The organism is Sphingomonas sp. PP-CE-3G-477 (assembly GCF_003050745.1).
In the GTDB taxonomy this organism is placed as follows: domain Bacteria; phylum Pseudomonadota; class Alphaproteobacteria; order Sphingomonadales; family Sphingomonadaceae; genus Sphingomonas.
Genome location: NZ_QAOF01000004.1, coordinates 340,635 through 386,227, shown reverse-complemented (window position 1 = coordinate 386,227; position 45,593 = coordinate 340,635). Strand labels below are relative to the sequence as shown.

Below are 45,593 nucleotides of genomic sequence, written 5' to 3'. Positions count from 1 at the left end.
GAGGAGCCCGAGAACCGCAAGCCGCCGCCCACATGTCCCTTCATCTTAACCTACAATGTCAAAGAGCCGACAAAAATACCGACACTCGCATAACCTCTCCATCAGAAGAAGCTTGCAGCATCTGGTTTTTTGCGACCGTCGCAGAAGCCGTGAGGCACTCCGCTGCGGTGACACCCCTCTAGGGCCACCTCCCGATACCGTCAAACGCTTTTTTACAGTTTCAGGTCACTTTTCGGAAAATTCAAAGCTCGCACGCTCAGTGGCGCCTATCATCCCCTCCCGGCATGCGGTGACGACCATCTCGTCCCTAAGTCGCCCGTGCGAATGATCGCCGAACCGAGGCGAGCTCGCTGCTCATATGCGGAAGGTATGTGTGGGCGACATCTGGATTGCCGAACCTCCACGACGGCTGACGCTCCAAAAGACGCGTTTGCCTCGGCGAGGTATTCCAAGAAGCGACGGCGTTGCCGCGGTACGATCAGGTCGCTGGGTGATCCTGGATGAGCGCATCGAACGCCTTGATCGAAAGCGGGGTTCGGAATTTGCAGCCGGCGGTGAAATCGTCCGCCCACATGACGTCGGCAACGATCTGGCCGATCTGTGGCAGGTTGAGCCAGATGCTCGTGCCACGCTTGAGCGCCGAATAGGTCTGGAGCCGCGCACCGTTGACCGAAATATCGACGACCCTGCACAAAGCGCGGCGCGTCTTGCCGATACTGGCATCGAGGGCGATCGGGGCACGGGGCGAACCGCGGCGGCTCGTGCGCTCTGCGGGTTCGAAGTCGGCGGCGAACATGGCGTCCTCGTCCTTGCGAGTCCTGATATGGCTTGCGTTCACAAGCCTATCCGCCGGCACCTAACGAGGTATTAAAAAGAACCCCCAAAACGAGTTAAATCAAACTCATTCCGGGGGTTACTGGATGTTACTTGCGGAGCGTGAGACCGCCACCGAAACGCTTGTTGAAACGCGCGACCTGGCCGCCGGTGTCGAGCATCGTGCCGCGGCCGCCGGTCCATGCCGGATGCGCGAGCGGATCGATCTCGAGCGTCATCACGTCGCCTTCCTTACCCCAGGTGGTGCGAGTCTGGTACTTGCTGCCATCGGTCATCTGGACGGTGATCATGTGGTAATCGGGGTGCGTATCGGCCTTCATGGGAATTCTCCGTATGTGGCTGGTTCCGACCAGCCTGAAAAGGAAGGCGCGCCCGTACACGGACGCGCCCTATTTTACAAGATTGCCAGGCTAGAGCCCCGACTTCGGGCTCAGGCCTTGGGCGGATCGGCGATCATCGCCGTGAAGTTCGCCTCGGCCACCAGCTGCCCGTCGACCAGCGCACGACCGGCGAACTTGCACACCGAGCTGCGCTTCTGGACGAACGTCACTTCGAGCTTGAGCAACACGCCCGGCTCGACCGGCTTGCGGAACTTCGCACCGTCGATCGCCATGAAATAAACGAGCTTGCCCGACCCTGCGAGACCCAGCGACTCGACCGCAAGGATCCCCGCCGCCTGCGCCATCGCCTCGACGATCAGCACGCCCGGCATGATCGGGCGTCCAGGGAAATGTCCCTGAAAAAACTGCTCGTTCATCGACACCGCCTTGATCGCGGTGATCGATGTGTCGAGGATCAGATCCTCGACACGATCGACCAGCAGCAACGGATAGCGATGCGGCAGCGCAGCCATGACCCGCCCGATATCGAGCGGGCCCAGACCGGTCTTCGCTATTTCAGTCACAGTTTCAGTCACGAGCTGACCTTAGCGACCCTGCGGCGTGCGCGTTGCGGCAGGCGCGCGACCTGCTGAAGCCGGAGCGGCACCCTGTTGCTGGCCACCCTGCTGGTTCGGCTGCCAGTTTGCCGGCACTGCGGTGCTGACGGTCGGCACGAGACGATCGAGCTCGGTCGTGATCGCCGCGGTGATGTCGGCGGTCGGCTGCGCGAACAGAGCTGCTTCGGGGCGCAGCAACAGACTGACGTTCTTGGCACGAACGGCTGCGGTCACGGCGTCGCTGAGCTTCGCCTGAATCTGCTCGATCGCGTATTGCTGTGCACGCTGGGCAGGCTGCGTCAGGCGGGCGAGTTCCTGGTTCGCCGCGTTCTCACGCGTCTGGATCGCCTGAGCCTGCGGGCGCAGCGTCGCTTCGGTCGCGCCGGGCGCACGCTGTGCGGTCTGGAACGCGGTGACCAGCGGCTGGAGCTCGCGGGCCACGGCCTGACGACGAGTCTCGGCCTGGTCGAGCTGGGCCTTGTAGGTCGTCTCGATCTGGGCGCGCGCGGCGTTCCAGGCCTTCGAGTTGGCGATCGCACCCTGCGCGTCGGCGACGGCGATGCCCGAAACTTGTGCATCGGCAGCGGTCGCGGTCATGGCGGCCGGCGCGACGAGCGCTGCGGCGAGGAGAAGCGTCTTGAACGTCGTCATCAGAACTGTGTCCCTACGTTGAAAGTAATAAGCTTCGGGTCGTCGCCCTTCTGCGTGAGCAGAGCCTTGGCGAGATCGATACGGAGCGGGCCGAACGGCGAGTTCCAGTTGACGCCGATACCCACCGACAGACGCGGCTTGGCCGAGTTGCCGAGGAAGGTTTCTTGGAACGGCGCAGTACCTGGTATCACGGTATTAGTCTCGGTCCCGACGCAGCTTGCACCGGTAGCGCCCGGCGTCGCCGAATAGCCGGTCTGGCAGGTCGTCTGACGTATGGACGGCGAGGTCGCGCCTGCTGCCGTGAACACGTTGTTATACAAAATGTTGTTCGCCGCATCCCGCGCAGGAAGCGGCTGGAAAACCTTGTTGCCGTTGTTATCGAGCGTGAACGGGAACTCTGCGGTCGGCAACGGCTTCTTGATGCCGAAAAGACTGCCGACCTGGGCGTATATCGATGGACGCAGGCCCAGCTCGCGCGCGCCCGAACCCAACGGGATCTCGATCTCCGCACGCGCCAGATAATAGGCACGGCCACCCAGCGCATCGTCTTGGATCTGGTCGCGCGAGGTCTGGACAGTCTGCGTGCCGTCTGCATTGTTGATGTACGGCGCACGCAAAACGCGCGGACCGACGCCGCGGATATCGAAACCCCGAAACTGCGGTTCGCCCAGATAAAAGCGATCGGTGATGCGGACTGGATCGACGCCAGGACCGGTGCTGCTTTGCAGCGGGTGGATGTAGCCACCTTCCGCAATGATAGAACCAATGAAGCCGCTGCCAAGGTTGGCGTATTTGGAACCCTCGAAACGAGTTCGGATATACTTAACGTCGCCGCCGAGTCCGGCGAAATCTTGGCTGAATGAGAAACGCGAGCCGGCGGTAGGACGCAGGCGACTGTTCAACGTATCGCGGATCAGCGAATAGCCGACCGACGACGTCCACCGGTTACCGATTGCCTCGCAAAGATAGCGCCCTGCTGCCAAGAAGTTGCAGGAGCCGTTGGGATTCAGGAACTGGTTGTCGAGGCTGACCTCGTCGTACGAAAGACCATAGCGCGCCGACAACGACCAGAATTCGGTCAACGGGACACCGGCACGAAGCTGGAAGCCGGTCGAGACCTGCGAATAGTTGGTTTGGCGATCGTTGCCGTTGAAACTGAACGAGTTATAATCGCGGCGGAAGATGTCGCCGCCGATCGCGATGTTCTTGTCGAACAGATACGGCTCGGTGAAGCCTAGTTCGATCGACTTCGAATAGCTCGAATAGTTGACGCCGGCGCGCAGCTCCTGGCCCTTGCCGCGGAAGTTGCGCTGCGTGATGTTCGCCTGGATGATGAAGCGCTCGAGGCTCGAATAGCCTGCCGACAGCTGGAGTTCGCCGGTCGACTTCTCTTCGAGGTTGGTCTCGAGGATGACGCGATCGGGTGCCGAACCCGGCAGCTGCTTGATCTCCATCTTGTCCTGGAAATAGCCCAGCGAGTTGATGCGATCCTGCGAACGCTTCACCTGGAAGCTGTTGAACGCGTCGCCCTCGGCCAGACGGATCTCGCGGCGGACGACCTTGTCCTGCGTCTGCGTGTTGCCGTTGATCTCGATCCGCTCGACATAAGTCCGCTTGGCTTCGGCGATGTTGAAGTTGATCCCCATCGTCAGCGTCTCGGCGTCCTTGGCGAACTCCGGGTTCACCTCGGTAAACGCGTAACCGAACAGGCCAGCGGTCTGGCTGAGGTTGTCGACCGAATCCTCGACTAGCTTGGCGTTGTACCAATCGCCCTTCTTGAGCGGCAGGCTAGCTGCGAGCTTGGTATTATCGAAGTCGCGGATCTGGCTATCGACGGTGACGTCGCCGAACTTGTAGCGCTTGCCCTCCTCCACCACGTACGTGATGATGAAGTCCTTCTTGTCCGGCGTCAGCTCGGCCACGGCGGAGGTCACACGGAAATCCGCATAGCCCTGCGTCAGGTAGAACTGGCGGAGCTTCTGCTGATCGTACGACAGGCGATCCTGATCGTAGCTGGTCGCCGACGAGAGCAGGCGGAACAGGCGCGACTGCTTGGTGGCCATCTGGCCGCGGATCTGGTCGTCGGAGAACACCTCGTTGCCGAGGATGTTGATCTGGCGAACCTTCGACTTCGGGCCCTCGCTAACCTCGAACACGACATCGACGCGGTTTTGGTCGAGATTGACCATCTTCGGATCGATCACCGCGGCAAAACGGCCCTGGCGACGATAGAGCTCGATGATCCGTGCGATATCCTGGCGAACCGCGGTGCGCGTGAAGATCTGGCGTGGCGCGAGCTTGATCTCTTTCGTGATCTTGTCGGTCTTGAGCGCCTTGTTGCCCTCGATGATCACCCGGTTGATGATCGGGTTCTCGCGCACGCGCAGGACGATGTTGCCGTCCGCGACGCCCGAGATCGAATAATCGGCGAACAGGTCGCTCGCCTGCAGATCCTTCAGCGCCTGATCGAGCGTCTCTGCCGTGTACGGAACGCCGACGCGCAGCTTCGTGTACGACAGCACCGTCTCGGGCTCGATCCGCTGCGAACCTTCGACTCGCAAAGTCTTGATCGTGGTGACGGATACAGGAGCAGCGACGGGCGTTACACCATTAGACGCTCCGGCAACCGGATTGCGAACCGGGGCGGGCGTAGACGTCGCGACAGGCGCCGTCTGCGCGAACGCGGGAACGCCCGACAGGATCGTACCTGCCATAAGCAGGGCGCCCTTACGCGCGAAATCGTAACCGTTGATCGCTGTCACCAAACCCACCTTAAAAACGTGCACATACAAGGCGCGCCCGCCCTGCCCTATCGTCGTCAGCCGATCAAGCCGGCCAAGTTCTTCCACAGTCCGAAATTACCGAGATCGTTGAAGGTCACGAGCAGCATCAGCGCAAGGATCGCCGCCAGTCCGCCGCGAAACGCCCATTCCTGGACTTCCGGCTCGACGGGGCGCCGACGCACTGCTTCGATCGCATAGAAGAACAAGTGGCCACCATCCAGCATCGGCACTGGCAGCAGGTTGATGAACCCCAGATTGATCGAGACCAGGGCGATCAGGAAGACATAGGCGTCGAGGCCGAGCGACATCTGCTCGCCCGACACCTTGGCGATGCTGAGTGGTCCGCCGAGTTCCTTCACCGAGCGGCGACCGGTGATGACCTGCCCTAGCGTCTCGACCATCATCGAGACGATCTCGCCGGTGCGCTTTACCGCGACGACCGGCGCCTCGATCAGGCTGACGGGAACGATGACGGGCTTGCTGCCGGCGATGCCGAGGCGACCGATTCGATATTCGTTGCCGAAGCGATCGCGCTGCAGTTCGGTGCCGATGACGATGTCGCGCGACAGCGTCCGGTCGCCGCGGACCGCGTCGATCCGGGTCCGCTCACCAGCGCGGATGCGGGCATAGCGCGCCATGTCGTCGAACGTCTCGACCGATCGGCCGCCGATGCCGGTGATCCGATCGCCCGCCTGAAGACCGGCAGCTGCGGCCGCGCTGCCTGGAACGGTGCCGCCCACGATCGGCGGCATGCGGATGTCGCCGTATGCGAACGCGAAGCCGGCGAGGATCAGGATCGCGACGACGAAATTGACGACCGGGCCGGCTGCGACGACGATCGCGCGCTGCCATACCGGCTTCGACTGGAACGTACGCTGGCGCTCTTCGGCGGGGAGCGAAAGCCACTCGGCCGACGGCTGGCTGGCTGGGTTCATATCCCCTGCGAACTTCACGTAACCACCGAGCGGGAGCCACCCGAACTTCCACCGCGTGCCGCGCTTGTCGGTAAAACCCGCGATCTCGTGGCCGAAGCCGATCGCGAAGGCATCCGCCTTGATCCCGAAAAAGCGCCCGGCGAGGTAATGTCCCATCTCGTGCACGAACACGAGGGGGCCGATCACCGCGGCGAACGACAATATGGTCAGCAGGACACCGGGTGTTTCGATCAAACCGCGTAATCCTTCACACGCTCGCCGGCCAAGATCCGCGCCTCGGCATCGATCGCCAGCACGGCATCGACGCTGTCCGGCACGGCCGGGTCATAACACGACGACGTATGTTCGACGATTGCGGCAATTTCGAGGAAGCCGATACGTCGTTGCAGGAATGCCTCGACCGCTACCTCGTTGGCGGCGTTGAGAATTGCGGGTCGTGCGCCACCTGCGTCAAGCGCCTCGCGGGCCAATCGCAGAGCGGGAAAGCGGACCGGATCGGGCGCCTCGAAGTCGAGTCGGCCGATCGCGACGAGGTCGAGCGGGGCCATCGGTGTCGCCATCCGGTCCGGCCACGCGAGCGTATGCGCGATCGGCGTCCGCATGTCGGGTGGCCCGAGCTGCGCGAGCACCGACCCGTCGACATGATCGACGAGGCTGTGGATCACCGACTGCGGATGGATGACGATCTCGATCCGGTCGTGCGCAATCGGGAACAGCCGCGCGGCCTCGATCAGTTCGAGGCCCTTGTTCATGCAGGTCGCCGAATCGACCGAGATCTTAGCTCCCATCGACCAGTTGGGATGCTTGACCGCCTGCTCAAGCGTCACGCCGCGCATCTGCTCGGTCGTCCAGTCGCGGAACGGTCCGCCGCTGCACGTCAGGATGATCCGGCGGACACGTTCGGGCCGAGTCGCATCGAAGCATTGAAAGATCGCGTTGTGCTCGGAATCGGCTGGTAACAGCGTCGCGCCGGTCCGCTTGGCCGCGGCGAGGATCACGTCACCGGCGGAAACCAGCGGCTCCTTGTTGGCGATCACGACCGTGCCGCCTTGTTCGATCGCCGCCATCACCGGCTTCAATCCGGCGCAGCCGACGATCGCGCCCATCGTCCAGTCGGCACCAGACGACGCCGCCTCAGCGATAGCCTCGCCCCCCCCGCCCGAGCGAATCCCCGTGCCGGCCAGCGCCTCACGCAACGCCGGCAGGCACTTTTCGTCGGCGACTACCGCAAACTCAGCCTGGGTCCGGATCGCGGCCGCGGCGAGCTTAGTGACGTCGCAATTGGCGGTCAGCGCGACGACGCGGAAGCGGTCGGGTTCACGCTCGATAAGGTCGAGCGTCGAGGTCCCGACCGAGCCGGTCGCGCCCAGGATCGTGACGGTCTTCATGCGTAGAAATATGGCAAGATGACGAGGAGCGCCGCGACTGGCGCGACCGGGACCAGACCGTCGAGGCGATCCATCACGCCGCCATGTCCGGGCAGGATGTTGCCGCTGTCCTTCACGCCTGCCACTCTCTTCAACCAACTCTCGTAGAGATCACCCATCTGCGCGAGCACGGCGAGCACGGGTGTCGCCAGCGTCATCCGCATCGGCAGGCCGTATTGCGTGTGCAGCACCGCCCCGACCGCACTCGCCAGCACGACGCCACCGATCAGCCCCGACCATGTCTTGTTCGGGCTGATCACCGGCGCAAGCTTGGGTCCGCCCAGCGTGCGCCCAGTAAAGAACGCGCCGATATCGCACGCCCACACCAGCGACAGCGCCCACAGCGTAAAGAGGATTCCCTCGTCCTGCCGCCGGATGATCATCAGCGCGAAGACGGGGAGACCGCAATAGATGACGCCCAGCGCCAGCTTGGGTTTGCGCGTCGTGATGACGACGAAGAACGCCGCCCCCACAAGCAGCCCTAGCGTGAAGAAATCATGGATGACGAGGATCAGCGACGCGGGGGCCATGAGCGCGAGCGGCACCGACAATGCGAACTGCGTCATCCGCTTGGTCTTGGCGTCGGCGCCCTGGAGCATCGACCATTCCGCCATCATGAACAGCGCGGCGACCACGCCTAGCACCCAGAACGCAATCCCGCCGAACGTCAGCGCAAGGCTGGCCACCGCGATCATGCCGACGCTGGCGATCATGCGGAGCTGGAGATTGGACGGCGTGCGCAATGCCTGATCGGGCGCCTTTTCAGGGTCGGTGAGGTTCACAGACCACCGTAGCGGCGCTGACGCTGACCAAACGCCGCGACAGCATCGGCGAGCGCGGCCGCATCAAAGTCGGGCCAGAGCGTGTCGACGAACAGCAGTTCCGCATACGCCGCTTGCCACAACAGGAAGTTCGAAAGACGCTGCTCGCCCGACGTCCGGATCATCAGGTCCAGCGGCGGGAGGTCGTGCGTATCGAGTTCGGCTTCGATCGTCGCCTCGTCGATGCTCGCCGGATCCAGCGCACCGTCGCGCGCCCGCTCCGCCAGACGCCGCGCGGCCGTCACCAACTCGGCATGCGCGCCGTAATTCAGCGCGATCGCCAAAATCGGCCCGGTATTCCCAGCGGTCCGCGCGATCGCATCGTCGACCATCGCCACCAGATCCGGCGAAAAGCTGTGGTAATCACCGATCACGCGCAGCCGGACGTTCTCGCGCGCGAGTTCGTCGAGGTCGCTGCGGATGAAATGCCGCAGCAGCCCCATCAGGTCGCTAACCTCTTCGGCCGGACGCCGCCAGTTCTCGGACGAAAACGCGTACAGCGTCAGCGCCTCGATCCCCATCGCCCGCGCGGCGCGCGTCACTTTGCGCACGGCTTCGACGCCAGCCTTGTGCCCGGCGAAGCGCGGCAGGAACCGCTTCTTCGCCCAGCGGCCATTGCCGTCCATGATGATCGCGACATGACGCGGCACCGCCCCGCCTGCAGGAACGGCGCCCACAGGAACAGCAGCGAGCGGCGCGGCCGAGGAGGCCTGCAATCTCACTTGCCCAGGATTTCCTTTTCCTTGGCGGTCGCAGTCGCATCGAGCTCGGCGATGATGCTGTCGGTCAGCTTCTGGACTTCGGTCTCGTGACGCTTGCGCTCGTCCTCGCCGAACACGCCCTTCTTCTCGTCGACCTTGAGCGAATCCATGCCGTCGCGGCGGACGTTGCGGACCGCGATGCGGGCCTTCTCGGCATACTGGCCGGCAAGCTTGGCGAGTTCCTTGCGGCGCTCCTCGGTCAGGTCAGGAATCGGCAGGCGCAGCGTCTGGCCGTCGACGATCGGGTTGAGCCCGAGGCCCGCCGAGCGGATCGCCTTGTCGGTCGGGCCGACGTTCGACTTGTCCCAGACCTGCACCGACAGCATCCGCGGCTCTGGCGCCGACACGGTCGCGACCTGGTTCAGCGGCATCGACGACCCGTACACCGTCACCATCACCGGATCGAGCAGCGCGGTCGACGCGCGACCGGTACGCAGGCCTGCGAGATCGCTCTTCAGCGCTTCGACGGCACCCGCCATGCGGCGTTCGAGGTCGGTCTTGTCGTATGCGGCCATCTTAAAGCTCCTGCTCGTTCTGGACGATCGTCGACACGCCATCACCCGCCAGCACCGCGGCGAGATTGCCGGGTTCGCGGATGTTGAAGACAACGATCGGGATGTTGTTGTCGCGGCACAGCGCGATCGCGCTCGCGTCCATGACCTTGAGGTCGTCGGACAGCACGCGGCTGTACGTGACCGTTTCGTAGCGCACCGCGTCCGGGTGCGTCTTCGGGTCGGCGTTATAGACGCCGTCGACCGAAGTGCCCTTGAACAGCGCATCGCACTTCATCTCGGCAGCACGCAGCGCGGCGCCCGAATCGGTGGTGAAATAGGGGCTGCCGACGCCCGCCGCGAAGATCACGACGCGGCCCTTCTCCAGGTGACGCTCGGCGCGACGGCGGATGAACGGCTCGCACACCGACGCCATCGGGATCGCCGACTGGACGCGCGTGTCGACGCCGATCTGCTCGAGCGCGTTCTGCACGGCCAGCGCATTCATCACGGTCGCGAGCATGCCCATGTAATCGCCGGTCGCGCGGTCCATCCCGCGTGCCGCGCCCGCCATGCCGCGGAAGATGTTGCCACCACCGACGACGATGCAGATCTCGTAGCCCTTCGCCTTGATGTCCGCGATCTCCTGCGCGACGCGCGCGGTGACGGTCGGATCGATCGAAAGACCCGATGGCCCCATCAGGACTTCGCCCGACAGTTTCAGCAGGATACGGTTGTAGCGCGGAGGCGTCATAAATCTCGAATTGTGATTGGCGGGGCGGCGCGGACCTTAGGCGGCGAGGCCCGGGATGTGAAGCGCTGTGCGGCGCGTGCATTGAAACTGGATGGAGATGAGACGGAAAATTCTCGTTTGCGGAAGAGCGCGTATCGGAGATTACCGTCATTCCCGCGGAGGCGGGAACCCATATGGGCTGGCGTCTCGGTAGATCACCAGGTCCGGAATGTATGGATCCCCGCCTTTGCGGGGATTACGGAGCAGCACCAAGGCTGCCCCGCTATCCTTCTCCCCTCGGGGAGAAGGTGGCCCGGCAGGGCCGGATGAGGGAGCGTGAGGTTCGAGACCTCACCACTCCCCTCACCCTTCCCACCGCAAGCGCGGCGGGCCCCTTCCCTCTCCCCGGAGGGGCGAGGGAGGAAGTCGGCTTATGCCTGGGGCACGCCTGATGCAGCAGCAACCTCGGCTGCGAAGTCGGACTGCTCCTTCTCGATGCCCTCGCCGAGCTGGAAGCGGACATAGTCCACCAGCTTGATCTCGGCGCCGGCATCCTTGCCGGCTTTGGCGACGACGTCGGAGATCTTGGTCTTGCCGTCCATCACGAACAGCTGGCTGACCAGGGCGTGCTCCTTGCGGTACTTGGCGATGCCGCCCTCGACCATCTTGGCGATGATGTCGGCAGGCTTGCCCGACTCGGCAGCCTTCTCGGTCGCGATCGCGCGCTCGCGCTCGATCTCGGACTCGTCGAGGTCGGCTTCGTTGAGCGCCTTGGGGAACGCGGCTGCGATGTGCATCGCGAGCTGCTTGCCGAGTGCCTGGAGAACCTCGTCCGAAGCCTCCGACTCAAGCGCGACGAGCACGCCGATCTTGCCGAGGCCGGGGGCTGCTGCATTGTGGATGTACGGAACGACCGCACCCTTGCTGACTTCCAGCGTGCGCGAGCGGCGCAGCGACTGGTTCTCGCCGATCGTCGCGACGTTGTTCGTCAGGACTTCCTCGACGGTCTTGCCCGATGGCATCGCCTGCGACTTCAGCGCCTCGATGTCGCCACCCGTTGCAAGCGCGATCTGCGTGACGTCACGGACGAACGACTGAAACTGGTCGTTCTTCGCGACGAAATCGGTCTCCGAGTTCACTTCGACCGCTGCGCCCTTGGTGCCCGACACGGCGACGCCGACCAGGCCCTCGGCCGCGGTACGGCTGGACTTCTTGGCGGCGGCTGCGAGCCCCTTGGTACGCAGCCAGTCCATTGCCTGCTCCATGTCGCCGGCGTTCTCGCTCAGCGCCTTCTTGCAATCCATCATGCCCGCGCCGCTCTTCTCGCGCAGATCCTTGACCATCGCTGCCGTGATATCGGCCATGTCTCTAATCCTTTTTAGGTCTGAATATGGTTGCGGGCGAGGCAGAGCTTTCGCCCTACCCCGCCCGCATGACGGTTCGGCGACGACGCTTATGCGTCGATCTGGCGCTCACCCTCGGCTGCCAGCTCGGCAGCGATATCGGCGTTCGCCGCAGTCTCGGTCGTGTCGGCAGAAGCCTCGACGACGGGGTCTGCGCTCAGCGCCTCTTCCTTCGGCGGCTCGATCATCGCGCCGATGTCGGCACCGGTGCGGCGCTGCTGCTCCTGGCCGCCGCGCGTCGCTGCGATCGCGATCGCCTCGCAGTACAGGCGGATGGCGCGGGCTGCGTCGTCGTTCGCGGGAACCGGGAAGGCGATGCCGTCCGGCGACACGTTCGAATCGAGGATCGCGACGACGGGAATACCCAGCGTGTTGGCTTCCTTGATCGCCAGCTCTTCCTTGTTCGCGTCGATCACGAACATCACGTCGGGAATGCCGCCCATGTCGCGGATGCCGCCGAGCGAAAGCTCGAGCTTGTCCTTCTCGCGGGTGAGCTGAAGGACTTCCTTCTTGGTCAGGCCGACGGTGTCGCCCGACAGCATTTCCTCGAGCGTCTTGAGACGCTTGATCGAACCCGAGATGGTCTTCCAGTTGGTGAGCATGCCGCCCAACCAGCGATGGTTGACGAAGTGCTGGCCCGAACGACGCGCTGCGTCCGCAACGGGATCCTGTGCCTGGCGCTTGGTGCCGACGAACAGGACCTTGCCACCACCGGCAACAGCCGACGAGACGAATTCTAGCGCGCGCGCTAACAGCGGCACGGTCTGCGAAAGGTCGAGGATGTGGACGCCGTTACGATCACCGAAGATGTAAGGCTTCATCTTGGGGTTCCACCGATGAGTCTGGTGGCCGAAATGCGCGCCCGTTTCGATGAGCTGCTGCATGGAGACGACTGGAGCCGCCATAGGGATATATCCTTCCGGTTGTGCCTCTGGGAAGCGGATGACGTCGTGGCCGAATGACCGTGACGCACCGGGCTATGATGCCTCCCATGCGGGGTTAGAGGCGCGGCCCTTAGCGTGGCTCTATTCGAAAAGCAATCGCACAAGGCCCGCTTGACTAATGGAACGCAATAAGAACATAAAGGGCTCAGAGGGGAACAGATGTTCGACTTGGCGCGGAATCACCCCGGCATGACGGGATTCGAAATGCGACGAGTGGAACGATGTTTCTGACCAAGTGTTTGCGGATATTAGGAATTTGTTCGCAACTCATAGGAAGGCGGACGTGATGTTGGTTCTGAGCTTCATGGTTTTTGCTGGTGCATTCGCGGTCGCGGGCATGATGATCGTCTCGTCGATCGCGCCGCAGTGGGACCGCATCGTCCGTCTCGCGATGGGCAACGTCGAACCCGCGTTCCAGCCGCTCCGCACGCTGGCCGTTGCGGAGCGCCGGATTGCGGTCAGGCGCTGGGCTTCGACATCGGCTCCGGTACCCGCCCGCCGCTGGAACGCTGCCGCCTGATCTTTGCGTAGCTCGCGATGCTGAACGGCATCGAGAGCAGGTACAGCACGCAGATGATACTGAGCGTATGCCACGGCGCGCTCACGATGGCGGCGCCGAGCAGCACGACGAGCGCAATGGCTTCGAACCGGATGTTGCTGCGGAGTTTGACCGAACTCCACGAGTAGGTCGCGATACTCGACACCATCAGCAGCGCGACGAACGCAACCCAGGGTGCCACAAAATACGGCGACGCGAACCGGGGTTCGTCGGTCCAGAACCAGAAGAACATCGGCATCAAGGCGAGTCCCGCGCCGGCCGGAGCCGGAACGCCGGTTAGGAAACCGGCCGACTTGTGCGGCTGGTGGCTCTCGTCGATCTTGGCGTTGAAGCGTGCGAGACGCAGCGCGCAGAACACGGCGAGGATCAGCGAGCAGATCCAGCCGACACGCGGCAAAGCCGTGAGCGACCAGAGATAGACGATCAGCGCAGGCGCAACGCCGAACGAGATCGCGTCGGACAGCGAATCGAGCTCGGCACCGAACCGGCTTTCTCCGTGCAGCATTCGGGCGATCCGACCATCGAGGCCGTCGAGCACGCCCGCGACCATGATCATCGCGACGGCGCTTTCCCATTGTCCACCGATCGCGAACCGCACGCCACTCAGGCCCGAACACAGGGCTAGCGCGGTAACGGCGTTTGGAGCGACGGCGCGCAGGGGAAGTCCGCGCGGCGCCCGACGTGTGCGACCGAACCGCCCCCGGCCCCGCTCCTCGATCGGATCGGTCGAACCGTCGCGGTCCATCACTGGGCGATACCACCGACCGGAACGCCACCGACGCGACCCAGCACGGTCTCGCCCGCGATGCTGCGCTGGCCGAGGCAGACCTGCGGCACGACGTGATCGGGCAGGTACACGTCGACTCGGCTGCCGAACCGGATGAGGCCGATGCGCTGACCGACCGCGACCATGTCGCCGGCCTTCACGAAGCCAAGGATGCGGCGCGCGACCAAGCCGGCGATCTGCGTGAAGCCGATCCGCATGCCGTTGCGGTCCTCGACCACGAAATGCTGGCGCTCGTTCTCATCGCTCGCCTTGTCGAGGTCGGCGTTGAGAAACTTGCCCGAAATGTAGACGACCTGGCGGATCGTGCCCGCGATCGGCGTACGATTGATGTGCACGTCGAACACCGACATGAAGATCGACACGCGCACCAGCGGTGCATCGCCAAGGCCGTTCTCGCCGGCGAGTTCGCGCGGGATCGGCACGCGCTGGATCATCGTGATCAGCCCGTCCGCAGGCGCGACGATCAAGCCTTCGCCTTGTGGGGTGGTGCGGATCGGATCGCGGAAGAACGTCGCGACCCAGATCACGACGCCGACCATCGGCCAGAACAGCACGTGGCTGAGAATCGTCAGCAGCAGCGTGATGCCGGTCGCGATCGCGACGTATTTGTGGCCCTCCGGATGGACTGCGGGAAATCGCCATTTGACCGTGGAGGTCGTGACGGGCGGCTTGTCGAGCGATGCCATAACCTACGGGTCTATCCGTGCACGACGCGCGATACAACGATGAACCGGGTTTTCCTTACAGCACCAACGCTTGGCGAACGGTTGATCGCTGCGGCGCGCTCCCCTAGACGCTCCTCAAACCCCTCCCCCCGAAGGACGCGCACATGGCGAAGATCAAGGTAAAGAATCCGATCGTGGAGATCGACGGCGACGAGATGACGCGGATCATCTGGGAATGGATCCGCGAGCGCCTGATTAAGCCGTATCTCGACATCCAGCTCGATTATTACGATCTCGGCGTCGAGCATCGCGACGCGACCGACGATCAGGTCACGATCGACAGCGCCCTCGCCACGCAGAAGCACGGCGTCGCGGTAAAGTGCGCGACGATCACGCCCGACGAGCAGCGTGTCACCGAGTTCGGCCTGAAGAAGATGTGGAAGTCGCCGAACGGCACGATCCGCAACATCCTCGGCGGCACCATCTTCCGCGAGCCGATCGTGATTAAGAACGTTCCCCGCCTGATCCCGGGCTGGACGCACCCGATCGTCGTCGGCCGTCACGCATTCGGCGATCAGTACCGCGCGACCGACTATCTGGTCCCCGGCCCCGGCAAGCTGCGCCTCGTGTTCGAAGGCGACGACGGCACGGTCATCGACCGCGAGGTATTCCAGTTCCCGTCGGCCGGCGTCGCGATGGCGATGTACAATCTCGACGATTCGATCCGCGATTTCGCGCGCGCATCAATGCACTACGGCCTCAACCTGAAGTGGCCGGTGTACCTGTCGACCAAGAACACGATCCTCAAGGCCTATGACGGCCGCTTCAAGGACCTGTTCGCCGAGGTGTTCGAGGCCGAGTTCAAGGACAAGTTCAAGGAAGCGGGCATCGTCTACGAGCATCGCCTGATCGACGACATGGTCGCATCGGCGCTGAAGTGGAACGGCGAGTTCGTCTGGGCCTGCAAGAACTATGACGGCGACGTCCAGTCGGACCAGGTCGCACAGGGCTTCGGGTCGCTCGGCCTGATGACCTCGATCCTGCTGACCCCGGATGGCAAGACCGTCGAGGCCGAAGCCGCGCATGGCACCGTCACGCGCCACTTCCGCATGCACGAGCAGGGCAAGGCGACCTCGACCAACCCGATCGCGTCGATCTTCGCATGGACCGGCGGCCTGAAGTATCGCGGCAAGTTCGACGATACGCCCGACGTCACGAAGTTCGCCGAGACGCTCGAGCGCGTCTGCGTCCAGACGGTGGAGAACGGCCACATGACCAAGGATCTCGCGATCCTGATCGGCCCCGACCAGCCCTGGATGACCACCGAGCAGTTCTTCGAGCAGGTGCGCTCGAACCTCGAGACCGAAATGGCCAACTGGGCCTGAACTGATGGCCCCGCTCCCATAAAGAGAGCGGGGCTTTGTCTTTCCCGTCGTTCTGGCGAAAGTCAGGATGCCGGAGGATAATACACCTCTTTCCACTGCCGATCGCCGCAGTACGTCACCACGGGTGACAATTCCGTCATGCGTCCCCTAAGGTCGCACGCATGGCATTACGGCTCGACAATCAAGGTTTCAGCGACGCGCTCGTCATTCTTGGCGCGGCCGGGCTCGTCATCCCCGCGTTCGCGCGGTTCCGGGTCAGCCCGGTTATCGGTTTTATCCTGGTCGGCCTGCTGGTCGGCCCCGCCGGGCTAGGCTCGCTCACCGGCTCCGCGCCGTGGCTCTATTACCTGACGATATCGAACCCGGAATCGATCGAGCCGTTCGCCGAGTTCGGGATCATCCTGCTGCTGTTCTCGATCGGCCTCGAGCTCTCGTTCAAGCGACTATGGTCGATGAAGCAGCTCGTGTTCGGCACCGGCGCCGCCGAACTGATTGGCTCGGCGCTCATCATCGGCGTGGCGCTTCACTTCATCGGCCAGGAATGGGCGGGCGCGATCGGGCTGGGGTTTGCGCTCGCGTTGTCGTCCACCGCTTTGGTCCTGCCGCTCGTCGGCACCACCGGCGCGGTCGGGCGTGGTGCGTTCGCGATGCTGTTGTTCGAGGATCTGGCGCTCGTCCCGATCATCTTCGTGCTCGGTGCGCTGGCGCCGACAGCGAGTGCGGACGGCTGGTCGAACATCGCCGGTGTCGCGCTCCGCGGCGGGCTGACCGTCGTCGCGATGTATATCGGCGGGCGGGTCGTCTTGCCCCGGCTGTTCGGGCAGGCTGCACGGACCAAGAGCCCCGAACTCTTCCTTGCCGCGTCGCTGCTGGTGGTGATCGTCGCGAGCGTCGCGACAACGGCCGCCGGGCTGTCGCCGATCGTCGGCGCGCTGCTGGCGGGGTTGCTGATCGCCGAGACCGAATATCACAGCGAGGTCGAGGTCATCACCGCGCCGTTCAAGGGCCTCGCGCTCGGCGTGTTCCTGATCACCGTCGGCATGAGTCTCGACCTACGGCTGATCGCGCAGAACTGGCCGTCGTTGCTGCTGGCGGTGACGGGCGTGGTCGCGACCAAGGCGATCGTGACGTTCCTGTTCCTGCGCGTCGCCAATTCGCGGCGTGGGGTTGCGGCGGAGACGGGCTTGCTGATGGGCAGCCCCTCCGAGACGACGCTGATCGTGCTTGCGACGGCCGCGCAGGCGCAGTTGATCATGCCGTCGACCGCCGCTTTCTGGCAGACCGTCACTGCGATCGGGCTGACGATTACGCCGTTGCTGGCAAAGCTCGGCCGCACCGTTTCGCGTCAACTCGAAAGCCGGTCGGGTGCCGATGCGGGGGATATCGAGATCGACGACGATGGACCGGGAACCGTCGTGATCGGCTTTGGTCGCGTGGGCCGGATGGTGGCGGACATGCTGGCGGTCCACGGACAGAAGTACGTTGCCGTGGAGGCGGATATCGATTCCGTCGAGGCCGCGCGGGCGCAAGGACACCCGGTATTGTTCGGGGATGTGGCGCGCCCGGAGTTGGTGGATCGGCTGAAGCTGCATACCGCCAAGGCGTTGATCCTGACGATGGACGACCCGGTATTGACGGTGCGGCTGGCGCGGCGGGTTCGGGCTTTGGCGCCGGACTTGCCGATCGTGGCGCGCGCACGGGATACGGCGCATGCGGCGGAGTTGTACCGGGCTGGTGTTACGGATGCGGTGCCGGAGACGCTGGAGAGTTCGTTGCAGCTGGCGGAGGCGGTGCTGGTCGATCTCGGCGTGGCGATGGGGCCGGTGATTGCTTCGATCCATGAGAAGCGGGATGAATTGCGGCAGGAGATCAAGAAGGCGGCGGACATGATTGCCGAGCCTCGGATCCGTAAGGCGAAGCGGACGCCTCGAGCGGTTTGACGCTTACCGGTTCGTAAACAGGCTGTTCTCCCGCGAAGGCGGGAGTCCAGTCTGGGCCCCCGCCTTCGCGGGGGAACAAGCTTTGGTAGGTTCCTTGAGAGGTGGCATCCTCAGATGGAGGCAGGGCTTCGTAACCTCCCCGGCGGAGGCCGGGGTCCAAGTGGAAAGGTGGTCGTAACGGAGCGCTGCCCTCCATTATCTTCGTTCCCCAATTGGGCCCCGGCCTTCGCCGGGGTGGTGGTTGCGCGGTGATCGCTTCGTCAGGCGCTATCCTCTTGCCCTCACCCTTCCCACGGCGAAGACGCCGCGGGGACCTTCCCTCTCCCGATGGGAAAGGGCGAGACAAAAGACGGTCGGGGCGGGTTAGGCCACGAAGCGGCCACTTCAGCTTGGGACGACGCCTTTGCGACTCTTCATCAGCGGCTGGATACGCGTTCCAAATGCTTCCACCCCCTCCAGGAAATCATCGAACGTCAGCAGGACCCCGCCGGTGTTGGGGACGGCAGCCATCTCGTCGAGCATCCGCGCGACGCTTTCGTACGATCCGACCAGCGTGCCCATGTTGATGTTGACCGCACCTTCGGGGGCGGCGAGCTGGCGGACGTTGGTGTCCGTGTTGTGCGTGTCCTTGGCGCCCTGATCGATCAGCCAGGCGATCGCGTCGACGTCCACGCCAGCGTTATAGTGTTTCCACTTCGCCATCGCCTCGTCGTCGGTTTCGGCGGCGATGATCATGATCAGGACGAAGATCTGAACGTCGCGGCCGGTTTTCGCGGTCGCTACGGCCAGCCGCTCGTTGTTGAACGCAAAAGCGGTCGGGGTGTTGACGCCCTTCCCCAGGCAGAACGCGTAGTCGGCCCATTTCGCCGAGAACGCCAAGCCGTCGTCGGACGATCCGGCGCAGATGATCTTCATGTCGCCGGTCGGCTTTGGCCAGACGCGGCAGTCGGTCATCTGGTAATAGTCGCCCTTGAAGTCGGACGTCCCCTCCCCCCACAGTTCGCGGAGGATGTGGGCGTATTCGTCGAGCATCTTGTAGCGATTGCGGAAATGCTCGTCGCCGGGCCACATTCCCATCTGCGTGTATTCGGGCGGCTGCCAGCCGGTGATGAGGTTGAGGCCGAACCGCCCATGGCTGATCGAATCGATCGTGTTGCACATCCGTGCGGCGTAGGCGGGCGGCACCAGCAGCGTGGCACAGGTCGCGTAGATCTTGATCTTCTCAGTGACGGCGGCGAGGCCCGCCATCAGCGTGAAGCTCTCCAGCCCGTAGTCCCAGAACTCGGTCTTGCCACCGAACCCGCGCAGCTTGATCATCGACAGCAGGAAATCGAGCCCGTGCTTCTCGGCGGCCTGCGCGATCGCCTTGTTGAGGTCGAAGCTTGGTTTGTACTGCGGCGCGTTCTCGCTGATCAGCCAGCCATTGTTGTTGATGGGCACGAAGACGCCGACCTGCATATGCCGCTCCTATTCGCCGTCGAGCCAGTCGAGCAGCCACATGTTGAAATGCTCCGCGCGCGTCACGTTGCAGGCGTGCGCGCCCGCCGCCATCCGCGCAAGCTGTGCGCCGGGTATGCGCGCGGCAAGCTTCTCGGAGGCGGACGGCGGGACGAGCATGTCGTCGTCGGAGGCGACCAGCAACGTCGGCACGTGGATCTCGTCGAGCCGGCCGGCGATGTTGAACCTGCGGACCGCCGCGACGCGCCGCTGGATCATTTCCGCGCCGGGGAAATGCGCGAGCATGTCCTCCTCCTCGTCCTGGAGCCGGTCGTGGTGGTCGGAAATCCATTGCGGCGGGTAGAGGAACAGCGGTTGCGCGTGGAGATACGCGCGCGGGCCGCTGTCTTTCAGCAGCGCGAGCCGGGTATCGAAGCAGCGCGCGGTGTGCGGGTCGAGCTTGGCCCAGCCGTTGATGACAACGAGGCGTTCGAGCCGTTCGGGTGCGGACAGGGCGAGCGCGAGGCCGATATGGCCGCCGAGCGCGTGGCCGATGAAGGTGCAGTTCTCGAGCCCGATCGCGTCCATGAGCGCGACGACGTCGGCGGCCATTGCGTCGACGGTCAGGTCGCCGGGAACGTGGGCGTCGGAGCGGCCGGTGCCGCGGTGGTCGTAGGTGATAACGCGGTGACCGGCGCCGAGCGCCGCGAGGTTCGGCTGCCAGTAGCTGCCCGAACCGCCGAGGCCGCTCGACAAGAGGATCGCGGGGCCGTCGGGGTGGCCGTGTTCCTCCCAATGGATGCCGCCTGCGATCCCCATCAGGCGAGGTGGGCGATGCTGGCGATCTCGACGAGGCAGTCCGGCTTCACGAGGTCGGTCTTGATGCAGTAGCGCGCGGGCTTGGGGCCGGGGAAATACTCGGCGTAGACCGTGTTGAAGGCGGCGTAGTCGGCAAGGTCCTTCAGGAAGATGTGGTTGAACGCGACGTCGGCCAGCGTCGCGCCGGCGGCTTCGAGCGTGGTCTTGATGGTGTCGAGGACGGCGCGGGTCTGGGCTGCGGCGTCGCCGACGTGGAGGACGGTGCCGCCCTCGCCCAGTGCCAGCACGCCCGAGACGTAGACCGTGTTGCCGGCCTTCGCGGCGGCCGAATAGGGGGCGATGGGGGTCGGGAACTGGGGCGGGTTGATGGCTTCGAACGGCATCTGCTTTCCTTTCAAGTCATCGCCGTTCCCCCGCGGAGGCGGGGGGCCAGGGTTACGGGCGGTAGCGTTCGTGATTCCTGGACCCCCGCGTTCGCGAGGGAACAAGGAAGGGTCACTTCGGCAACTGCCCGAACGAACCGCAGAAATCGCCGACCGTGCTGACCCAGCCGAAGAACTTCTCGACGTTATAAACGGTCGCGGGCTGCATCTCGGGCGGGCCGAGATGGTGCGTCGCGTCCTCCAGCATCACGCCGAAATATTCGAGGTGGAAGCCGTCGCGCAGCGTACTTTCGACGCAGACGTTGGTGGCGATGCCGACGAAGACGATGTTGCGGATGCCGCGACTGCGCAGGATGCTGTCGAGCTGCGAATTGAAGAACGCGCTGTAGCGGGTTTTATGGACGCGGATGTCGCCGGGTTGGGGAGCGAGCGCATCGACGATCTCGTAGTCCCAGCCCCCGCGCGCGAGGAACTGGCCTTGGAGTTCGGGGCGGGCGCGCATGGTCTTGAGCGCGTTGGACTTGTGCCAGTTGGGCGAGCCGGGGCCGCCGGCCTCGACATAGTCGGGGTCCCAGCCGTTCTGGAGAAACACGACGGGCATTTTCGCCGCGCGGGCGGTGTCCAGGACCTTGGCGATCTGGGCGATGGTGCCGGCTGAGCCTGCAATGTCGAAGCCGGCCGTGTCGACGTAGCCGCCGGGGGAGGCGTAGGCGTTCTGCATGTCGATGACGACCACGGCGGTTTCGGCGGGGTCGAGGCGGAGCGCTTCCGGCCGTGCGGGCAACGTGACGGCGTTCGCCTCGTTCGCGCCGGTACGGATGATCGGGGTGGCCTCGGTCATTGTGACAAGCTCGCTGGATCACGGGAATTGTGCAAGTGCGAAATGAATTGGGCGGTTGGGAAGCGTCGGGGGGCAGAAAACTTGTTTCCCCGCGAAGGCGGGGACCCAGACTGGGCTCCCGCCTTCGCGGGAGAACAAGGAACGGCTAACTGACCGCGCAGCGTCTCCTATGTTCGCAAGTTCGTAGCCCGTGGATGCCGGAACGAATCCGGCATGACGAGGCAGGCTAAGCCGTCGCCAACACGAAGTCCCTGAAGCGTTCGCGTAGGGCGGTCTTCAGCAGCTTGCCCGTTGCGGTGTGGGGCAGGTCATCGACGAACACGATCGCGTCCGGGAGCCACCATTTGGCAACGTGCTTGGCCAGGTGTTCGCGGATCTCGGCTTCTCCGACCTCGCTCCCGGGTTTGCGGACTACCAGCAACAGCGGGCGCTCGTCCCACTTGGGGTGGTGGACGCCGATCGCCGCCGCCTCCGCCACGCCCGGACAGCCGACCGCCGCGTTCTCGAGATCGACCGAGCTGATCCATTCGCCGCCGGACTTGATGACGTCCTTCGAGCGATCGGTGATCTGCATCGTGCCATCCGAATGCAGCATCGCGACGTCGCCGGTATCGAACCAGCCATCCGCGTCGACCGCATCCTCGTCAGCGCCGAAATAGCGCTGGACCACCCAGGGGCCGCGGACCTGCAAGCGGCCGGCAACCTTGCCGTCGCGGGCTAGCACCGTGCCTTCGTCGTCGATGATGCGGAGTTCTATGCCGAAGGGGACGCTGCCCTGCTTGCCGACGAGATCGAGCTTTTCCTCGTGCGTCATGTCGTCCCAGTGCGGCGGGTTGAAGCCTGCGGTGCCGATCGGGGAGGTCTCGGTCATGCCCCAGAGGTGCTTTACCGTGGCGCCCATGCCCATGATCCGCTCGATCATCGCGCGCGGCGCGGCCGAGCCGCCGATCGTGACCAGCCGCAAATGCGCGGGCGCGTCACCGGTCGCGTCCATGTGACCGAACATCGCCAGCCAGACGGTCGGCACGCCGGCGGAATGCGTGACCTTCTCGTCGTTCATCAGTCGGCACAGCACGGCCGGATCGTTGACCGCTGAATAGACGACTTTCGCCCCCGAGAGCGCACAGGCGAACGGCAGCCCCCAGGCGGCGGCGTGGAACATCGGCACGACCGGAAGCACGACCGCGTTGGGGGAGAGATCGAACACCCACGGCGCGACCTCGGCCATCGCGTGGATCAGCGTCGAGCGATGCGTATAGAGCACGCCCTTCGGATTGCCGGTGGTGCCACTGGTGTAGCAGAGCATGCATGGCTCGCGCTCGGGGCCCTCGACCCAGTCATAGTCGCCGTCTTCGGCGTCGAGCAGCGCCTGGAAGCCGTCAGGTCCCAGGTCATCGAAGCAGATGAAGTGGCGGATACTGCCCCACTGACTCCGCAGGCGATCGACGAGCGGCTGGAACGCCTTGTCGTAGAGCATCACGCGGTCTTCGGCGTGGTTGGCGATGTAGACGAGCTGCTCGTCGAACAGGCGCGGATTGATCGTGTGGATCACGCCGCCCATGCCGATCGTGCCGTACCAGGCGACGAGGTGGTGCGCGTGGTTCATCGCCAGAGTCGCGACGCGGTCGCCGGGGGCTACGCCGAGCTTTTCGAGCGCTTGGGCCAATTTGCGGGCGTCGCGCGCGATACCGGCCCAATTCGTGCGCGTCTCGCGACCGTCGGCCCAGTAGCTGACGAGTTCCCTCGCGCCATGCTCTCTCGCCGCGTGGTCTATCAGGCGGGGAACACGAAGCTCGAAATCCTGCATTCCACCCAGCATTCATGCTCTCCCAAGCTGTTAACCGACCAGAGCGAGCCTCGTTTCCGAGGTCTTCATCTCCACCTTGGCGACACCGTGCAACGACTCGATGTGCTCGACAAGCTCTCCGTCGAGCAGGAAGTCGCGACCCAGCAGGATGCAGACCTCGCCGTCGGGCAGTTGCGCACGGACTCGCACCTCGCCTCGCGCGCCGCGATGTTCGGCAAGCAGCGAGGCTAGGCCGGCAAACGCGGTCATGTCGGAGATCGTCACGACCACCTGGAAGCGCGCGAGGTTGGCGAGGCCTTCGAATGGCTGGATGCGCTTGATGCTGACGCGCGGCGTGTCCTCGCCTGGCTTGCGGTCAAGTTCGACGGTGATGAGCCCGCAGCCGCCGGCCTTTGCTGCTTCCTCCAGATCCTTCGAGACCTGATCGTCGAAGCAGGTCGCCATGAACTGGCCGCTGGCGTCGGAGCATTGCGCCATCATGAAACGCTTGCCGCGGGCGGACGTGCGGTAGCGCGCGTCCTCGACCAGCACCGCCATCGTCGCACCGGCGCGGCTGCCGTCGTCGGGGATGTTGAGCTCGGACAGCGCGGTGTAGGCGCGGGCGCCGTGGCTGACCGCGATGTGGCGATGCCGATCGACCGGGTGCGCGGAGAAATAGAAGCCGAACGCCTCCTTTTCCTGATCCATGCGCTGGCTGAGCGTCCAGCGGACCGCGGGGGGGAGCTTGATCGCGTCGCCCGCGGGTTCGGCGTCACCGAACAGGCCGCCCTGCCCGCTGGTCTTCTGCTCGTGCGTGCGCGCGGCGATCGCGAGGATGGTTTCGGCGGTGGCGTGGATGCCGGCGCGGTTCTGGTCGAGGCCGTCGAACGCGCCCGCGGCGGCGAGCGTCTCGAGCTGGCGCTTGTTGAGGAGGCGCGGGTCGACGCGCTTGGCGAGATCGTCGAGGCCGGCGAACGGGCCGTTCTGGACGCGCTCGACGATGAGCTTCTCCATCGCGCCTTCGCCTACGCTTTTCAGGGCGCCGAGGGCGTAGCGGACGGCGAGATTGTTCTCCTCGACGTCGGGCAGAACCTCGACGTCGAACTCGGCCTGGCTTGCGTTGATGCAGGGCGGCAGTGCCGTGATCCCCAAGCGGCGCATGTCATCCGTAAAGATCGCGAGCTTGTCGGTCTGGTGGAGGTCGTAGCACATCGAGGCGGCGAAGAATTCGTGCGGGTGGTGCGCCTTCAGCCACGCGGTCTGGTACGCGAGCAGCGCATAGGCGGCGGCGTGGCTCTTGTTGAAACCATAGCCCGCGAACTTGTCGATCAAGTCGAACAGCGCGTTCGCCTCGGCCTTCTTGATGCCGTTGACGCTCAGGCAACCCTCGACGAACCCCGCGCGCTGCGCGTCCATCTCGGCCTTGACCTTCTTGCCCATCGCGCGGCGCAGCAGATCGGCGCCACCGAGCGAGAAGCCGGCCAAGACCTGCGCGGCCTGCATGACCTGTTCCTGGTAGACGAAGATCCCGTAGGTCTCCGACAGGATCGGTTCGAGCAGCGGGTGGGGGTAGTCGATCGCCTCGGTGCCGTTCTTGCGGCGGCCGAACGACGGGATGTTGTCCATCGGGCCCGGTCGGTAGAGCGACACGAGCGCGATGATGTCGCCGAAATTGGACGGGCGCACCGCGGACAGCGTGCGGCGCATGCCCTCCGACTCGAGCTGGAACACGCCGACCGTGTCACCCTTTTGCAGGAGCGCGTAGACGCCCGCATCGTCCCATTCGAGCGCCTCGAGATCGACCGTCACACCGCGCTTGGCGAGCAGTTGCACCGCCTTCTGGAGCACCGACAGCGTCTTCAGCCCGAGAAAATCGAACTTCACGAGGCCTGCGCCCTCGACATATTTCATGTCGAACTGCGTGACGGGCATGTCGGAGCGCGGATCGCGGTAGAGCGGGACGAGCTGCGCCAAGGGCCGGTCGCCGATCACCACGCCGGCGGCGTGCGTCGACGAGTGGCGCGGCAGGCCCTCCAGCTTCATCGCCAGATCGAGCAACTTTCGCACGCCGTTGTCGTTGGCGTATTCCTTCGCGAGTTCGCCGACGCCGTTCAGCGCGCGTTCCAGCGTCCAGGGGTCGGTCGGGTGGTTCGGGACCAGTTTCGCGAGACGATCGATCTGGCCGTAGCTCATCTGCAGCACACGGCCTGTGTCCTTGAGCACCGCGCGTGCCTTCAGTTTTCCGAAGGTGATGATCTGCGCAACCTGATCGCGGCCGTATTTCTCCTGGACGTAGCGGATCACCTCCACGCGGCGGGTTTCGCAGAAATCGATGTCGAAATCGGGCATCGACACGCGTTCTGGATTCAAGAACCGCTCGAACAGCAGGCCGAGCTTGATCGGATCCAAGTCCGTGATCGTCAGCGACCAGGCGACGACCGAGCCTGCGCCCGAGCCGCGGCCCGGGCCGACCGGGATGTCGTGGTCCTTCGCCCATTTGATGAAGTCGGCGACGATCAGGAAATAGCCGGGGAAGCCCATCTGGACGATCACGTCGACCTCGAACGCGAGCCGCTTGCGGTACACGTCGCGCCAGCCATCTTCGCCCTCGCCGTGGAGTTCGGTGATGCGGGCGAGGCGTGCTTCGAGACCGGCTTCGGCGTCGTCGCGGAGGAGCTTCGCCTCGCCCTCGATATCGCCGGCGAGGCTGGGGAGGATCGGCTTCCGATACGGTGCCATCACCGCGCAGCGCTGCGCGACGACGAGCGTGTTGGCGATCGCCTCGGGCAAGTCGGCGAACATCTCGTGCATCACCGGCGCGGGCTTCATCCAGGCTTCGGGGCAGCTGCGGATGCGGTCCTCGGTCTCGACATAGGTCGAATGCGCGATGCAGAGCATGGCGTCGTGCGCGTCGCCGAACGCGCTCTCGGTGAAGCAGCACGGGTTGGTCGCGACCAGCGGCAAATTGCGCTCGTAGGCGATGTCGATGAGGTCGGCTTCGGCGGCTGTTTCGATCGCGTCGTTGCGGCGCGAGAGCTCGATGTAGAGGCGGTCGCCGAACAGGCCTTGCAGGCGGTCGAGATAGGCGCGGGCGCGATCGGGCTGGCCTTCCGCGAACAGCCGGGCGAGACCGCCCTCGCCGCCTGCGGTCAGCGCGATCAAGCCGTCGGTGTGACGTTCGAGCGCGGCGAAATCGACGTGCGCGGGCATCTCGATCGGGCGGTCGAGATGCGCCATCGAGACGAGTGCGCAGAGATTGTCGTAGCCGGTCATGTTCTGCGCGTAGAGCGCGAGCCAGTCGAACTGCGTCGCGACGCCGTCGGGCATGTCGGGGCGCCCGACGCCGAGCATGACGCCGATGATCGGCTGGACGCCGTCCTTCTTGGCGGCGTCCGAATAGGCCATCGCGGCGTAGAGCCCGTTGCGATCGGTCAGTGCGGCGGCGGGGAAGCCCAGCGCGCGTGCCTGCTTGGCGATCGCTTTCGGATCGATGGCGCCGTCGAGCATGGTGTAGCAGGAGAAAACGCGGAGGGGGACGTAACCGGAATGCATCGACCGGAGGTAGGCGCTGCGACGTGATTCGACCAGCCGGGATGAGTCCGATCGGAACCGCGGACACGACGAGCCGTTGCGGCGGGGACTTCTGGGAGCATCTTTATGACCGATCCACGCGGGCACTTTGCCGATACCGAAACCACGGTTGCAGGAACGCCGCGTGCGGGCGCCGGCTGGGGGTGGATCCTGGCGTATGGCGTGTTGTCGGTGGTGCTCGGGATCATGGCGTTCGCGTCGCCGTTTTCCGCGACCTATGCCGCGACTCTGGTGATTGGGGCGTTCTTCATTGCGGCGGGGATCGTGTCGATCGTGTCGGGGTTTGCCGGCACGGGGCATGAGGGGCGCGGCTATGCGATCGGGTTCGGACTGGTGTCGCTGGTGATTGGGCTGATCATGGCGTTCGAGCCGGCGACGGGGGCGATCTCGCTAACGTTGCTGATTGCGGTTTGGCTTGGTGTGCGGGGCACGTTGGAGATCGGGCTTGGGGCGCGGTTTCGGCGTGGCAAGGGGCTGATGATCGCGCTGGGGGTGGTGAACATCGTGTTGGCGGTGATCGTGCTGGCGACGCTGCCTTGGTCAGCGTTGACGCTGCCGGGGTATGTGCTGGGGATCAGCTTCCTGTTTGGAGGGGTGACTTCGGTTGCTTCAGCGCTCGCACACAAGAAGGGGGCGCCGGCGTTTTCGGTCTAGGGTGTTCTCCCGCGAAGGCGGGAGTCCAGTCTGGGCCCCCGCCTTCGCGGGAAAACAAGCTTCTGTTGGGATGAGCTACGGCATCTCCTCAACCCCCGCCCCGGCGGAGGCCGTGGCCCAATTGGAGAGGTTGCAGTAACGGAGCGCAACGGCCTTCACTGCCGCCCCCCAATTGGGCCCCGGCCTTCGCCGGGGTGGTAGTGAAAGTGCGGGTGGTAGAACGCGATGCTACAGCAGCTTCTCGATATCCTTGCGTATGTCCTCGGGCTTGGTCGTCGGCGCATAACGATCCACCACAGCCCCATCGTGACCAATAAGGAACTTGGTAAAGTTCCACTTGATCGCCTTCGACCCCAGCACGCCCGGCGCGTCCGACTTCAGCCGCTCGAACAACGGGTCCGCCCCTGCCCCGTTGACGTCGATCTTGGCGAACACCGGGAACGTCACGTCGTAGGTCAGCGTGCAGAAATTGGCGATCTCCGCCGCATCCCCCGGCTCCTGTCCACCGAACTGGTTGCACGGGAACGCTAGCACTTCGAACCCGCGCTCCGCATAGTCACGGTGTAGCGCCTCGAGGCCGTCATATTGCGGGGTGAAGCCGCATTTCGAGGCGGTGTTCACGATCAACAGCACCTTGCCGCGATACGGTTCGAGCGAAGCCGCGCTGCCGTCGGCGGTTTTCACGGTGAAGTCGGTGATCGCGGTCATGGGCGGTCCTCGTTTCGGGCCAGCAGATACGCCAGGTTCTGACGCACGCCGGGCCATTCGTGGCGGAGGATGCTGTAGACGACCGTGTCGCGCAAGCGGCCGTCGGCCATCACCTGGTGCCCACGCAGCACGCCGTCGCGCTTGGCGCCGAGGCGTTCGATCGCGGCCTGCGAGTTCTTGTTGAGCGAGTCGGTGCGGATCTGGACGCATTCGCAACCGAGTGCGTCGAACGCGTGGGTCAGCAGCATCAGCTTGGCTTCGGTGTTGACGCCGGTGCGCTGGACAGACTTGGCGTAAAAGGTGCCGCCGATCTCAAGGCGCTTGTTCGGCTCGTTCATCCGCATGAAGCGCGTGGTGCCGACGACGGTCCTGCCGGCCACCACCGCAAACAGTCGCGCCCGCCCGAAGTCCTGCTCACGCAACGCCGCGGCGAGCCAGCGGTCGGGCGCCTTCATCATCGCGACGTTGGCGTAGAACGTGTCCCACAAATTGTCCGTCGACGCCGCTGCGACCAACGCGTCCATGTCGTCGGCGACCAGGGGGCGGAGCGTGACGTGACGCCCGGTGAGCGTCGGCGTCTCGCCCCAGGTCACGCCAGCCGTCCCTCGTGCAGCCGCAGCACGCGGTCCATGCGCGCCGCGAGCCGTTCGTTGTGCGTCGCGACCACCGCCGCCGTGCCCTGTTCGCGAACCAGGCGGATGAACTCGGCGAAGACGATGTCTGCGGTGTGTTCATCGAGATTGCCGGTCGGCTCGTCCGCGAGCACCAGTGCGGGCTTGTTGGCGAGCGCACGGGCGACTGCGACGCGCTGCTGCTCGCCGCCGGAGAGCTGGCTGGGGCGGTGCGTCAGGCGGTGGCCGAGACCGAGCTGCGTCAGCAATTCCGCCGCCCGCGCGTCCGCCTCGGCGCGCGCCGCGCCGTGGACGAGCTGCGGGAGGACGACGTTCTCGGTCGCGTTGAAGTCCGGCAGGAGGTGATGGAACTGGTAGACGAAGCCGAGGCTGTCGCGGCGCACCACGGTCCGCTCATGCGCGTTGAGCTTGGCCGCCTCGGTGCCGGCAATCCTGATCGATCCCTGGAAGCCGCCCTCGAGCAGGCCTACGGCTTGCAACAGCGTGGACTTGCCCGAGCCCGACGGCCCGAGCAGCGCGACGATCTCGCCCGGTGCGATCGCGAGGTCGACGCCGCGGAGCACGTCGATGGTCGCGCCACCCTGCGTGAAGCTCTTGGTCAGCCCGCTGGTCTGGAGGACGTAATCGTCGAACTTCTCGATCTGGCGGTCGATACGAAGGCCTTCATTCATAACGCAGCACCTGCACGGGGTCGGTACTCGCCGCTTTCCAGGCCGGATAGAGCGTCGCGAGGAAGCTGAAGATAAGCGCCATCAGCGCGATCACGACGATCTCGACTGGGTCGGTCTTCGACGGGAGTTCGGTCAGATAGCGGATCGAGGGATCCCACAGGTTCTGGCCGGTGACGAGCTGGACGAAGTTCACCACGCCCTGTCGGTAGAACAGGAAGATGAAGCCGAGCACGAGGCCCGCGACCGTGCCGAGCGCCCCGATGGTGGTGCCGACGACGATGAAGATCCGCATCATCGAGCCGCGCGTCGCGCCCATCGTGCGGAGGATCGCGATGTCGCGGGTCTTGGCGCGAACCAGCATGATCAGCGACGAGAGGATGTTGAACACCGCGACCAGGATGATGATCGACAGCACGGTGAACATCGCGACGCGCTCGACCGCGAGTGCCTCAAACAGCTGGGCATTCATCGTCCGCCAATCGGCGATCACCGCGTTGCCGCCGATCTTGTCCGCGAGCGGCTTGAGGATCTCGCCGACGCGATCCGCATCGACCGTCTTCAGCTCGACCATGCCGGCGGCGTCGCCCATCAGGAGGAGCGTCTGCGCATCCTCGATCGGCATGATGATGTACGCCTTGTCGTAGTCATAGACGCCGATCTCGAAGATCGCGCCGACCGTATAGCTGACGATCCGCGGGACGGTGCCGAACGGCGTGGTCTGGCCTTGCGGGCTGAACAGCGAAATCTCCGAGCCGACCTGCGCGCCGAGCGATTCGGCGAGCCGCGAGCCGATCGCGATGCGGCCGGATCCTTGCGTGATCGACTGGAGCGAGCCCATCACGACCTTGTTGCTGATCGTCGAATTGCGGCGGATGTCGTCGACCCGCATCCCGCGCACCAGCACCGCCTCGGCACGGCCGTTGTAGGTGGCGGCGAGCGGTTGTTCGATCAGCGGCAGCGCGCTGGTGACGCCCGGCGTCTTCTGCGCCTGCGCAACGATCTCGCGCCAGTCGGGAAGCCGGTTGCCGACGCCCTGCACCACCGCATGGCCGTTGAGTCCGACGATCTTGTCGAACAGCTCGGCGCGGAAGCCGTTCATCACACTCATCACGATCACCAGCGCGGCGACGCCGAGCATGACCGCGACCAGGCTGATCGAGGCGACGAGGAAGATGAATGCCTCGCCCTTGCCCGGCAGCAGATAGCGGCGGGCTATCATCCGTTCGTAGCGGGACAGGATCATGGGCGGCCAGGTTCGATCGTTAGGGATACAGTGCAGCGGCTCTAGGACGCGGCCCGTTGCGAGGCAACTGTCGGGCCTGTGGGGGAGGTGCAACGGCCTCCCCGGATCGAACCGGACTAGTCCCGATCCGGAAGTGTCTAGATTGGTCTGTTGCGTAATCGCCACAGGCGCAGTTCAATCGTGAACCGCCCCACGCAAAGACCGTGACAAAATGCACCGACGTAACTAGCAACAAACTCGCTGAGACACAGGCAACGGCCGTGGTTCGGGGACTGCTTTTCCGCTCCGTCGCAAGACGAGATGCGAGAGCAAAAAAATGGGGGCTGACGAGCGATCGTCACGCAGGCGCCCGGATCGGCAACGGTCCGGGCGTTTGCTTGTCCGGCGCAGTTTTCCTGAAAAGCTATACTTCGACACCATTGAAACGGAGCGATGATGTGTCGCCACTGTTCGATCGAGCGTAGAATTAGGCCCCGTCAGTGCTTCACTATGCTGGCCAAGGCGAGCGCAAGATCACACCCACCACCTACCGTCCGCGCTACCGGCGGACCGCAGCGGTCCGCCGACAGCCCGCCCTTTATCGCGAAACCGAGGGCATTTCCTGTCGCTGGCCCTTCGCCGCCTCGAAACTCACCGGCAGCGTCCTGTCGGGATAGGCCTGCATCGCCGTAACCTGGGACTGCGGCTGGACCGCGAACTGCATGTCGTCGGCGAGATAGGCGCGCACCAGAGTGCCTGGCGGAAGTTGCGCGCTGGTACCGTGAACGAGAAAACCGAGCGGCGAGGCAAACAATATCGTCGCGACCGACGTGATCGTGCCGCTGGTCCCTTCGTCGTTTGCCTGTCCGCTCAGCCGGACCGGGCCGCTCGGCGTGTCGATATAGAGCAGTCGGATCTCTAGCTTGCCCTTCTTGCCGAAATGCCCGTTGCGCTGCACCGCGGCGACTTCGGCCACCGCCACCGATCCAGCAGGGACGACGACTTGGCCGCGGTACGAGAGACTTTCCGCAACGTCGAGATAGAGGCGATCGCCTGGCTTGTTCACCTTCGTCGAGACCTGAGTGCGTGATCGCAGCGTCAGCGGCGTTCCCATCGGGAAGTACGACATCGGAACAGGCGTTCCGGTGACCGCAGCCGGCGCAGGCCAATAGACGAAGTTCTGCGCGGCGGCGGGTGTCGCGAGCATACCCAATGCCGTGGCAGCGGATACGGCGCCCGCAAGCATAGATCCCGGCAGCCTCGGCCCTGTTGGTCTTGGCGCCGTCAGTCTTGGTGTTTTCACGATCGTCCCCCGAAATGTCGGGACCGGGCCTAGCCGCGGATTCGTATCGATCCGCCGAAAATTAACGGTTTCCAAAGCGCTAATCGAGGGGAACTACCGTTAACCACCAGCCTCGCGCGCAAGACGTCGCAGTCGGTCAGGCGCACGACCCCGAGGGGGTGTCTATTCAGCGATATCAGAAAGTAATGGCGGAGAGGGTGGGATTCGAACCCACGGTACCCTCGCGGGTACGCCGCATTTCGAGTGCGGTACGTTCGACCACTCTGCCACCTCTCCGCAGGTCATCCGAAGCTCTGCGAACAGCGCCTCCGATCGGTCGAAGCGCGGCCTCTAATGAAGTGACCGCAGCGATGCAAGAGGGTTTTGAGCGCTCCGGGCACCGCTCGACGCGTTTTCCTTGTGCAGCGCAAAACAGACCCTAAATTGGCGGATATGCCCCGACACGACAGTATCGCTCACGACATCACCGGCCCGCTTATTCCGGCCGAGGTGATCGCACCGCCGATCTCGCATGCGAATTTCTCGATCGGCGACGTCGTGCGGCACCGGCTGTTCGACTTTCGCGGGGTGATCTTCGACGTCGACCCCGTGTTTGCGAACAGCGACGAATGGTATGCGGCAATCCCGGAGGACATTCGTCCGCGCAAGGACCAGCCGTTCTACCACCTGCTCGCGGAGAACATGGAGTCGAGCTACGTCGCCTATGTCAGCCAGCAGAACCTGGTGCCCGACGATAGCGACGAGCCGGTCGACCATCCGGCGATCGACGGGTTGTTCAGCGACTATGCGGATGGGCGGTACGCGCTGCGACAGGTTCATCGGCACTAAAGAGCGAATCGAATCTTCGTCATGCCGGACTTGTTCGGGCATCACTGCTCCGCTTGATCATCGGCGGTTGATTCGCTGCGCGGTGGACCTCGAAATAAGTCCGGGGTGACGGAGTGGTGGTGATCGCCCTACCTAAACCACCCCTTTCCGCCCCTTCGCGGTTGACAACTCTCCCCCCCTCGCTTAGCTGCCCGGCTTCTCCCGGCGGACCCTGCGTTCGTGGGGTACACGTATTTGGAAAGTGACAAGGGCCATGTTCGCAGTCGTGCGCACGGGCGGCAAGCAGTATCGCGTCGCCGCCGGAGATAAGATCGTCATCGAGAAGATCGAGGGCGATGCAGGTGCGTCGGTGACGCTGGGTGACGTTCTGCTGGCGGGCGAAGGCTCCGAGCTGCGGTCCGTCGAGGGCTTCGTCGTCGCTGCAGAGATCATCGCGCAGGCGAAGGCGGACAAGGTCATCGTCTTCAAGAAGCGTCGTCGTCATAACTATCGTCGTAAGAACGGCCATCGCCAGCAGCATACGATCCTGAAGATCGTGTCGGTCGGCGGCCAGACTGCAAAGAGCAACGAGGGCGACACCGCCCCGGCCGCTCAGGCATAAGGAGTAGCTTCAGATGGCACATAAGAAAGCAGGCGGCTCTTCGCGCAACGGTCGCGATTCGGCCGGTCGTCGCCTCGGCGTCAAGAAGTTCGGTGGCCAGGCGTGCGTCGCCGGCAACATCCTCGTGCGTCAGCGCGGGACGAAGTTCTATCCGGGCACGAACGTCGGCATTGGTACCGACCATACGCTGTTCGCGCTGGTCGATGGCCGCGTCGTGTTCAGCCAGGGCAAACTTGGTCGCAAGTTCTGCTCGGTCGAGCTGGCAGCGAACGATACTGCCGACATGGCAGCAGCAGCCGAATAACATCGGGTAACCATCCGGGTTGCCCACCAGGGTGACCCGGGTCGCGAAAGCGAACCTGAACAAGGGAGACGGGTCACCCCGGCTCCCTTTTTTATTGCTCCCTCCCCCCTCGCCTGTCGCTGCCGTGTCATCCGGACATGGTATTCGTCGGGCGCGATGCGTGAAGGAGAGAGCCGTGTTCGCGCGCACCAAGAGACTGACATTGCGGCCGGGTTGGCCGGAAGATGCGCCTGCACTGACGCACGCGATCTGCCACGAGTCGGTGGTCGCCAAGCTGGCGCGTGCGCCCTGGCCGTATGCGCTGGGCGATGCCGAGGCGTTTCTCTCGGAGCCGCGTGGGCCGCACGAGCCGCGATTCCTAATCGAGACCATGGAAACCGGTGCGCCGCGACTCGTCGGTGGGATCGGGCTTCAGGTTGCCGAATCGGGCCATGAACTCGGCTATTGGCTGACGCCAGATGCCTGGGGGCGCGGGTATGCTACCGAGGCTGGTGAAGCCGTGGTTGCGATGGCGCGGCATGCGCTGGGCCTGCACCGGCTGGATGCTTTTCATTTCGTGGACAACCCGGCGTCGGGGCGCGTGCTGGCGAAGCTCGGGTTTCGGCCTACGGGGCGGGTCGAGCCGCGGACGTCGCGGGGGCGGGGTGGCGAGGCGCCTGCAGTGATGTTCGAGCTGGATCTGGATGACGATCGATGTTCGCCGATGCCTTTGGCGGCGTGATTCGCAGCACCGTCGCCGCACAATCGCACATTACCTCGGCGAAGGCCGGGGCCCAATTGGAAAGGTCGCAGTAACGGAGCGATGACCTCCGTTCGCAACGTTCCCCAATTGGGCCCCGGCCTTCGCCGGGGTGGTGCTTCAGTTTATGTGGGTAGCCCCTCAGCAATAGCTGTTCCCCCGCGAAGGCGGGGGGCCAGGAATCACGGGCGATGGCGTTTGGTATCCTGGGCTCCCGCCTTCGCGGGAGAACTAGGACGTAAGAGGGAAGCTTGGAGTCCGAGGCTCAGGCCACGGCCACAACCCGCTTAGCAATCGGCAACACCGCCGCCTCATACTCGCTCTCCGCCAAGCCGATCAGCGCGCGATCGTCATGCTTCCACGGGTGGAACCCCGGCAGGAAATACGCCGCCCAGACGCCGGCGATCTTGCGCGCCATTCCCGGATTACCGAACGCGTACCACGCCATCCGCGCCCATACCCGAGGCCCGGTCAGCCCGTCCTGCCGCAGCAGTTCCGCCATGCCTCTCGCGCGTCCGGTGAAGAACCGCCACGTCGTGATCAGCATCACCAGCGACTTCACCCGCCAGCGCGTAAACCGCGGCCAGTCCCGCGTTGCGTGCAGCCACGTGTCGTAGGCGACGCCCTTGTGCTCGATCTCCTCGGCGGCATGCCACAGCCAGAGCGCCGCCGCCTGCTGATCGCCACCCGCGAGGTGCTTCGGATTGGCGATCAGTTCATGCGCCAACATCGCGGTGAAATGCTCGAGCGCAGTGGTGGCGGCGAGGCTCGCAATCTCGGGCCTCCCCTTTGTCAGCGCCAGCGCCGCATCAACGTCCACAATTAGCGGCGCGACGTCATACCCCTGGTCGGTGACGTGGCGGTTGAACGCGACGTGCTCGCGCGTGTGTATCACCTCCTGCTTGATGAAGGCGTTGATCTCGGCGTGGAGTTTGGGCGGCGTGCCCTCGCGGAACTTCCGGACGCTGTCGACGAAATAACCCTCGCCCTTCGGAAACGTCACCGACAGCGCGTTGTAGAACGCCGTCGCGATCGGATCATCGTTCAGCCACCAGCGGCGAATCGTGGCGCTGCGGCCGAAGCGGCGGTCGCGCGGGGTGATCGTCAGATCGGCAGGCGTGGTTGCTTTCGCCACGGAAACCTCCAAACAGGAATGAACACTCGTTACTTACATTGATGTAAATAGGTTTCCCGGTCCGTGACGTCAACACCGCGCAAGCGCCTCTCCCCCACCGAATCGCGTGAAGCCGCCGTCGAGGCCGCGCGGGCCCTGCTTGTCGAGAGCGGCCCCAGCGCCGTCACGCTGAAGGCCGTGGCAGGCCGCGTCGGACGGACGCATGCCAATCTACTCCACCATTTCGGTTCGGCGGAGGCGCTGCATACCGCGCTGATCACGCGGATGGCGGCGGACATCGTCGGGACGATCGGCGCGGCGGTGCTGCGCGTGCGGGCGGGCGAGCTCGACCCGCGTGAGGTTGTCGAGATGACCTTCGACGCGTTCGGCAAGGGCGGCGCGGGGGCGCTGGCGAGCTGGATGATCCTGTCGGGCAATACCAATGCGCTCGATCCGATCCTGACCGCGATCCACGACCTGGTCGACGAGCTGGCGGAGGGCGACATGCCCGGCGATCAGCCGATCCAGGAGCAGACGTTGACGCTGGTGCTGATGGCGCTCGGCGATGCGCTGATGGGGGCACCGATGGCGCGCGCGCTGGGGCTGCCGGTCGGCAAGGCACGCGAACTGGCGCTCGACGCACTGCTCGCGAGCAAGGACGCCGCCGCCCCTGCCCGCTGCTAAGCGCATCGGTTCGGGGCTCGAATCGTGAGCCGAATCGCAGAGGGTGGAGATTTTCGCCAATTTCGCTATGGGGCGGCGATGCATTTTCTAGACCAAGCCAAGATCTACGTACGTTCGGGTGAGGGCGGCCCCGGTGCCGTCAGCTTCCGCCGCGAGAAATATATCGAATATGGCGGCCCCGACGGCGGCAATGGCGGTAAGGGCGGCGACATCGTGTTCGAATGCATCGCCGGCCTGAACACGCTGATCGACTTCCGTTATACGCAGCATTTCCGTGCGCCACGCGGCTCAGGCGGATCGGGCTCGAACCGGACCGGCGCGGGCGGCAAGGACCTCGTCATCCGCGTTCCGCTCGGCACGCAGGTGCTGGCCGAGGACAAGGAAGAGGTGCTGATCGACTTCACCGAAGTCGGCCAGCGCGAAGTGCTGTTCCGCGGTGGCGATGGCGGGCGCGGTAACGCGAGCTACAAGACGTCGACCAACCGCACCCCGCGTCAGCACGGCACCGGCTGGCCGTTCGGCGAGGCGTGGGTCTGGCTGCGGCTCAAGCTGCTCGCCGATGCGGGCCTCGTCGGCCTGCCGAACGCGGGCAAGTCGACCTTCATCAACCAGGTGACGAACGCACAGGCCAAGGTCGGCGAATATGCCTTCACGACGACGCGGCCGCAGCTGGGCGTGGTGCGTCACAAGCAGCGCGAGTTCGTGGTCGCGGATATTCCGGGGCTGATCCAGGGTGCTGCCGAAGGTGCGGGTATCGGCGATCGGTTCCTCGGGCATATCGAGCGCTGCCGGGTGCTGCTGCATCTGGTCGATGCGAACGACCGTGACGTGGCCGAATCGTACCGGATCGTGCGCGACGAGCTAGAGAATTACGGCGAAGGGCTCACCGACAAGAAGGTGATCGTCGCGCTGAACAAGATCGACATGCTCGATCCGGAACTGATCGCGGCGTTGTCGGCGGAGCTGGCCGAGGCCAGCGGTGCCGAGGTTATGGCGATTTCGGGGGCGAGTGGTGCTGGTATCGAGGCGGTGCTGGACCAGCTGATCGAGGCGATCGGGCCGGCGGCGGGCGCGGCGAAGGAACTGGAAGAAGGCGAAGTGCCGGTCGCATGGTCGCCGCTCTGACGTCTTGCTTGGCCCTCTCCCCTGCGGGGAGAGGGTTGGGTGAGGGGCTGTTCCGGGCGCTAACGCTTGTGGCTGCCCCTCACCCCGGCCCTTTCCCCTTAGGGGAGAGGGAGCAGTGATGTTTCCGCCTTCGTCTTGCGCGCGGCTGATCGTGAAGATCGGGTCGGCGTTGCTGGTCGATCCTGATGGGAGCGTTCGGCGAGAGTGGCTGACCGGGCTTGTCGCCGACATCGCTGCTCGGACCGGTGAAGGCCAGCAGGTTGCGATCGTGTCGTCTGGCGCGATTGCCTTGGGCGCACGCCGGCTTGGTCTCGCAAAGGGCGGCCGCGCAAGTCTTGAAGACGCGCAGGCTGCCGCAGCCACTGGCCAGATCGCGCTGAGCCAGGTCTGGGCCGAACTCCTCGCCGCGCAGGGGCTTAACGCGGCGCAGATCCTCGTCACGCTGGACGACCTCGAAGACCGTCGGCGGTATCTCAACGCCGCCGCAACGCTCAATCGGCTGTTGTCCCTCAAGGTCGTGCCGGTCATCAACGAGAACGACAGCGTCGCGACCGAGGAAATCCGGTTCGGCGACAATGATCGCCTCGCTGCCCGCGTCGCGCAGGCAGCGGGCGCGCAGGGCGTGATCCTGCTGTCCGACGTCGACGGGCTCTACACCGCCAATCCGCATACCGATCCGTCCGCGACTCATATTGCCAGCGTGGGCCGGATCGATGCGGTTGCGGGGATGGCGGATGACGGCTCGGGCTCGGGGATGGGATCGGGTGGGATGGCGTCGAAGATCGCCGCGGCGCGGATCGCGACGGGTGCGGGTATTCCGTTGGCGATCGCTTCGGGGCGGATCGAGCATCCGCTGTCCACCCCTGCCCGCCATACGATCTTTACGGCTGAGCGGACGTCGTCTGCGCGGAAGGCTTGGTTAGCGGGGGGACTGACCGCGAAGGGTGCGATCCATGTCGATGCTGGGGCTGCGGCTGCGCTTGGACGAGGGCGGAGTTTGCTGGCGACTGGTGCGACCCGGATCGACGGGGGTTTCGCGCGGGGTGATCTGGTGACGATCGAAGGGCCTGCCGGGACTGTCGCGCGGGGGCTTGCGGAATATGATGCGGCGGATACCGCGCGCCTGCTCGGCCGGCATAGCGACGATCATGCGGCGATCCTTGGCTATGCGCCTCGATCTGCGCTGGTGCACCGCAATCACCTGGCGCTCGTATGATCGGCCAAGCCTTGTTCACCCGCGAAGGCGGGTGCCCAGACTGGGCACCCGCCTTCGCGGGTGAACAATCTTCTGTCTGGGGAATGGGCTCATGATTCTCGCGATCACTGGCGGCACCGGGTTCGTCGGTAGCCACCTGATCGACCACGCGCTCGAGACCGGGCACACCGTCCGTGCGCTCGCGCGGAAGCCGCAGGCCAAGCGCATCGGCGTGACCTGGATCGAAGGCGCGCTGGATCGGCCGAAGAGCCTCGCGACCTTGGTCGAGGGCGCCGACGTGGTCATCCACGTCGCCGGCGTGGTCAACGCGCCCGACCGCGCAGGCTTTGGCAAGGGCAACGTGGCCGGCACCGAAGGCATCCTCCAGACGACGCGGGCGGCCGGCATCCGCCGATTCGTCCACGTCTCCTCGCTGGCCGCGCGCGAGCCGACGCTGTCGAACTATGGCTGGTCGAAGGCCGAAGCGGAGACGCGTGTGCAGACGTCGGGGCTGGACTGGACGATCGTCCGCCCGCCCGCGATATTCGGCCCGCGCGACCACGAGCTGCTCGACGTCTTCAAGGCGGCACGGTCCGGCTACATCCCGATGCCCCCCGCCGGCACGCGCGTTTCGTTGCTGTACGTCGAGGACCTGACCGCGCTGCTGCTCGCGCTTGCCGAGAGTGACGATGCGCCGTCGATCATGGAGCCCGACGACGGCGTGCCGAACGGCTGGGACAATCGCGACTTCGCGCGCGCGATTGGCGTGGCCGTGGGCAAGCCAGTCAAGGTCTTCTCCACACCCCGTGCACTCCTGAAGCTCGCGTCCGCCGCCGACCGGCTCGTCCGCCGTCGCAAGGCAAAGCTCACGCGCGACCGGGTTAGTTATTTCTGCCACCCCGACTGGGTCTCGCACAAGCCGCCGCCGGCCGCGCTGTGGACGCCGTCGGTTCCGACCCCGCAGGCACTCGCGCAAACCGCGGCGTGGTATCGCGCCGCCGGGCTGCTATAGCGCCGAAAAGCCGCCGCAATTTCCTGTCAGGGATTGCTGCGACACCGAAGGGATTATCATGAGCGACCGCCAGCAGATCTACGACACCGTCACCGCGCAGATCGAGCCGTTCAACAAGAAGGGCGTCGCCCTCGCCGACGCGACGACGTTCCAGGGCGACCTGGAGTGGGACAGCCTGACCGTGATGGATTTCGTCGCGGCGATCGAGGACGAATTCGACATCATCATCACGATGAACATGCAGGCCGAGATCGAGACGGTCGGCCAGCTGGTCGATGCGGTCGCGAAGTTGAAGCAGAACTGAAAAACACCGTTCGTCCCGAGTAGCCATCGAGCTTGTCGAGATGGCGTATCGAAGGACATGTACCTCGATACGGGCTCTCGGCTTCGCTCGATCCCTACTCGGCACGAACGGCATAGACCGACACATTCCAACCTCATGGAATCCGATATGACCGAAGCCGCCACCACTGCCCACGCCCTCCCCGTCGACGCTCCGGAGGTCGACCCGAAACGCGACCTCATGTCGAAATTCGACGCGCTGATCGCCGAACGCGAGGCGCTGATCGCCAGTGGCGTGCGCAATCCGTTCGCGATCGTGATGGACGAGGTGAAGGGCCCGACGCAGGCGGTGATCCGCGGCAAGGACACGATCCTGCTCGGCACGTACAATTACATGGGCATGACGTTCGATCCCGACGTGATCCAGGCGGGCAAGGATGCGCTCGACGCGTTCGGCTCGGGCACCAACGGCAGCCGGATGCTCAACGGCACGTTCCACGATCATATCGACGTCGAGCAGGCGCTCCGCGAATTCTACGACGTGACCGGCGCGATCGTGTTCTCGACCGGGTACATGGCCAATCTCGGGATCATCTCGACGCTCGCCGGCAAGGGCGAATACGTCATCCTCGACGCAGACAGCCACGCCTCGATCTATGATGGCTGCAAGCAGGGCAATGCCGAGATCGTCCGCTTCCGCCACAACGACGTCACCGATCTCGACAAGCGGCTCGGCCGCCTGCCGAAGGAGGCCGGAAAGCTGGTGGTGCTCGAAGGCGTCTATTCGATGCTCGGCGACATCGCGCCGCTGAAGGAGATGGTCGCGGTCGCCAAGAAGCGTGGCGCGATGGTGCTGGTCGACGAAGCGCACTCGATGGGGTTCTTCGGCCCCAACGGGCGCGGCGTGTACGAGGAGATGGGGCTGACCGACGAGGTCGATTTCGTCGTGGGGACGTTCTCGAAGTCGGTCGGCACGGTCGGCGGGTTCGTCGTGTCGAACCATCCGAAGTTCGAAATGGTGCGGTTCGCCTGCCGTCCGTACATCTTCACCGCCTCGCTGCCGCCGTCGGTGGTCGCCACCGCCGCGACCTCGATCCGCAAGCTGATGACCGCGCACGACAAGCGCGCGCAGCTCTGGAAGAACGCGCGCCGGCTGCACGGCGGGCTGAAGGCGATGGGGTTCAAGCTCGGCACCGAGACGTCCGATTCGGCGATCATCGCGGTGATCCTGACCGACCAGGAACAGGCGATCGCGATCTGGCAGTCGCTGCTCGAAGGCGGTCTGTACGTGAACATGGCGCGCCCGCCCGCGACGCCCGCGGGAACGTTCCTGCTGCGATGCTCGCTGTGTGCGGAACATACCGACGAGCAGATCACGACGATCCTCGGGATGTTCGAGACCGCTGGCCGCGCCGTCGGCGTGATCGGCTGACGGTTTCCTCCTCCTGCGGGGAGGAGGGAACATCCGTGAAATGTTCGATCCGTACCGGCATTCCAGGTCATTGCGTGTGGGCAACGACGCGTTAGGATACCGGCCGTGACGCAAGACGAGGTCGAGACTGCGGCCCAGGGGGGCGGGGCGAGATGGCGGCTGGCCATGCTCGTCGTGATGGGCCTGCTCGGCGCGGCTGTGCTGGTCGCGCTGATCGTGACGCTCGGCAATGCCAACCGCCAGCGTGATCGGGCGCTGGAACTGCAGGCTCACAGCTATGATGTGATGATCCTCGCGCGGACGCTGTCGGGGACGATCGCGCGGTCGGAGGCGTCGCTGGGGCGCTATGTCATCAGCGGCGACAAGCAACTGGGCCAGCTGTATTTCGACGAATGGCTGCTCGCCGGGACGCAGATCGACCGGCTCGACCGGATCACCAACGACAATGCCGAGCAGCAACCGCGGGTCGACCGGCTCCGGGCCGCCTATGAGTCGCGCGGACGGGAACTGTCGCTGACCGCGCTCAACACGAGCTACGGGAAGAATGGCCAAGCCTTCGCGCGCTATTATCAGGCGCGGAAATCGCCGACGCTCGCCGAGATCAACACGACTCTCGACACGCTGATCGCAGGCGAGCGCGCGTTGCTCGACGACCGGACGGCGGCGGCGATGGGCTCGGTCGAGCGGTCGAGCTGGGTCGCGGGGGTGCTCGCGATATTCGGCGTCCTGATCGTGCTCGGCGCGATCGTGCTTGGCTGGTTCACGATCCGCGCAGTCGGCGATCGGGCGACCGCGCTGGCCGATGCCGAGCTTGAACGCGAACGTGCGGACGAGCTGACCACCGCGGTCGCCGCCGCCACTGCGGAACTGCGCGTACAGGAAGCCAAGCTGCGCCAGATCCAGAAGATGGAGGCGGTCGGGCAGTTGACGGGCGGGATCGCGCACGACTTCAACAACATGCTGGCGGTGGTGCTGGGCGGCCTCGAACTCGCACGCCGCAATCTGGCGAGCGATCCGGCCAGCGTCCGTCGCCATATCGACAGCGCGACCGAGGGCGCGAACCGGGCGGCGGCGCTGACCCGCCGGTTGCTCGCCTTCAGTCGCGAGGATTCGCTGAAGGCCGAGACGATCGACGCGGCCGCGCTGGTCGCCGGGATGTCGGACCTGCTCGACCGCACGCTGGGCGACGCGATCACCGTCATCGTCCGCGACGATGCGGCGGGCGGGTGCGTCCGCGCCGACCGCGTCCAGTTGGAGAACGCGGTGCTGAACCTAGCGGTCAACGCGCGCGACGCGATGAACGGGCGCGGCACGCTGACCGTCGCGACCGGCACGACGGTTTTGGCAGCGGAGCAGGTCGGGCGGTGCGCGGCGGGCGACTACGTCACGATCACGGTCGGCGACGATGGCTGCGGAATGGCGCCCGATGTCGCCGAGCGCGTGTTCGAGCCGTTCTTCACCACTAAGGAGGTCGGCAAGGGCACCGGGCTCGGGCTGAGCCAGATCTTCGCGCTGGTCCAGCAGTTGCACGGCGAGGTCGGCATCGTCTCAGCACCGGGCGAAGGGACGACCGTCACGCTCTATCTCCCGCGCGCCGCCGAGCTCGTCGCCCTCCCGCTGCCGACCGTCCCGATCGCGATGGTCGAGCCGATCGCGCCGACGATGCCCGAGACGTTGCAGATCCTCGTGGTCGAGGACGATCCGCGCGTGCTGGCCGCGACAACTGGCGCGCTCGAAGAGATCGGCCATCACCCGATCGCGTGCGACGATCCGCTTGCGGCGCCTGCGCTGCTGGCGGCGAACCCGGGGATCGGGCTGATCATCTCCGACGTGCTGATGCCGCGCCAGACCGGGCCGGAACTGATCGCCGCGCTCTCGCCGCTGTATCCGCACGTGGCGGTGCTGTTCGTCACCGGGTTTGCCGGCGAAGTGAACGTCGCGCAGTTCGGCGGGCACGAGGTGCTGCGTAAACCCTTCACGCTCAACGGGCTGGAGCGCGCGGTCGTGACGGCGATGGCCACGGAGCGTCGCGAGACGAACCACCCGATCGCCGCGGAATGATCGTTCACTGATCCGTTGCGATTGAGGATGACGCCTCGCGCGTGCGCCCCTATACCCGCGCGACCCAGCATACCGAGCCCAACCCGCGCATGAAATCCATCGACCGCTACATGGCCCGGCTGATCGCGGTGCCGCTCTTTTCGACGCTGCTGATCGCCGTCATGCTGTTCGTGCTCGATCGCATGCTCGGGCTGTTCAATTTCGTCGCGACGCAAGGCGGCCCGATCAGCGTCGTGTGGCGGATGCTCGCCAATTTGCTGCCCGAATATCTGGGCTTGGGCATTCCGATCGGGCTGATGCTCGGCATCCTGTTGGCGTTCCGCCGGCTGTCGACCTCGTCCGAGCTGGACGTGCTGCGCGGCGTGGGGATGAGCTACAATCGGCTGCTGCGCGTGCCGTACATGTACACGATTGCGCTGGCGCTGCTGAACCTCGCGATCGTCGGCTATGTCCAGCCGATCGCGCGCTATTATTACGAAGGCTTGCGGTTCGAACTGCGCACCGGTGCGCTCGGTGCGTCGATCAAGGTCGGCGAGTTCACCAATCTCGGCAGCAAGATGACGCTGCGGATCGAGGAGAGCAAGGACAAGGGCCGCGAGCTGTCGGGCATCTTCGTCCACGCACAGAGCCCGAACGGCGACTGGCTGGGTGTGACCGCGGAGAAGGGCAAGTTCCTCGCGACCGACGATCCCAACGTCATCATCTTCCGCCTTGCCAACGGTACGCTCGTCCACAACCGGCCAGAGTTCAAGACGCCGCGCGTGCTGACCTTCACCAGCCACGACCTGCCGATCAACCTGCCCAAGTTCGAGAGCTTCCGCGTCCGAGGCGGGCGCAATCTCGAATACACGCTGCCCGAACTCGCCAAGCAGGGCCAGCGCGGCGCGACTCTGGAGCAACGCGATGGCAGCCGATCGGAGTTCCACTTCCGGCTTGCCGAAGTCGCGACGATGTTCCTGTTGCCGCTGCTCGCGCTCGCGCTGGGCGTACCGCCCAAGCGATCCTCGTCCGCGCTCGGCGTGTTTCTGTCGATCGTGATGATCGTCACCTATCACAAGGTGAACCAGTATGCGGCGGACGTTGGCGAACTCGGGCGGATCGATCCGATCATCGCGCTGTGGGTGCCGTTCACGATCTTCGCCGGGCTGATCCTGTGGATGTACTATACGATCGCCTATGTGCCCGGCGGACAACCGATCGGTGCACTCGAACGCGTCTTCTCGAAGACGTTCAAGGCGATCACCAAGCGCATTCCGGGCTTCCGTAAGAGCAAAGCCGCATGAACCTGATCAGCTTCTTCCCGTCGCGGACGGTCGCGATCTACATGGGACGGATGTTCCTGGTGCGGACGTTCGCGGTGCTCGCCGCGCTCGTGCTGGTGCTCCAGGCGCTCGACCTGCTGAGCAACTCGGGCGACATCCTTGCGTTTCCGGGCAATGGCGATGCGCAGATCTGGCAATATGTCGCGTTGCGCGTGCCGCAGATCGTGTCGCGGTTCCTGCCCTTCTCCGTGCTGCTCGGGACGATCCTGACGCTGATCACGATGAACCAGAACAGCGAGATCGTCGCGCTCAAGGGCTCGGGGCTGTCCGCGCATCAGGTGCTCGCCCCGCTGCTGGTGGCGAGTCTCGGCGTGGCGGTGATCAGTTTCGCGTTCAACGACCGGGTGGTGGCGCGATCGACCGCGACGCTGAACCAGTGGCAGAAGGTCAATTACGGCCCGCTGCCGATCGATCGCGGCGACCGCGCCAACGTGTGGGTGCGCGACGGCGACGACCTGATCGAGGTCGCGCAGATCCGCGGGCGCGGTGACGCCACGCGGCTTGGCGGCATCACGCTGTACGATCGCACCGGCGGCAACCTCGTCGCGATCCTGCGCGCGGATCACGGCCGGCGCGTCGCGAACGGCTGGGAGGTAAGCCCCGCGACCCGGTTCGACGTGAAGAGCGGCACCGTCCGCCCCTTGGGCGCGGTCGTGATCGCGAAGGATGTGCGGCCGGACCAGTTCACGCTGGCGAGCGTCGATGCGGACGGACTGTCGTTCGGTGCGCTGAAGGCGGCGATCGCCGACCTGTCCGATGCGGGGCGACCGACCAAGGCGCTCGAAGGGTCG

The 45,593-nt window shown here is 64.9% G+C and carries 44 protein-coding genes and 1 tRNA gene (1 of these 45 only partly in view); 17 read left to right on the top strand and 28 right to left on the bottom strand.

The genetic code is table 11. The annotated features are described in order from the left end of the window. Positions 1–478 precede the first annotated feature (478 nt). From C8J45_RS11220 to rpsB, 13 genes are all read right to left on the bottom strand, one after another. Entirely contained in the window at positions 479–796 is a 318-nt protein-coding gene (locus C8J45_RS11220; RefSeq protein ID WP_107963317.1) for a PilZ domain-containing protein, read from the bottom strand. A 127-nt stretch (positions 797–923) separates the two neighbouring features. After that, the gene (rpmE, locus tag C8J45_RS11215; RefSeq protein ID WP_055880673.1) at positions 924–1,154 is read right to left on the bottom strand and encodes a 50S ribosomal protein L31; all 231 of its coding nucleotides are present in this window, start codon (positions 1,152–1,154) and stop codon (positions 924–926) included. A gap of 110 nt (positions 1,155–1,264) precedes the next feature. Continuing rightward, complete coding sequence (gene fabZ, locus C8J45_RS11210; protein WP_374956442.1) at positions 1,265–1,750, bottom strand: 3-hydroxyacyl-ACP dehydratase FabZ; 486 nt, start codon at positions 1,748–1,750, stop codon at positions 1,265–1,267. A 9-nt stretch (positions 1,751–1,759) separates the two neighbouring features. Continuing rightward, positions 1,760–2,422 (bottom strand): OmpH family outer membrane protein, encoded by a 663-nt coding sequence (locus tag C8J45_RS11205; RefSeq protein WP_107963271.1) that lies wholly within the window; start codon positions 2,420–2,422, stop codon positions 1,760–1,762. Next, the gene (gene bamA, locus C8J45_RS11200; RefSeq protein WP_107963315.1) at positions 2,422–5,136 is read right to left on the bottom strand and encodes an outer membrane protein assembly factor BamA; all 2,715 of its coding nucleotides are present in this window, start codon (positions 5,134–5,136) and stop codon (positions 2,422–2,424) included. The genes C8J45_RS11205 and bamA overlap by 1 nt, the downstream gene beginning before the upstream one ends. A gap of 104 nt (positions 5,137–5,240) precedes the next feature. Next, positions 5,241–6,374, bottom strand: coding sequence for an RIP metalloprotease RseP (rseP, locus tag C8J45_RS11195; RefSeq protein ID WP_107963270.1), 1,134 nt, complete (start codon positions 6,372–6,374; stop codon positions 5,241–5,243). Next, positions 6,371–7,528, bottom strand: coding sequence for a 1-deoxy-D-xylulose-5-phosphate reductoisomerase (locus tag C8J45_RS11190; protein ID WP_107963269.1), 1,158 nt, complete (start codon positions 7,526–7,528; stop codon positions 6,371–6,373). Before C8J45_RS11190 ends, rseP begins: the two co-directional genes overlap by 4 nt. After that, positions 7,525–8,280, bottom strand: a complete 756-nt coding sequence (locus C8J45_RS11185; RefSeq protein WP_107963314.1) for a phosphatidate cytidylyltransferase — start codon at positions 8,278–8,280, stop codon at positions 7,525–7,527. The genes C8J45_RS11190 and C8J45_RS11185 overlap by 4 nt, the downstream gene beginning before the upstream one ends. 65 nt (positions 8,281–8,345) lie before the next feature. Further along, a complete protein-coding gene (locus tag C8J45_RS11180; RefSeq protein ID WP_258191410.1) occupies positions 8,346–9,065 on the bottom strand; it encodes an isoprenyl transferase in 720 nt (239 codons plus the stop codon). 41 nt (positions 9,066–9,106) lie between these two features. After that, a complete protein-coding gene (gene frr, locus C8J45_RS11175) occupies positions 9,107–9,664 on the bottom strand; it encodes a ribosome recycling factor (protein ID WP_056055952.1) in 558 nt (185 codons plus the stop codon). A 1-nt stretch (position 9,665) separates the two neighbouring features. Continuing rightward, entirely contained in the window at positions 9,666–10,394 is a 729-nt protein-coding gene (gene pyrH, locus C8J45_RS11170) for a UMP kinase (RefSeq protein WP_056066004.1), read from the bottom strand. Positions 10,395–10,804: 410 nt separating this feature from the next. Further along, on the bottom strand, positions 10,805–11,737 hold the full coding sequence (tsf, locus tag C8J45_RS11165) for a translation elongation factor Ts (RefSeq protein ID WP_056055945.1): 933 nt from the start codon (positions 11,735–11,737) through the stop codon (positions 10,805–10,807). A gap of 89 nt (positions 11,738–11,826) precedes the next feature. After that, positions 11,827–12,681, bottom strand: a complete 855-nt coding sequence (gene rpsB / locus C8J45_RS11160; RefSeq protein ID WP_107963267.1) for a 30S ribosomal protein S2 — start codon at positions 12,679–12,681, stop codon at positions 11,827–11,829. A 325-nt stretch (positions 12,682–13,006) separates the two neighbouring features. Between rpsB and C8J45_RS11155 the strand changes: the two genes are divergently transcribed. Beyond that, complete coding sequence (locus C8J45_RS11155) at positions 13,007–13,240, top strand: hypothetical protein (RefSeq protein WP_056489532.1); 234 nt, start codon at positions 13,007–13,009, stop codon at positions 13,238–13,240. On the opposite strand, the gene C8J45_RS11150 is transcribed toward C8J45_RS11155, so the two are convergent. Together C8J45_RS11150 and C8J45_RS11145 are read right to left on the bottom strand one after the other, a co-directional pair. Next, on the bottom strand, positions 13,179–14,024 hold the full coding sequence (locus tag C8J45_RS11150; RefSeq protein WP_107963266.1) for a phosphatidylcholine/phosphatidylserine synthase: 846 nt from the start codon (positions 14,022–14,024) through the stop codon (positions 13,179–13,181). The two genes, C8J45_RS11155 and C8J45_RS11150, sit on opposite strands and share 62 nt — an antisense overlap. Then, entirely contained in the window at positions 14,024–14,752 is a 729-nt protein-coding gene (locus C8J45_RS11145; RefSeq protein ID WP_060527374.1) for a phosphatidylserine decarboxylase, read from the bottom strand. The genes C8J45_RS11150 and C8J45_RS11145 overlap by 1 nt, the downstream gene beginning before the upstream one ends. A gap of 143 nt (positions 14,753–14,895) precedes the next feature. Here C8J45_RS11145 and C8J45_RS11140 point away from each other — a divergent pair, with 143 nt between their 5' ends. Together C8J45_RS11140 and C8J45_RS11135 are read left to right on the top strand one after the other, a co-directional pair. Then, positions 14,896–16,116: an NADP-dependent isocitrate dehydrogenase gene (locus C8J45_RS11140; protein WP_056055940.1), complete on the top strand. Its 1,221-nt coding sequence runs from the start codon at positions 14,896–14,898 to the stop codon at positions 16,114–16,116. A gap of 161 nt (positions 16,117–16,277) precedes the next feature. Next, the gene (locus C8J45_RS11135) at positions 16,278–18,056 is read left to right on the top strand and encodes a cation:proton antiporter (protein ID WP_056055938.1); all 1,779 of its coding nucleotides are present in this window, start codon (positions 16,278–16,280) and stop codon (positions 18,054–18,056) included. Between the two features lie 384 nt (positions 18,057–18,440). Here the strand turns inward: C8J45_RS11135 and rutA are convergent, their stop codons facing one another. The 6 genes from rutA to dnaE all read right to left on the bottom strand — a co-directional run bounded on the left by rutA (position 18,441) and on the right by dnaE (position 26,874). Continuing rightward, positions 18,441–19,514 carry a pyrimidine utilization protein A gene (gene rutA, locus C8J45_RS11130; RefSeq protein WP_107963265.1) on the bottom strand — a complete coding sequence of 358 codons (1,074 nt, stop codon included), beginning with the start codon at positions 19,512–19,514 and terminating at the stop codon, positions 18,441–18,443. 9 nt (positions 19,515–19,523) lie between these two features. Then, positions 19,524–20,312: a pyrimidine utilization protein D gene (gene rutD / locus C8J45_RS11125; protein WP_107963264.1), complete on the bottom strand. Its 789-nt coding sequence runs from the start codon at positions 20,310–20,312 to the stop codon at positions 19,524–19,526. Then, entirely contained in the window at positions 20,312–20,695 is a 384-nt protein-coding gene (gene rutC / locus C8J45_RS11120) for a pyrimidine utilization protein C (protein WP_107963263.1), read from the bottom strand. The genes rutD and rutC overlap by 1 nt, the downstream gene beginning before the upstream one ends. A gap of 112 nt (positions 20,696–20,807) precedes the next feature. After that, positions 20,808–21,536 carry a pyrimidine utilization protein B gene (gene rutB / locus C8J45_RS11115; RefSeq protein ID WP_107963262.1) on the bottom strand — a complete coding sequence of 243 codons (729 nt, stop codon included), beginning with the start codon at positions 21,534–21,536 and terminating at the stop codon, positions 20,808–20,810. A gap of 226 nt (positions 21,537–21,762) precedes the next feature. Further along, positions 21,763–23,355: a long-chain fatty acid--CoA ligase gene (locus tag C8J45_RS11110; protein ID WP_107963261.1), complete on the bottom strand. Its 1,593-nt coding sequence runs from the start codon at positions 23,353–23,355 to the stop codon at positions 21,763–21,765. An 18-nt stretch (positions 23,356–23,373) separates the two neighbouring features. Continuing rightward, positions 23,374–26,874 (bottom strand): DNA polymerase III subunit alpha, encoded by a 3,501-nt coding sequence (gene dnaE / locus C8J45_RS11105; protein WP_107963260.1) that lies wholly within the window; start codon positions 26,872–26,874, stop codon positions 23,374–23,376. Positions 26,875–26,979: 105 nt separating this feature from the next. On the opposite strand from dnaE, the gene C8J45_RS11100 reads away from it, so the two are divergent. Beyond that, positions 26,980–27,567 carry an HdeD family acid-resistance protein gene (locus tag C8J45_RS11100; RefSeq protein ID WP_107963259.1) on the top strand — a complete coding sequence of 196 codons (588 nt, stop codon included), beginning with the start codon at positions 26,980–26,982 and terminating at the stop codon, positions 27,565–27,567. Positions 27,568–27,795: 228 nt separating this feature from the next. Here C8J45_RS11100 and C8J45_RS11095 read toward each other — a convergent pair whose 3' ends face one another. The 6 genes from C8J45_RS11095 to C8J45_RS11070 all read right to left on the bottom strand — a co-directional run bounded on the left by C8J45_RS11095 (position 27,796) and on the right by C8J45_RS11070 (position 32,379). Then, on the bottom strand, positions 27,796–28,275 hold the full coding sequence (locus C8J45_RS11095; protein WP_107963258.1) for a glutathione peroxidase: 480 nt from the start codon (positions 28,273–28,275) through the stop codon (positions 27,796–27,798). Next, positions 28,272–28,868, bottom strand: a complete 597-nt coding sequence (locus C8J45_RS11090; protein WP_107963257.1) for a GNAT family N-acetyltransferase — start codon at positions 28,866–28,868, stop codon at positions 28,272–28,274. Before C8J45_RS11090 ends, C8J45_RS11095 begins: the two co-directional genes overlap by 4 nt. Beyond that, the gene (locus C8J45_RS11085; RefSeq protein ID WP_107963256.1) at positions 28,865–29,578 is read right to left on the bottom strand and encodes an ABC transporter ATP-binding protein; all 714 of its coding nucleotides are present in this window, start codon (positions 29,576–29,578) and stop codon (positions 28,865–28,867) included. The genes C8J45_RS11090 and C8J45_RS11085 overlap by 4 nt, the downstream gene beginning before the upstream one ends. Beyond that, positions 29,571–30,821: a lipoprotein-releasing ABC transporter permease subunit gene (locus tag C8J45_RS11080; RefSeq protein ID WP_107963255.1), complete on the bottom strand. Its 1,251-nt coding sequence runs from the start codon at positions 30,819–30,821 to the stop codon at positions 29,571–29,573. Before C8J45_RS11080 ends, C8J45_RS11085 begins: the two co-directional genes overlap by 8 nt. Positions 30,822–31,398: 577 nt before the next feature. Next, positions 31,399–32,007, bottom strand: coding sequence for a hypothetical protein (locus C8J45_RS11075; RefSeq protein WP_181321192.1), 609 nt, complete (start codon positions 32,005–32,007; stop codon positions 31,399–31,401). Positions 32,008–32,289: 282 nt separating this feature from the next. After that, a tRNA-Ser gene (locus tag C8J45_RS11070) sits at positions 32,290–32,379 on the bottom strand. A 156-nt stretch (positions 32,380–32,535) separates the two neighbouring features. Here C8J45_RS11070 and hspQ point away from each other — a divergent pair. From hspQ to C8J45_RS11050, 4 genes are all read left to right on the top strand, one after another. Further along, a complete protein-coding gene (gene hspQ, locus C8J45_RS11065; RefSeq protein ID WP_107963254.1) occupies positions 32,536–32,931 on the top strand; it encodes a heat shock protein HspQ in 396 nt (131 codons plus the stop codon). Positions 32,932–33,184: 253 nt separating this feature from the next. Further along, on the top strand, positions 33,185–33,532 hold the full coding sequence (gene rplU / locus C8J45_RS11060) for a 50S ribosomal protein L21 (RefSeq protein ID WP_107963253.1): 348 nt from the start codon (positions 33,185–33,187) through the stop codon (positions 33,530–33,532). 13 nt (positions 33,533–33,545) lie between these two features. Continuing rightward, the gene (gene rpmA / locus C8J45_RS11055) at positions 33,546–33,836 is read left to right on the top strand and encodes a 50S ribosomal protein L27 (protein WP_056055842.1); all 291 of its coding nucleotides are present in this window, start codon (positions 33,546–33,548) and stop codon (positions 33,834–33,836) included. A 175-nt stretch (positions 33,837–34,011) separates the two neighbouring features. Further along, on the top strand, positions 34,012–34,557 hold the full coding sequence (locus tag C8J45_RS11050) for a GNAT family N-acetyltransferase (RefSeq protein ID WP_258191409.1): 546 nt from the start codon (positions 34,012–34,014) through the stop codon (positions 34,555–34,557). A gap of 283 nt (positions 34,558–34,840) precedes the next feature. Here the strand turns inward: C8J45_RS11050 and C8J45_RS11045 are convergent, their stop codons facing one another. Continuing rightward, positions 34,841–35,710, bottom strand: a complete 870-nt coding sequence (locus C8J45_RS11045) for a metal-dependent hydrolase (RefSeq protein WP_107963312.1) — start codon at positions 35,708–35,710, stop codon at positions 34,841–34,843. A gap of 63 nt (positions 35,711–35,773) precedes the next feature. Between C8J45_RS11045 and C8J45_RS11040 the strand changes: the two genes are divergently transcribed. The 9 genes from C8J45_RS11040 to lptG form a co-directional block, all read left to right on the top strand. After that, positions 35,774–36,373 (top strand): TetR/AcrR family transcriptional regulator, encoded by a 600-nt coding sequence (locus C8J45_RS11040; RefSeq protein ID WP_056055838.1) that lies wholly within the window; start codon positions 35,774–35,776, stop codon positions 36,371–36,373. 78 nt (positions 36,374–36,451) lie between these two features. Continuing rightward, positions 36,452–37,498, top strand: a complete 1,047-nt coding sequence (gene obgE, locus C8J45_RS11035; RefSeq protein ID WP_107963252.1) for a GTPase ObgE — start codon at positions 36,452–36,454, stop codon at positions 37,496–37,498. Between the two features lie 118 nt (positions 37,499–37,616). Continuing rightward, positions 37,617–38,714 carry a glutamate 5-kinase gene (proB, locus tag C8J45_RS11030; protein WP_107963251.1) on the top strand — a complete coding sequence of 366 codons (1,098 nt, stop codon included), beginning with the start codon at positions 37,617–37,619 and terminating at the stop codon, positions 38,712–38,714. A gap of 91 nt (positions 38,715–38,805) precedes the next feature. Then, positions 38,806–39,705 (top strand): NAD(P)-dependent oxidoreductase, encoded by a 900-nt coding sequence (locus C8J45_RS11025; RefSeq protein ID WP_107963250.1) that lies wholly within the window; start codon positions 38,806–38,808, stop codon positions 39,703–39,705. A 58-nt stretch (positions 39,706–39,763) separates the two neighbouring features. Further along, positions 39,764–40,009, top strand: a complete 246-nt coding sequence (locus C8J45_RS11020) for an acyl carrier protein (RefSeq protein WP_107963249.1) — start codon at positions 39,764–39,766, stop codon at positions 40,007–40,009. A gap of 147 nt (positions 40,010–40,156) precedes the next feature. Continuing rightward, positions 40,157–41,419, top strand: coding sequence for an aminotransferase class I/II-fold pyridoxal phosphate-dependent enzyme (locus C8J45_RS11015; protein WP_107963311.1), 1,263 nt, complete (start codon positions 40,157–40,159; stop codon positions 41,417–41,419). 165 nt (positions 41,420–41,584) lie between these two features. Continuing rightward, the gene (locus C8J45_RS11010; protein WP_107963310.1) at positions 41,585–43,480 is read left to right on the top strand and encodes an ATP-binding protein; all 1,896 of its coding nucleotides are present in this window, start codon (positions 41,585–41,587) and stop codon (positions 43,478–43,480) included. An 89-nt stretch (positions 43,481–43,569) separates the two neighbouring features. Continuing rightward, on the top strand, positions 43,570–44,763 hold the full coding sequence (gene lptF, locus C8J45_RS11005) for an LPS export ABC transporter permease LptF (RefSeq protein ID WP_181321191.1): 1,194 nt from the start codon (positions 43,570–43,572) through the stop codon (positions 44,761–44,763). Then, positions 44,760–45,593, top strand: partial view of an LPS export ABC transporter permease LptG gene (gene lptG / locus C8J45_RS11000; protein WP_107963248.1) — the 5' portion only. 264 nt of this gene lie beyond the right edge of the window; the window shows 834 of its 1,098 coding nt (coding positions 1–834); the start codon lies at positions 44,760–44,762; its stop codon lies off the right edge, out of view. Before lptF ends, lptG begins: the two co-directional genes overlap by 4 nt.

What these genes read in the sequence shown, in the direction of transcription:
- C8J45_RS11110 (WP_107963261.1), bottom strand. Translation starts at nt 23,355, where the DNA reads ATGCTGGGTGGAATGCAGGATTTCGAGCTTCGTGTTCCCCGCCTGATA.
- C8J45_RS11015 (WP_107963311.1), top strand. Translation starts at nt 40,157, where the DNA reads ATGACCGAAGCCGCCACCACTGCCCACGCCCTCCCCGTCGACGCTCCG.
- proB (WP_107963251.1), top strand. Translation starts at nt 37,617, where the DNA reads ATGTTTCCGCCTTCGTCTTGCGCGCGGCTGATCGTGAAGATCGGGTCG.
- C8J45_RS11185 (WP_107963314.1), bottom strand. Translation starts at nt 8,280, where the DNA reads ATGATCGCCAGCGTCGGCATGATCGCGGTGGCCAGCCTTGCGCTGACG.
- rplU (WP_107963253.1), top strand. Translation starts at nt 33,185, where the DNA reads ATGTTCGCAGTCGTGCGCACGGGCGGCAAGCAGTATCGCGTCGCCGCC.
- C8J45_RS11025 (WP_107963250.1), top strand. Translation starts at nt 38,806, where the DNA reads ATGATTCTCGCGATCACTGGCGGCACCGGGTTCGTCGGTAGCCACCTG.
- C8J45_RS11205 (WP_107963271.1), bottom strand. Translation starts at nt 2,422, where the DNA reads ATGACGACGTTCAAGACGCTTCTCCTCGCCGCAGCGCTCGTCGCGCCG.
- pyrH (WP_056066004.1), bottom strand. Translation starts at nt 10,394, where the DNA reads ATGACGCCTCCGCGCTACAACCGTATCCTGCTGAAACTGTCGGGCGAA.
- tsf (WP_056055945.1), bottom strand. Translation starts at nt 11,737, where the DNA reads ATGGCCGATATCACGGCAGCGATGGTCAAGGATCTGCGCGAGAAGAGC.
- dnaE (WP_107963260.1), bottom strand. Translation starts at nt 26,874, where the DNA reads ATGCATTCCGGTTACGTCCCCCTCCGCGTTTTCTCCTGCTACACCATG.
- C8J45_RS11085 (WP_107963256.1), bottom strand. Translation starts at nt 29,578, where the DNA reads ATGAATGAAGGCCTTCGTATCGACCGCCAGATCGAGAAGTTCGACGAT.
- lptF (WP_181321191.1), top strand. Translation starts at nt 43,570, where the DNA reads ATGAAATCCATCGACCGCTACATGGCCCGGCTGATCGCGGTGCCGCTC.
- frr (WP_056055952.1), bottom strand. Translation starts at nt 9,664, where the DNA reads ATGGCCGCATACGACAAGACCGACCTCGAACGCCGCATGGCGGGTGCC.
- C8J45_RS11140 (WP_056055940.1), top strand. Translation starts at nt 14,896, where the DNA reads ATGGCGAAGATCAAGGTAAAGAATCCGATCGTGGAGATCGACGGCGAC.
- C8J45_RS11220 (WP_107963317.1), bottom strand. Translation starts at nt 796, where the DNA reads ATGTTCGCCGCCGACTTCGAACCCGCAGAGCGCACGAGCCGCCGCGGT.
- C8J45_RS11145 (WP_060527374.1), bottom strand. Translation starts at nt 14,752, where the DNA reads ATGGCATCGCTCGACAAGCCGCCCGTCACGACCTCCACGGTCAAATGG.
- C8J45_RS11095 (WP_107963258.1), bottom strand. Translation starts at nt 28,275, where the DNA reads ATGACCGCGATCACCGACTTCACCGTGAAAACCGCCGACGGCAGCGCG.
- rpmA (WP_056055842.1), top strand. Translation starts at nt 33,546, where the DNA reads ATGGCACATAAGAAAGCAGGCGGCTCTTCGCGCAACGGTCGCGATTCG.
- C8J45_RS11075 (WP_181321192.1), bottom strand. Translation starts at nt 32,007, where the DNA reads ATGCTCGCGACACCCGCCGCCGCGCAGAACTTCGTCTATTGGCCTGCG.
- C8J45_RS11155 (WP_056489532.1), top strand. Translation starts at nt 13,007, where the DNA reads ATGTTGGTTCTGAGCTTCATGGTTTTTGCTGGTGCATTCGCGGTCGCG.
- obgE (WP_107963252.1), top strand. Translation starts at nt 36,452, where the DNA reads ATGCATTTTCTAGACCAAGCCAAGATCTACGTACGTTCGGGTGAGGGC.
- C8J45_RS11190 (WP_107963269.1), bottom strand. Translation starts at nt 7,528, where the DNA reads ATGAAGACCGTCACGATCCTGGGCGCGACCGGCTCGGTCGGGACCTCG.
- rutB (WP_107963262.1), bottom strand. Translation starts at nt 21,536, where the DNA reads ATGACCGAGGCCACCCCGATCATCCGTACCGGCGCGAACGAGGCGAAC.
- bamA (WP_107963315.1), bottom strand. Translation starts at nt 5,136, where the DNA reads ATGGCAGGTACGATCCTGTCGGGCGTTCCCGCGTTCGCGCAGACGGCG.
- C8J45_RS11020 (WP_107963249.1), top strand. Translation starts at nt 39,764, where the DNA reads ATGAGCGACCGCCAGCAGATCTACGACACCGTCACCGCGCAGATCGAG.
- C8J45_RS11010 (WP_107963310.1), top strand. Translation starts at nt 41,585, where the DNA reads ATGCTCGTCGTGATGGGCCTGCTCGGCGCGGCTGTGCTGGTCGCGCTG.
- C8J45_RS11100 (WP_107963259.1), top strand. Translation starts at nt 26,980, where the DNA reads ATGACCGATCCACGCGGGCACTTTGCCGATACCGAAACCACGGTTGCA.
- rpmE (WP_055880673.1), bottom strand. Translation starts at nt 1,154, where the DNA reads ATGAAGGCCGATACGCACCCCGATTACCACATGATCACCGTCCAGATG.
- C8J45_RS11080 (WP_107963255.1), bottom strand. Translation starts at nt 30,821, where the DNA reads ATGATCCTGTCCCGCTACGAACGGATGATAGCCCGCCGCTATCTGCTG.
- rutA (WP_107963265.1), bottom strand. Translation starts at nt 19,514, where the DNA reads ATGCAGGTCGGCGTCTTCGTGCCCATCAACAACAATGGCTGGCTGATC.
- C8J45_RS11135 (WP_056055938.1), top strand. Translation starts at nt 16,278, where the DNA reads ATGGCATTACGGCTCGACAATCAAGGTTTCAGCGACGCGCTCGTCATT.
- rutC (WP_107963263.1), bottom strand. Translation starts at nt 20,695, where the DNA reads ATGCCGTTCGAAGCCATCAACCCGCCCCAGTTCCCGACCCCCATCGCC.
- rpsB (WP_107963267.1), bottom strand. Translation starts at nt 12,681, where the DNA reads ATGGCGGCTCCAGTCGTCTCCATGCAGCAGCTCATCGAAACGGGCGCG.
- rutD (WP_107963264.1), bottom strand. Translation starts at nt 20,312, where the DNA reads ATGGGGATCGCAGGCGGCATCCATTGGGAGGAACACGGCCACCCCGAC.
- C8J45_RS11150 (WP_107963266.1), bottom strand. Translation starts at nt 14,024, where the DNA reads ATGGACCGCGACGGTTCGACCGATCCGATCGAGGAGCGGGGCCGGGGG.
- hspQ (WP_107963254.1), top strand. Translation starts at nt 32,536, where the DNA reads ATGCCCCGACACGACAGTATCGCTCACGACATCACCGGCCCGCTTATT.